The sequence below is a fragment of the Cutibacterium avidum 44067 genome (genome assembly GCF_000367205.1).
Classification (GTDB): Bacteria; Actinomycetota; Actinomycetes; order Propionibacteriales; family Propionibacteriaceae; genus Cutibacterium; species Cutibacterium avidum.
Genome location: NC_021064.1, coordinates 1,326,446 through 1,383,554 on the forward strand (window position 1 = coordinate 1,326,446; position 57,109 = coordinate 1,383,554).

At 63.8% G+C, this 57,109-nt stretch carries 54 protein-coding genes, 2 tRNA genes and 1 pseudogene (2 of these 57 cut by a window edge); 18 read left to right on the plus strand and 39 right to left on the minus strand.

Features of this window, described 5'->3' with window-relative positions; all coding sequences use genetic code 11:
• Positions 1-86 carry the final stretch of a DeoR/GlpR family DNA-binding transcription regulator gene (locus PALO_RS06040; RefSeq protein WP_036902406.1) on the plus strand. The gene continues 673 nt to the left of window position 1, outside the view, so the window shows 86 of its 759 coding nt (coding positions 674-759); its start codon lies off the left edge, out of view; its stop codon occupies positions 84-86.
• An 85-nt stretch (positions 87-171) separates the two neighbouring features.
• On the opposite strand, the gene PALO_RS06045 is transcribed toward PALO_RS06040, so the two are convergent.
• The 4 genes from PALO_RS06045 to rimO form a co-directional block, all read right to left on the minus strand.
• Positions 172-447, minus strand: coding sequence for a helix-turn-helix domain-containing protein (locus PALO_RS06045; RefSeq protein WP_004811583.1), 276 nt, complete (start codon positions 445-447; stop codon positions 172-174).
• Between the two features lie 100 nt (positions 448-547).
• A complete protein-coding gene (locus tag PALO_RS06050) occupies positions 548-1,033 on the minus strand; it encodes a CinA family protein (RefSeq protein ID WP_004811585.1) in 486 nt (161 codons plus the stop codon).
• Positions 1,030-1,650 (minus strand): CDP-diacylglycerol--glycerol-3-phosphate 3-phosphatidyltransferase, encoded by a 621-nt coding sequence (gene pgsA / locus PALO_RS06055; protein ID WP_004811587.1) that lies wholly within the window; start codon positions 1,648-1,650, stop codon positions 1,030-1,032. The genes PALO_RS06050 and pgsA overlap by 4 nt, the downstream gene beginning before the upstream one ends.
• Positions 1,651-1,770: 120 nt before the next feature.
• A complete protein-coding gene (gene rimO / locus PALO_RS06060) occupies positions 1,771-3,195 on the minus strand; it encodes a 30S ribosomal protein S12 methylthiotransferase RimO (protein WP_041710269.1) in 1,425 nt (474 codons plus the stop codon).
• Positions 3,196-3,230: 35 nt separating this feature from the next.
• Here rimO and PALO_RS06065 point away from each other — a divergent pair, with 35 nt between their 5' ends.
• Positions 3,231-4,037 carry a fructosamine kinase family protein gene (locus PALO_RS06065; protein WP_015582832.1) on the plus strand — a complete coding sequence of 269 codons (807 nt, stop codon included), beginning with the start codon at positions 3,231-3,233 and terminating at the stop codon, positions 4,035-4,037.
• 125 nt (positions 4,038-4,162) lie between these two features.
• Here PALO_RS06065 and pyrE read toward each other — a convergent pair whose 3' ends face one another.
• The 10 genes from pyrE to mgrA all read right to left on the minus strand — a co-directional run bounded on the left by pyrE (position 4,163) and on the right by mgrA (position 15,605).
• A complete protein-coding gene (gene pyrE, locus PALO_RS06070) occupies positions 4,163-4,813 on the minus strand; it encodes an orotate phosphoribosyltransferase (protein ID WP_015582833.1) in 651 nt (216 codons plus the stop codon).
• 28 nt (positions 4,814-4,841) lie between these two features.
• Positions 4,842-5,552, minus strand: coding sequence for an orotidine-5'-phosphate decarboxylase (gene pyrF / locus PALO_RS06075; RefSeq protein ID WP_004811594.1), 711 nt, complete (start codon positions 5,550-5,552; stop codon positions 4,842-4,844).
• Positions 5,553-5,578: 26 nt separating this feature from the next.
• Entirely contained in the window at positions 5,579-6,502 is a 924-nt protein-coding gene (locus PALO_RS06080; RefSeq protein ID WP_015582834.1) for a dihydroorotate dehydrogenase, read from the minus strand.
• Positions 6,499-7,293, minus strand: coding sequence for a dihydroorotate dehydrogenase electron transfer subunit (locus PALO_RS06085; protein ID WP_015582835.1), 795 nt, complete (start codon positions 7,291-7,293; stop codon positions 6,499-6,501). Before PALO_RS06085 ends, PALO_RS06080 begins: the two co-directional genes overlap by 4 nt.
• A complete protein-coding gene (gene carB / locus PALO_RS06090; RefSeq protein WP_015582836.1) occupies positions 7,293-10,499 on the minus strand; it encodes a carbamoyl-phosphate synthase large subunit in 3,207 nt (1,068 codons plus the stop codon). The genes PALO_RS06085 and carB overlap by 1 nt, the downstream gene beginning before the upstream one ends.
• On the minus strand, positions 10,499-11,587 hold the full coding sequence (locus tag PALO_RS06095) for a carbamoyl phosphate synthase small subunit (protein WP_015582837.1): 1,089 nt from the start codon (positions 11,585-11,587) through the stop codon (positions 10,499-10,501). Before PALO_RS06095 ends, carB begins: the two co-directional genes overlap by 1 nt.
• On the minus strand, positions 11,584-12,921 hold the full coding sequence (locus PALO_RS06100; protein ID WP_015582838.1) for a dihydroorotase: 1,338 nt from the start codon (positions 12,919-12,921) through the stop codon (positions 11,584-11,586). The genes PALO_RS06095 and PALO_RS06100 overlap by 4 nt, the downstream gene beginning before the upstream one ends.
• Positions 12,918-13,862: an aspartate carbamoyltransferase catalytic subunit gene (locus tag PALO_RS06105; RefSeq protein ID WP_004811600.1), complete on the minus strand. Its 945-nt coding sequence runs from the start codon at positions 13,860-13,862 to the stop codon at positions 12,918-12,920. Before PALO_RS06105 ends, PALO_RS06100 begins: the two co-directional genes overlap by 4 nt.
• Positions 13,859-14,434: a bifunctional pyr operon transcriptional regulator/uracil phosphoribosyltransferase PyrR gene (gene pyrR, locus PALO_RS06110; RefSeq protein WP_004811601.1), complete on the minus strand. Its 576-nt coding sequence runs from the start codon at positions 14,432-14,434 to the stop codon at positions 13,859-13,861. The genes PALO_RS06105 and pyrR overlap by 4 nt, the downstream gene beginning before the upstream one ends.
• A gap of 157 nt (positions 14,435-14,591) precedes the next feature.
• Positions 14,592-15,605 (minus strand): L-glyceraldehyde 3-phosphate reductase, encoded by a 1,014-nt coding sequence (gene mgrA / locus PALO_RS06115; RefSeq protein ID WP_004811602.1) that lies wholly within the window; start codon positions 15,603-15,605, stop codon positions 14,592-14,594.
• A 44-nt stretch (positions 15,606-15,649) separates the two neighbouring features.
• Here mgrA and PALO_RS06120 point away from each other — a divergent pair, with 44 nt between their 5' ends.
• Both PALO_RS06120 and PALO_RS06125 read left to right on the plus strand, forming a co-directional pair.
• Positions 15,650-15,958: a hypothetical protein gene (locus PALO_RS06120; protein WP_004811603.1), complete on the plus strand. Its 309-nt coding sequence runs from the start codon at positions 15,650-15,652 to the stop codon at positions 15,956-15,958.
• A complete protein-coding gene (locus PALO_RS06125) occupies positions 15,955-18,201 on the plus strand; it encodes a glycoside hydrolase family 3 C-terminal domain-containing protein (protein WP_015582840.1) in 2,247 nt (748 codons plus the stop codon). The genes PALO_RS06120 and PALO_RS06125 overlap by 4 nt, the downstream gene beginning before the upstream one ends.
• A gap of 100 nt (positions 18,202-18,301) precedes the next feature.
• Here PALO_RS06125 and PALO_RS06130 read toward each other — a convergent pair whose 3' ends face one another.
• Positions 18,302-18,706 (minus strand): DUF3052 domain-containing protein, encoded by a 405-nt coding sequence (locus PALO_RS06130; protein WP_015582841.1) that lies wholly within the window; start codon positions 18,704-18,706, stop codon positions 18,302-18,304.
• Between the two features lie 116 nt (positions 18,707-18,822).
• On the minus strand, positions 18,823-21,576 hold the full coding sequence (aceE, locus tag PALO_RS06135) for a pyruvate dehydrogenase (acetyl-transferring), homodimeric type (protein ID WP_015582842.1): 2,754 nt from the start codon (positions 21,574-21,576) through the stop codon (positions 18,823-18,825).
• A 364-nt stretch (positions 21,577-21,940) separates the two neighbouring features.
• Here aceE and PALO_RS06140 point away from each other — a divergent pair, with 364 nt between their 5' ends.
• Entirely contained in the window at positions 21,941-23,044 is a 1,104-nt protein-coding gene (locus PALO_RS06140; protein ID WP_071349083.1) for a PucR family transcriptional regulator, read from the plus strand.
• A 19-nt stretch (positions 23,045-23,063) separates the two neighbouring features.
• On the opposite strand, the gene PALO_RS06145 is transcribed toward PALO_RS06140, so the two are convergent.
• Positions 23,064-24,509 carry a sugar porter family MFS transporter gene (locus PALO_RS06145; RefSeq protein ID WP_041710051.1) on the minus strand — a complete coding sequence of 482 codons (1,446 nt, stop codon included), beginning with the start codon at positions 24,507-24,509 and terminating at the stop codon, positions 23,064-23,066.
• Positions 24,510-24,666: 157 nt separating this feature from the next.
• Here PALO_RS06145 and PALO_RS06150 point away from each other — a divergent pair, with 157 nt between their 5' ends.
• The 6 genes from PALO_RS06150 to PALO_RS06175 all read left to right on the plus strand — a co-directional run bounded on the left by PALO_RS06150 (position 24,667) and on the right by PALO_RS06175 (position 29,672).
• Entirely contained in the window at positions 24,667-25,029 is a 363-nt protein-coding gene (locus PALO_RS06150) for a NifB/NifX family molybdenum-iron cluster-binding protein (RefSeq protein ID WP_015582845.1), read from the plus strand.
• Positions 25,029-25,943 (plus strand): 2-dehydropantoate 2-reductase, encoded by a 915-nt coding sequence (locus PALO_RS06155; RefSeq protein WP_015582846.1) that lies wholly within the window; start codon positions 25,029-25,031, stop codon positions 25,941-25,943. Before PALO_RS06150 ends, PALO_RS06155 begins: the two co-directional genes overlap by 1 nt.
• Positions 25,944-26,130: 187 nt before the next feature.
• Entirely contained in the window at positions 26,131-27,003 is an 873-nt protein-coding gene (locus tag PALO_RS06160; protein ID WP_036980153.1) for an ACP S-malonyltransferase, read from the plus strand.
• On the plus strand, positions 27,000-27,998 hold the full coding sequence (locus PALO_RS06165; RefSeq protein WP_004811612.1) for a beta-ketoacyl-ACP synthase III: 999 nt from the start codon (positions 27,000-27,002) through the stop codon (positions 27,996-27,998). Before PALO_RS06160 ends, PALO_RS06165 begins: the two co-directional genes overlap by 4 nt.
• An 81-nt stretch (positions 27,999-28,079) precedes the next feature.
• On the plus strand, positions 28,080-28,325 hold the full coding sequence (locus PALO_RS06170; protein WP_004811613.1) for an acyl carrier protein: 246 nt from the start codon (positions 28,080-28,082) through the stop codon (positions 28,323-28,325).
• A 72-nt stretch (positions 28,326-28,397) separates the two neighbouring features.
• Positions 28,398-29,672: a beta-ketoacyl-[acyl-carrier-protein] synthase family protein gene (locus tag PALO_RS06175; protein WP_004811614.1), complete on the plus strand. Its 1,275-nt coding sequence runs from the start codon at positions 28,398-28,400 to the stop codon at positions 29,670-29,672.
• A gap of 59 nt (positions 29,673-29,731) precedes the next feature.
• On the opposite strand, the gene PALO_RS06180 is transcribed toward PALO_RS06175, so the two are convergent.
• The 6 genes from PALO_RS06180 to PALO_RS06205 form a co-directional block, all read right to left on the minus strand.
• Positions 29,732-30,235: a DUF3145 family protein gene (locus PALO_RS06180; RefSeq protein WP_015582847.1), complete on the minus strand. Its 504-nt coding sequence runs from the start codon at positions 30,233-30,235 to the stop codon at positions 29,732-29,734.
• Between the two features lie 73 nt (positions 30,236-30,308).
• Positions 30,309-31,028 carry a YggS family pyridoxal phosphate-dependent enzyme gene (locus PALO_RS06185; RefSeq protein WP_004811616.1) on the minus strand — a complete coding sequence of 240 codons (720 nt, stop codon included), beginning with the start codon at positions 31,026-31,028 and terminating at the stop codon, positions 30,309-30,311.
• Between the two features lie 54 nt (positions 31,029-31,082).
• Entirely contained in the window at positions 31,083-32,045 is a 963-nt protein-coding gene (locus tag PALO_RS06190; protein WP_004811617.1) for a VWA domain-containing protein, read from the minus strand.
• Positions 32,036-33,010, minus strand: a complete 975-nt coding sequence (locus PALO_RS06195; protein ID WP_004811618.1) for a VWA domain-containing protein — start codon at positions 33,008-33,010, stop codon at positions 32,036-32,038. The genes PALO_RS06190 and PALO_RS06195 overlap by 10 nt, the downstream gene beginning before the upstream one ends.
• On the minus strand, positions 33,007-34,011 hold the full coding sequence (locus tag PALO_RS06200) for a DUF58 domain-containing protein (protein WP_174266671.1): 1,005 nt from the start codon (positions 34,009-34,011) through the stop codon (positions 33,007-33,009). Before PALO_RS06200 ends, PALO_RS06195 begins: the two co-directional genes overlap by 4 nt.
• A 48-nt stretch (positions 34,012-34,059) precedes the next feature.
• Positions 34,060-35,124, minus strand: coding sequence for an AAA family ATPase (locus PALO_RS06205; protein ID WP_238137860.1), 1,065 nt, complete (start codon positions 35,122-35,124; stop codon positions 34,060-34,062).
• A gap of 211 nt (positions 35,125-35,335) precedes the next feature.
• Here PALO_RS06205 and PALO_RS06210 point away from each other — a divergent pair, with 211 nt between their 5' ends.
• Both PALO_RS06210 and PALO_RS06215 read left to right on the plus strand, forming a co-directional pair.
• A complete protein-coding gene (locus tag PALO_RS06210; RefSeq protein WP_015582850.1) occupies positions 35,336-36,256 on the plus strand; it encodes a hypothetical protein in 921 nt (306 codons plus the stop codon).
• The gene (locus PALO_RS06215) at positions 36,256-37,053 is read left to right on the plus strand and encodes an HAD hydrolase family protein (RefSeq protein WP_004811622.1); all 798 of its coding nucleotides are present in this window, start codon (positions 36,256-36,258) and stop codon (positions 37,051-37,053) included. Before PALO_RS06210 ends, PALO_RS06215 begins: the two co-directional genes overlap by 1 nt.
• A 135-nt stretch (positions 37,054-37,188) precedes the next feature.
• Here PALO_RS06215 and PALO_RS06220 read toward each other — a convergent pair whose 3' ends face one another.
• On the minus strand, positions 37,189-38,223 hold the full coding sequence (locus PALO_RS06220) for an esterase/lipase family protein (RefSeq protein ID WP_041710053.1): 1,035 nt from the start codon (positions 38,221-38,223) through the stop codon (positions 37,189-37,191).
• A gap of 349 nt (positions 38,224-38,572) precedes the next feature.
• A tRNA-Ile gene (locus tag PALO_RS06225) sits at positions 38,573-38,646 on the minus strand.
• A 171-nt stretch (positions 38,647-38,817) separates the two neighbouring features.
• Between PALO_RS06225 and PALO_RS12845 the strand changes: the two genes are divergently transcribed.
• On the plus strand, positions 38,818-39,108 hold the full coding sequence (locus PALO_RS12845) for an arsenical pump membrane protein (RefSeq protein ID WP_015582852.1): 291 nt from the start codon (positions 38,818-38,820) through the stop codon (positions 39,106-39,108).
• Positions 39,042-39,506 (plus strand): annotated as a pseudogene (locus PALO_RS13080) (SLC13 family permease); the annotation flags it as partial. The gene PALO_RS12845 and the pseudogene PALO_RS13080, both read left to right, overlap by 67 nt.
• Positions 39,507-40,088: 582 nt before the next feature.
• Here the strand turns inward: PALO_RS13080 and PALO_RS06235 are convergent.
• From PALO_RS06235 to pdxS, 5 genes are read right to left on the minus strand one after another with little or no spacing between them, the layout of a single operon-like run.
• Entirely contained in the window at positions 40,089-41,459 is a 1,371-nt protein-coding gene (locus PALO_RS06235) for an APC family permease (RefSeq protein ID WP_015582854.1), read from the minus strand.
• Entirely contained in the window at positions 41,456-42,160 is a 705-nt protein-coding gene (bioD, locus tag PALO_RS06240; protein WP_015582855.1) for a dethiobiotin synthase, read from the minus strand. Before bioD ends, PALO_RS06235 begins: the two co-directional genes overlap by 4 nt.
• Positions 42,157-43,494, minus strand: a complete 1,338-nt coding sequence (bioA, locus tag PALO_RS06245) for an adenosylmethionine--8-amino-7-oxononanoate transaminase (protein ID WP_015582856.1) — start codon at positions 43,492-43,494, stop codon at positions 42,157-42,159. Before bioA ends, bioD begins: the two co-directional genes overlap by 4 nt.
• A gap of 35 nt (positions 43,495-43,529) precedes the next feature.
• Positions 43,530-44,222: a pyridoxal 5'-phosphate synthase glutaminase subunit PdxT gene (gene pdxT, locus PALO_RS06250; RefSeq protein WP_015582857.1), complete on the minus strand. Its 693-nt coding sequence runs from the start codon at positions 44,220-44,222 to the stop codon at positions 43,530-43,532.
• The gene (gene pdxS / locus PALO_RS06255) at positions 44,173-45,069 is read right to left on the minus strand and encodes a pyridoxal 5'-phosphate synthase lyase subunit PdxS (RefSeq protein ID WP_015582858.1); all 897 of its coding nucleotides are present in this window, start codon (positions 45,067-45,069) and stop codon (positions 44,173-44,175) included. The genes pdxT and pdxS overlap by 50 nt, the downstream gene beginning before the upstream one ends.
• Before the next feature lie 83 nt (positions 45,070-45,152).
• On the opposite strand from pdxS, the gene pdxR reads away from it, so the two are divergent.
• On the plus strand, positions 45,153-46,559 hold the full coding sequence (gene pdxR / locus PALO_RS06260) for a MocR-like pyridoxine biosynthesis transcription factor PdxR (RefSeq protein ID WP_177166358.1): 1,407 nt from the start codon (positions 45,153-45,155) through the stop codon (positions 46,557-46,559).
• 52 nt (positions 46,560-46,611) lie between these two features.
• On the opposite strand, the gene cysK is transcribed toward pdxR, so the two are convergent.
• The 4 genes from cysK to otsB all read right to left on the minus strand — a co-directional run bounded on the left by cysK (position 46,612) and on the right by otsB (position 50,249).
• On the minus strand, positions 46,612-47,547 hold the full coding sequence (gene cysK, locus PALO_RS06265; RefSeq protein WP_004811631.1) for a cysteine synthase A: 936 nt from the start codon (positions 47,545-47,547) through the stop codon (positions 46,612-46,614).
• Positions 47,548-47,621: 74 nt separating this feature from the next.
• A complete protein-coding gene (locus PALO_RS06270; RefSeq protein ID WP_004811632.1) occupies positions 47,622-47,849 on the minus strand; it encodes a sulfurtransferase TusA family protein in 228 nt (75 codons plus the stop codon).
• Positions 47,846-48,916, minus strand: a complete 1,071-nt coding sequence (locus PALO_RS06275; protein WP_015582860.1) for a YeeE/YedE family protein — start codon at positions 48,914-48,916, stop codon at positions 47,846-47,848. The genes PALO_RS06270 and PALO_RS06275 overlap by 4 nt, the downstream gene beginning before the upstream one ends.
• A gap of 439 nt (positions 48,917-49,355) precedes the next feature.
• The gene (otsB, locus tag PALO_RS06280) at positions 49,356-50,249 is read right to left on the minus strand and encodes a trehalose-phosphatase (RefSeq protein WP_015582861.1); all 894 of its coding nucleotides are present in this window, start codon (positions 50,247-50,249) and stop codon (positions 49,356-49,358) included.
• A gap of 124 nt (positions 50,250-50,373) precedes the next feature.
• Here otsB and PALO_RS06285 point away from each other — a divergent pair, with 124 nt between their 5' ends.
• Positions 50,374-51,777, plus strand: a complete 1,404-nt coding sequence (locus PALO_RS06285; RefSeq protein ID WP_015582862.1) for an alpha,alpha-trehalose-phosphate synthase (UDP-forming) — start codon at positions 50,374-50,376, stop codon at positions 51,775-51,777.
• Between the two features lie 131 nt (positions 51,778-51,908).
• Here PALO_RS06285 and PALO_RS06290 read toward each other — a convergent pair.
• From PALO_RS06290 to dnaG, 4 genes are all read right to left on the minus strand, one after another.
• Positions 51,909-51,981: transfer RNA gene (locus tag PALO_RS06290), tRNA-Asn, on the minus strand.
• Positions 51,982-52,077: 96 nt separating this feature from the next.
• Positions 52,078-52,593: a hypothetical protein gene (locus PALO_RS06295; protein WP_187290311.1), complete on the minus strand. Its 516-nt coding sequence runs from the start codon at positions 52,591-52,593 to the stop codon at positions 52,078-52,080.
• A 4-nt stretch (positions 52,594-52,597) separates the two neighbouring features.
• Positions 52,598-53,410, minus strand: a complete 813-nt coding sequence (locus tag PALO_RS06300; protein ID WP_004811638.1) for a sigma-70 family RNA polymerase sigma factor — start codon at positions 53,408-53,410, stop codon at positions 52,598-52,600.
• An 86-nt stretch (positions 53,411-53,496) separates the two neighbouring features.
• The gene (dnaG, locus tag PALO_RS06305; RefSeq protein WP_187290312.1) at positions 53,497-55,359 is read right to left on the minus strand and encodes a DNA primase; all 1,863 of its coding nucleotides are present in this window, start codon (positions 55,357-55,359) and stop codon (positions 53,497-53,499) included.
• A gap of 24 nt (positions 55,360-55,383) precedes the next feature.
• Here dnaG and PALO_RS06310 point away from each other — a divergent pair, with 24 nt between their 5' ends.
• Positions 55,384-56,178, plus strand: coding sequence for an ABC transporter permease (locus tag PALO_RS06310; RefSeq protein ID WP_015582865.1), 795 nt, complete (start codon positions 55,384-55,386; stop codon positions 56,176-56,178).
• A gap of 29 nt (positions 56,179-56,207) precedes the next feature.
• Here PALO_RS06310 and PALO_RS06315 read toward each other — a convergent pair whose 3' ends face one another.
• Positions 56,208-57,109, minus strand: the 3' portion of a protein-coding gene (locus PALO_RS06315; RefSeq protein ID WP_015582866.1) for an HD domain-containing protein. Its footprint extends 217 nt past the window's final position; only the last 902 of its 1,119 coding nucleotides appear in the window; its start codon lies beyond the right edge, outside the window; it ends in the stop codon at positions 56,208-56,210.

Consider the following 57,109-nt stretch of genomic DNA (forward strand, 5'->3'; position numbering starts at 1 on the left):
CCGACGACTCAGCTGATCCCGACGAGCTGGCCCGGTTGCGCGCTCTCGGAATCGCAATTCGTATCGTCCACGCACCGACTGACTGATCAGGCCGCGCGCCGCCCAGATGGCGGAACCAATCCGGGCCATTCGTGGTCGAGAGACCCACAACACAGAAGTTCAGGGTGTTGTTCATGCCGCAACAGTGATGCGGTGCTCGGGGGTGCCTTCGCTCTTGAGCATCTTGTCGCTGACGATGCGCATCAATTCGGACTGTGGGAGGTCCAAAGCGGTGCAAATGGCGAGGATGAGCTCGCTGGAAGCTTCCTTCTGGCCCCGCTCGACCTCCGAGAGGTATCCGAGGGACACGCGTGCGGCAGAAGACACCTCACGCAGAGTGCGGCCCTGTGCGAACCTCTGTTCACGCAGCGACTCGCCGAGCATCTCACGCAGCATAGCTGATTTCATGGGCGTCTCCTCCTAGGTGATTCATCCATGACAACGCTCCCAGCGGATGAAACATTCCCCACACGGCGAAATTCTTCACATTTTTCTTACGGGGTCGTCGTCAGTTCTGCGAACCGCTCAAAACCTCGCATCCGAGGTCCAGAAGTGCCTGGACCGTCGCCCGTCGAATCTCCTCGCGTGGCCCCTCCAGCTGAAGACGCTTCACGATCGGAGCTCCCTCGTACACCGCACCGATGAAGACTGTTCCGGCCCCCTCACCGTCCTGGGGATCTGGCCCGGCAACCCCGGTGCAGGACAGACCAATGTCAGCCCGGCATGCCTTCCGACATCCCATCGCCATCTGAGCCGCAGTGATGGAATTGATGACCCCGTTCTCGGCGATCCAGCCGGCATCGACCCCAGCGAGCTTGGTCTTGAGGTCGCTGGCATAGGTCACCAGACCGCCACGAAAGACCGCCGAAGCCCCCGGAACGGTCGTGATGGTCGCCGAGACCAGGCCTGCTGTCAGGGATTCGCAGGTTGCCGCCGTCAGACCGCGTTCCGACAACCCGGCAATGAATCGACGTGCGCCTTCGTCGCCGGTCACTTGAGGTTCTGCTTCCGAGACTTCACCGGCTTGACCCCAGCGTTCTTGGCACGGTTACGGATCTGGATGGCGTCCCTGATGTACACCAGGCCAGTGACGACGGTGAGCAGGAAGGCGATGATCATGACGGCCCAGGCGAAGACGTCGACGAAGGTCGGGGTTCGCCACAGGCCGAGGCAGAACAGCGTGATTGCCAGGGACTGCATAGCGGTCTTGAGTTTGCCGCCCTTGTTGGCCGCCATCACCTCATACTTGAGCATCTTCATCCGCATGACGGTGATGCCCCACTCGCGCAGCAGGATGATGATCGTCATCCACCATGGCAACTCGCCGAGAATCGACAGGCCAATGAAGGCCATGCCGGTGAGCGCCTTGTCAGCGATGGAGTCACCGATCTTGCCGAAGTTGGTGACGAGGTTGTACTTGCGGGCAATCTTGCCGTCGACGAAATCGGTGAGGATCGCCACCATGAAGACGATCGTCGTCGCCGTCCGCCAGCCGCCCTCATGGGCATGGGCCAACAGCATCCATCCGAAGACGGGAACCGCAACGGCTCTCAGCAGGGTCAGCGCATTCGGAACGTTGATGTTGCTGGAGCGGTCCTTCTTCGTGGCCATGGGCACAGTATCTCGCGTGACGACGCCTGATGCGACTCACCGCCCCGAAATGGTTCCCGATTGGTCCGTCGACGTCAGCGCCGTGGGACCACGGTGGTGCCGATGCCGTGGCAATGACGCTCAGGTCAGTACCGGGCGCGCAACGAGGTCGACGCCGTCAGAGCCGACGAAATCGACGTCCACGATGTCGCCGACGCTCACCTCGGCAGAATCGACGAGGGTCACGACCCCGTCGACCTCCGGGCCCTGATGCTCCGCCCTGCCGACGATGGCTTCGCCGGTCTCCTCAATCATGACCCGACTACGGGTGCCGACACGATCCTCGGCGCGCTGGGAGACGAGTTCGTCGATGAGATCGGCGAGATCTTCGCGTCGAGCAGCAATCACGTCCTCGTCGACATGGCCGTCGAGGGTGGCTCCCTCGGTGCCTTCCTCGTCGGAATAGGCGAAGATGCCAGCAACATCGAGCCGCGCCCGCTGCAGGAAATCGGCGAGGATCTCGACATCGGCCTCGGTCTCGCCGGGGAAGCCGGTGATGAAGTTCGACCTGAAGCCGGCTTCCGGACAACGCGAACGGATGGACTCGATGATGTCGATGAAGGACTCGGCGTCACCGAAGCGGCGCATCCGGCGCAACAACGGCCCTGATGCGTGTTGGAAGGACAGATCGAAGTAGGGCACGACCTTGGCGGTCGCCAGCATGGTGTCGACGAGCCCCGGTCGAAGCTCTGCGGGTTGCAGGTAGGACACCCGAATCCATTCCAGCCCGTCGACATTGTCCAGGCCGGTGAGGAGTTTCTCCAGAGCGCGCAGATCCCCCAGGTCCTTGCCGTAGGAGGAGGAGTTCTCACTGACGAGGAAGACCTCCTTGACGCCATGGTCAACCAGCCAGCGTGCTTCCTCGACGATCTCGGCGGCAGGTCGGGAGAGGTAGGAGCCCCGGAATCGCGGGATGGCACAGAAGGCACAGCGACGATCACAGCCCGAGGCCATCTTCAGCGCTGTGCTGGGTCCCGAGCCGAGACGGCGCCGGGTGGCTCGAGGGCCCGAGGCCGGGGCCATCGTGGCCGACAGATCAGGGGCGGTGCCATGGCCGGGAATCGACACACCAGAGCTGGCTGGCCTGCGATCGACCGGGCTGATCGGAAGTAGGGTGCGACGGTCATGCGGAACATGGGCCTCGATGGATCCCCCGTCGAGGATGGTGCGAAGCCGATCGGCGATGTCGTCGTAGTCGTCGAATCCCAGCACGGCGTCAGCCTCGGGGAGGGACTCGGCCAGTTCACGTCCGTAGCGCTCGGCCATGCACCCAACCGCTACAACCGACTGAGTGGGTCCGTGGCCCTTGAGGTCTGCGGCCGCCAGCAAGGTGTCGACGGAGTCCTTCTTGGCCTGCTCGATGAATCCGCAGGTGTTGACGACGACCGTCTCGGCCTCGCTGGGGTCGTCGACGAGACGGAATCCGCCAGCCTCCATGCGGGCCGCAAGCTCCTCGGAATCGACGTCGTTGCGGGCGCAGCCCATCGACACGAGATGGACTGTCATGAGGTGATCACCGGCAGACACGAGACTCCATTCTGATGGACGAGGTGGTTTCGGCTGCATCCTACGCGTCTACCGTGGGATACATGCCCTTTCGTAAGACCGACCACCACAAGAACGCCATCGACTACGAGGTTGCCGGGTTGACATGGCTCGCGGCTGCCCAGCCCGCTGGAGCTGCGATCGTCGAGGTGTTGGACCATGGCAATGGTTGGCTCGCGGAACCCGAGCTCTCCCCGATCCGTCCCACCCGTGAGGCGGCTGAGGAATTCGGTCGACGCCTGGCTCACACCCACGCAGCAGGGGCATCCCACCTGGGAGCGGCACCCGACGGGTTCACCCCTGACGGCGGATATATCGGTCGCGCTCCCCTGCGCCTGCCCTCCGAACACATTGACTCGTGGGGAGAGTTCTACGCCCGCCACCGCATCGAGCCCTACATGGACAGCCTTGACGCCGACGCCCGCGCGATCATGTCCAAACTCGTCGACCGGCTGGCCAGTGGGGTGCTCGACCACGACCAGCCCGCCCTGGTGACCGATCCTGCCGCTCGTACGCACGGTGACATGTGGTCCGGGAACCTCATGTGGACCTCCGACGGAGTCGTCCTCATCGATCCTGCTGCCCAAGGTGGTCATGCCGAGGAGGACCTTGCCTCCTTGTCGGTCTTTGGTGCCCCCTTCACCAACGAGATTCGTGCCGCCTACGACGAGGAGTCCCCACTGGCCGACGGTTGGCAGGAACGAGTTGGGCTGCACCAGCTCCACATGCTCATCGTCCACTGCTTCCTCTTCGGCGGCGGATATGTAGGTGAGACCGTCGAGGTAGCACGCCGCTACCTCTGATCGTCTTCCCCGGAACGGGCTCGTGGCCCCGTCATGTGACGAGGCCACGAATATGTCTCACCAGCCGGTTCTCGGCATCGATGTGAGTCGATGAGGCCAGCCTGGACAGGCTCATATGAAAGGAATCAGTGGGCGTCGGACCAGGCCTGCGGATCTGAGGACCAGGTCTGCAGGGTGGCCAGCTGCTCCGGGGTGATGCGTCCGGACTCCGCTGCCACTTCGATGAGGGTCGGGTAGTTCGACAGGGTGTACAGCGGCAGACCGGCCTCCTCAAACGCACGATGCCCCTTCTCCAGCTGGTAGGAGAACAAGGCGAGGACGCCGACCACCGTCGATCCCTCTCGCTCGACGGCCTGAGCGGCCTTGAGCACCGAGCCGCCGGTGGAGATGAGGTCCTCGACCATGACGACCTTGGAGCCGTCCGGGATGCGTCCTTCGATCTGGTTGCCGCGTCCGTGGTCCTTGGGGGCGGAACGGACATAGGCCATCGGGGCACCGAGACGATCGGCAGCCAGCGCGGCGTGGGCGATGCCAGCGGTGGCGGTCCCGGCGACGACGTCGACCTGATCGAAATTCGCGCGCACCAGCTCGGCCAGGCCCGAGGCGATGAGGTCACGGATCTGTGGGTCCGAGAGGGTCACGCGGTTGTCGCAGTAGATCGGTGAGTGCAGGCCGGAGGCCCAGGTGAACGGGGCATCCGGGGACAGCGAGACAGCTTCGATGTCGAGCAGACGCTCGGCGAACTGCTGGGCGATCTCCTTGTTGGTGACGGTCATGACGGTCTTCCTCCAGGTGGTGTTGTCGTCAGGCTGCCGTGCGTCCGGCATTCCATTCGTCGCGGATGGCGTGATAGGCCGCGACCGGGTCGTCGGCCTTGGTGATGGGACGGCCCACCACGATGGCCGAGGAGCCCATCGAGGCCGCGTTGCCAGGGGTGGCGACCCGGGACTGGTCCCCCACCGCGGCGCCTGCCGGACGGATACCGGGGGTGACACGCAGGAAGCCCGAACCCGTCACCGAGGCGATGTCGGCGGCCTCATGGGCCGAACAGACGACACCAGCCAGACCGGCCGACTGGGCAAGTTTGGCGTAGTTGCGCACCGATTCGGCCAGCGGCACCTCGATGAGCTGCTCGGTCTTGAGCGCTTCTGGGGAGGTCGAGGTGAGCTGGGTGATGGCGATGACACGAGTGGTCCCGGCCGCATCCCCGAGGCCCTCCAGAGCTGCCTCCATCATGGCCTTTCCGCCCGCGGCGTGGACGGTCAGCAGATCTGCTCCCAGTCGGGACAGGCTTATGGCCGCACCCTTGACGGTGTTGGGGATGTCGTGGAGTTTGAGGTCGCAGAAAACATCGTGCCCGGCGTCCTTGAGGCTGGTGATGACACTCGGACCTGCCGCGTAGAACAGCTCCATCCCCACCTTGACGAAGAGGCTCTCGTCGAACTTCGCGACGAAGTCGAGGGCAGCCTCGGCGCCGGGAAGGTCGAGGGCGATGATCGGACGGCTGGTGTCCATGTGTACTCCTTGATGGTGGTCGATGATCAGCGAGACCGGCGGACCTCGGTGCGGAGGCCCTCGAGACTGGGGATGTGCAGGTCGTCCATGAGCGGCTCAAGGCCGTCGATGATCTTGGGGCAGGCCAACGGATCGGTGAAGTTGGCGGTACCGACGGCGACCGCCGAGGCCCCAGCCATCATGAGTTCCAGGACATCGGCGCTGGTCGTCACCCCACCCATCCCGATGACGGGGATGTCAACGACCCGGGTGACGACGTCGATCATGCGCACTGCGATGGGAAGGACGGCTGGCCCGGAGAGCCCGCCCGTGCCGTTGGCGATGACGGGTTTTCGCCATCCCAGGTTGATCCTCATCCCGGTGAGGGTGTTGATGAGGGTCAGGCCGTCGGCCCCGGCGTCAGCGACCGCTCTGGCGATCTCGGTGATGTCGGTGACGTTGGGAGACAGTTTGACGTAAACCGGCACGTTGGCGGTCGCGACGACGGCTTTCGTCAGGTCGTGGGCGGCGGTCGCATTGGTGCCGAAGGTGATTCCTCCGCGCTTGACGTTGGGGCAGGAGATGTTGATCTCCAGGGCTGCCACGTTCGGAGCGGTCGAGATGACCTCGGAAACCGTGACGTAGTCCTCGGTGGTGTACCCGGCGACATTGGCAATGATCGGCAGGTCCGGGAAGCGCTCGGCCAACCACGGCAGCTTCTCGGCCATGACGACGTCGAGACCGGGATTCTGCAGACCGATGGCATTGAGCATCCCGCCGGGGGTCTCGGCGACCCGAGGGACCGGATTGCCGGGACGCGGCTCAACGGTGGTCGCCTTGATCATGATCGATCCCAGCACTGACAGGTCGTAGTACTGGGCATACTCGGAACCGAAGCCAAAACACCCACTGGCGGGCATGATCGGATTCTTGAGCTCCAAGCCCGGCAGCGAGACGGCCAACCTGTTCACAGCACGACCTCCTCGGCCTCGAACACCGGGCCGTCGTAACACACCCGGAACTGATGATCGGGGTCCCCCGCGTCCCGGATGACACAGGCGTAGCAGGCACCCACCGCGCAGGCCATCCTCTCCTCCAGGGAGAGCTGAGTGCGCACCGTCGGTGCCAGGGCCGACTTCACCCACTTCAGCATCGGGATGGGCCCACAGGCCTGCACGATGTCAGGGACGAACCGTCGCGCTGCGTCGGTCTCGGTGATCTGGGCGACGGTCCCCCTCGTCCCCACCGATCCGTCGTCGGTGGAGATGAGCACCTCGCCCAGCTGGGAGAATTCATCAGCCCAGAAGATGTCGTTGCGGCCCCGGAATCCCAGTCGGAACTGCACCTGGATGCCACGCTCCACGAGGCGACGACCGAGCAGGTACAGCGGCGGGATGCCCACGCCTCCACCAACGAGCAGGGCCCGTTGTCCAGACTGCACGGAGTCGAGGGTAAATCCGTGTCCCAGCGGGCCGAGGACGTCCATCCTTGCCCCGAGAGGCGCCCGCGACAGCTCGTCAGTTCCTCGTCCGACCACCCTGAAGATGAGGGTGTATCCCTCCTCGTCCGCGTCAGCTATGGACAGTGGCCGACGCAGCACGTGCAACCCACCGGGCAGCAGGTCGAGGAAGGTTCCCGGGACGGCCCTCGGCATCGGCCCGTCAGGGATGAGCCGCACCGAGTACACCCCGCGGGCAATCTCCTGACGATCCGTCAGTTCCATCATCTGAGGGGCCGGACGCTGCCCCGTGGCCCCGCTCATCAGATCGACTCCGTCGAGAAGACTCGCGACTCCATCACCCGGCAGATCGCCGCGGCGGTGTCGAGGGAGGTGAACAGCGGGATGCCCCGGGCGATGGCCTCACGACGGATCTGCTTTCCGTCGATGATGGTGCCCTGGCCGTTGCCCATGACGTTGATGACGGCGTCACACCCGTTGCGACTGATGAGGTCGAGGACGGACTCGGTGGAACCAGCCTCCCCCGACCCGATCTTCTCGGCCACGTCGATCCTCAGGCCACCCTCGTCGAAGAACCGCGCGGTACCCTTGGTGCCGACGAGCTGGAATCCGATCCGGTCGAAGCGACGGGCCAGGGTGAGGGCCTCGGGTTTGGCGTCGTCGGCCACCGTGATGAGGATCTTGCCATATTCGGGGACGTGCAGACTTGCGGCCTCGAAGACCTTGTACAACGCCTTCTCGACGGTGTCGTCAGAACCCATGACCTCACCGGTCGACTTCATCTCCGGTCCCAGGTGCGAGTCGACCAGGTCGAGCTTGGAGAAGCTGAACACCGGAGACTTGACGTGGATGCGCGTGGAGACCGGCAGCAGTCCAGGTTGCAGATCGAGGTCCGAGAGCTTCTCCCCGAGGATGATCCGGGTGGCCACCTCGGCCATCGACACCCCGGTGACCTTAGACAGGAAGGGAACGGTGCGCGAAGCACGAGGGTTGGCCTCGATGACGTAGACCGTGTCCTCACCGCTTGAGGGATCCCTGGCGATGACGAACTGGATGTTGAGGATGCCCTTGGTGTTCAGCCCCAGGGCCAGCTCCGTCGTCACCTCGACGATGCGATCTGTGACCTTCTGGCCCATCCGCTGCGGCGGGTAGACGGCCATCGAGTCTCCGGAGTGTACTCCCGCACGCTCGATGTGCTCCATGATGCCGGGGATGAGGACGTCGGTGCCGTCACAGATGGCATCGACCTCGCACTCAAGACCATTGAGGTAACGGTCCACCAGCACCGGCTTGTCGGGGCTGGCGTGGACGGCGTCGCGCATGTACCGCCTGAGCTCCTCGGCGCTCGTCACGATGGCCATGGCACGACCACCAATGACGTAGGAAGGACGTACCAGCACCGGGTACCCGAGCTCCTCGGCGACCACCAGAGCCTCCTCGGTGGACCGGGCGGTACCACCAGGAGCCTGTGGGATCCCCAGCTCCGCAAGCAGGGACTCGAATCCCTCACGGTCCTCGGCGCGGTCGAGGTCGGCAAGCTGGGTGCCCAGGATCGGCACCCCGGCAGCCTCCAGCTGGCCCGCAAGGTTGATGGCCGTCTGGCCACCGAACTGGACGATGACCCCCTCCGGCTGCTCGAGGTCGATGACGTTCATGACGTCCTCGATGGTGAGCGGTTCGAAGTACAGCTTGTCGGAGATGGAGAAGTCGGTGGACACCGTCTCCGGGTTGGAGTTCATGATGATCGCCTCATACCCGGCGGCCTGGATGGCCTTGACCGAGTGCACGGTGGCGTAGTCGAACTCGATGCCCTGACCGATGCGGATCGGCCCGGAGCCCAGCACCAGGATGCTGGGGCGATTCGACTTCACCGACTCGTTCTCCATCTCGTAGGTCGAGTAGAAGTACGGGGTCGAGGAGTCGAACTCGCCGGCGCAGGTGTCGACCATCTTGTAGACCGGCTTGATACCGGTCTCGACTCGACGGTTGCGTACCTCATCGGCGGTCCTGCCCCAGAAGTGGGCAATGGCCGGATCGGAGAAGCCGTTGCGCTTGGCGATCCAGAGAGTTTCCGGATCATCGGGGCAGGCCCGCAGCCTCTCCTCGATCTCGAGGATGTGGGCGATCTTGTCGAGGAAGAAGACGTCGATCTTGGTCTGCTCGTGGAGTTCGTGCACAGTGCGACCGCGGCGAATCGCCTCGGCCAAGCAGAAGAGACGGTCGTCTCGGGCGTGCAGCAGGCGTTCCTCGAGGATGTCGTCAGGTAGGTCCGCGACATCACGCAGAGCGATGTGGTCGACGCCGATCTCCAGGGAGCGCACTGCCTTGAGCAGGGATTCCTCGATGGTGCGCCCCAGGGCCATGACCTCGCCGGTGGCCTTCATCTGAGTGCCGAGGCGGCGATCGGCCCGGGCGAACTTGTCGAAGGGCCAGCGCGGAATCTTGGCAACGACGTAGTCGAGCATGGGCTCGAACATCGACCAGGTCGTCCCGGTCACGGGATTGCGGATCTCGTCGAGGGTCATACCGACGGCGATCTTCGCGGCGATCTTGGCGATCGGGTAGCCGGTGGCCTTGGAGGCCAGGGCCGAGGACCTCGAGACTCGCGGGTTGACCTCGATGACGTAGTACTGGAAGGACTCCGGGTCCAGGGCGAGCTGGACGTTGCAGCCTCCCTCGATGCCCAGCGCCCGGACTATCTCGATCGACGCGTCGCGCAACATCTCGTGCTCGACGTCGGTGAGGGTCTGGGTGGGGGCGAAGACGATGGAGTCTCCGGTGTGGACACCGACCGGGTCGAAATTCTCCATGGTGCAGACGACCATGGTGTTGTCGGCGCCGTCGCGCATCATCTCGTACTCGATCTCCTTGTACCCGGCGATCGACTGCTCGACCAAGCACTCCGTGACCGGGGAGAGTTCCAGACCCTTCCCGACGATGCGAACCAGTTCGGCCTCGTCATGGCAGATACCGCCGCCGGTACCGCCGAGAGTGTAGGCGGGACGGACGATGAGCGGGTAACCGATGGTGTTACCCACCTCAACCGCCTCGTCGACGGTGTGGACGATCTCGGAAGCCGGCACCGGCTGGCCCAGCTCGTCCATGAGCTGCTTGAACAGGTCACGGTCCTCCGCCTTCTCAATGGCGGAGAGCTTGGTGCCCAGCAGTTCGATGCCCAACTCGTCGAGGATCCCGGACTTGGCCAGTTCGGTGGCCATGTTGAGGCCGGTCTGACCGCCCAGGGTGGGGACGATGGCGTCGGGACGTTCCCGGCGCAGGATCGAGGAGACGAATTCCAGGGTGATCGGTTCGATGTAGACCTTGTCGGCGATGTCGCGGTCGGTCATGATCGTGGCTGGGTTGGAGTTGACGAGGATGACCTCGTACCCCTCCTCCTTGAGGGCCAGACAGGCCTGAGTGCCGGCGTAGTCGAACTCGGCGGCCTGACCGATGATGATCGGACCGGATCCGATGACGAGGATGCGATGCAGGTCGGTGCGGCGGGGCATCAGTTCTGGCCTCCAGAGTGATTGGCGTCCATGAGCGCCACGAAGTCGTCGAAGACGTGGGCTGCGTCGTGCGGCCCGGCGGCCGCGTCGGGGTGGTACTGCACCGAGAAGGACCCGAGACGGGTGTGACGCACACCCATGACCGTCTCGTCATTGATCTCGATGTGGGTGATCTCCAACTCCGTCCCGGCCACTGAGTCGGGATCGACGGCGTATCCGTGGTTCTGGCTGGTGAAATCGATCCGTCCGGTGGACAGTTCGCGCACCGGGTGGTTGAAACCACGGTGTCCGAAGGGCAACTTGTAGGTGTCGGCTCCGTTGGCCAGGGCGAAGATCTGGTGACCCATGCAGATGCCGAAGACCGGATAGTCCTCCTGGAGCTCACGCACCACATCCTGGACCTGCGGGATCGACTTCGGATCGCCGGGGCCGTTAGACAGCATGATGCCGTCCGGGGCCAGGGCACGCACCCGGTCGGCCGAGATGTTCCAGGGCACCACGGTGACGGCGCATCCCCGCTTGCCGAGCTCGCGCAGGATGGAGTGCTTGAGGCCGAAGTCGAGGAGCACCACGCTGCGTCCGCCCAGGGGCGACGGATAGGCGGTGCGGGTGGAAACCTGGGCGATCTGGTCGGTGGGAAGCTGGGTGTCGCGCAGCTTCTCCAGCTCGGCGTCGAGATCGGCGCCCGGGCCCAGCAGAACCCCCTTCATGACCCCCTCGTTACGCAGTCGTCGCACCAGGGCACGAGTGTCGATGCCAGCCAGGCCTGGAATGCCATGGGTGGTGAGGAACTCGTCGAGGCTGCGACGGTTGCGCCAGTTGCTGGCCAGTCGCGGCACCTCTCGGCAGATGACCCCGGCAGTCGTCGGGAAGAGGGACTCCATGTCGTCGCGGTTGATGCCGCAGTTTCCGATGAGGGGGTAGGTGAAGGTGACGATCTGTCCGTTGTAGGACTGGTCGGTGAGGGTCTCCTGGTATCCGGTCATCCCGGTGGTGAAGACGACCTCGGCACTCACCTGAAGGTCAGCCCCGAAGGCCTCCCCCTGGTAGCTCGTCCCATCGGCCAACAACAGGGTGCGTCTGCTCATCGCGGGTCTCCCATCTCGTGGTCATCAGTCTTGCCGATCTGCTGTCCTCGACGGTGCACCGTCCGGCCACCGACCATCGTCAGCACGCAGTCACCGAGGACGGGGCGACCGGCAAATGGGGTGTTGCGTCCCATGCCGGCACCCTCCTCGGGGATGATCGTCGTCTGGGTTTGCAGGTCGAAGGCGGCCAGGTCGGCCGGTCCGCCCGCTCGCAGTCGTCCGGCATCGGCCAGCCCGAACGTGTCCGCAGGCCCGACGGTGAGCCAGTCGACCAGCTGATCCAGGCGGAATCGACGGTTCAGCACGAAGTTCGTGTACAGCAGGGCGAAGGTGTGCTCATTCGTGATGACCCCGAAGGCGGCATTGCGGAAGGAACAGTCCTTCTCAGCACCGGCGTGCGGGGCATTGTCCGTGGCGATGCAGGTCAAGGTGCCGTCACACAGCCCCTCGACCATGGCGTCGACGTCATCCCGAGTGCGCAGCGGGGGATTCATCTTGTAGAACCCATCGTCGCCAGGGATGTCCTCGTCGGCCAGCAGCAGGTGATGTGGTGCCGCCTCGCCGGTGACCCGTGCACCGTCCTCCCGACCACGACGCAGGGTGCGAATCGACTGCCTGGTCGAGGCGTGGCACAGGTGGTAGCGGGCCCCGGTGGCCTCTGCGATCATGACGTCTCGGGCCACCTGGACCGTCTCGGTGAGACGAGTCATGGGCGGCAGGTCGAGTTCGCGGGCCCGGCGTCCGTCATTGATGACCCCGCCACGCACCAGGGACTCGTCCTCGGCATGGGCAGCGATGGGACGGTCCGCCGCGGCGGCAGCGCGCATGGCGTCGTACATCGTTGCGGCCAGCTGGACGCCCTTGCCATCATTGGAGAAGGCTATGGCCCCGGCCTGGGTCAGGGCATCGACGTCGACCAGATCGGTACTCGTCAGCCCGACGGTGATGGGAGCGATGGGCCGCACTCGCACCATCGCTAACTCCTTGATCCTGCGCTTGAGGTCGGCCATGAGCTCAGTGGTGTGCGGGTCGGGCACGGTGTTCGGCATCGCGCAGATCGTCGTCCACCCGCCGCGGGCTGCGGCGGCAGTGCCCGAGGCAATGGTCTCCTTGTGCTCCTGTCCCGGCTCGCGCAGATGGACGTGCAGGTCCACCATGCCGGGAGTCACGAGAGCCCCGCCCAGGTCGATGATCTCGGCGTCGGCTCCGTCGAGGGCATTGCGACGACCTCGTGAAATGGCCTCAATTCGGTCATCGCGAACGAGGAGCTGGGAGGGAACCGGGGTGGCTCCCTCCAGCATGGTCAACCCGGTGAGGAGGACCTTTCGGCTCACTTCGTCTCCCTGGCCTGCAGCACCTGTTCCAGAATGGCCATTCGCACCATGACTCCGTTCCCCATCTGCTCAAAGATACGAGATGAGGGGGCCTCCACGAGGTGACCGGAGATCTCACATCCGCGGTTCACCGGGGCCGGGTGCATGATGATCGCGTTCGGCTTCATCCGCTTCGCCCGTTCGTCGGTGAGTCCGAAGGCCTGCAGATAGTCGGTGGCGGAGAAGTCTGGGCCGGCATCGAACCTCTCATGCTGGACCCGCAGCATCATGGCGACGTCTACGTCGGAGATGGTCTCGTCGAGGGTGGCCATCGTGCCGAGCCTGGTGACGTCGTGGTCCATCCACTCGCGCGGGCCGGTGAAGACGACATTGGCACCAAGACGGGCAAGGATCTGGGCATCGGAACGAGCCACTCGCGAGTGGGCGATGTCGCCACTGATGGCGACCGTCAGGCCATCGACGTGACCGAACTCCTCGGCGATGGTCATGAGGTCGAGCATGCACTGGCTGGGGTGCTGACCGGAACCGTCGCCGCCATTGACGACCGACAGACCGAGCATCCCGGTCGACAACAGGTAGTCGTAGTAATGGTTGGTGGAGTGGCGGATGACGGCCACCTCGGCACCGATGGCGTCGACCGTGCGCACCGAGTCGTAGAGACTCTCCCCCTTGGTGACGCTGGAGTGTCCCGGATCGAAGTCGAGGACCTTCATGCCCAGGCGGTGCTCGGCCATCTGGAAGCTCGTCATGGTTCGGGTGGAGTTCTCGAAGAACATGTTGATGGCGACGTGCCCAGGCTCGACGTGCGGGGCCTCGCCGGCCTTGAACTGACGTCCGCGATCGATGATCTTCATGACATCGTCATTGGACATGTCCTCCACGGACAGGAAGTGGCGTCCGGAGTAGTCGACGTCGAACTCCTCAACGACCTCAGCACTCATCGGGATGCCACCTTTCGAATGGTGACGGCGTCCTCGCCATCGACTTCGGTGACGCGGACGTCAACAGCCTCACCCAGAGAGGTGGGGATGTTCTTCCCGACGAAATCGGCACGGACCGGTAGCTCGCGGTGACCGCGATCGACCATGACAGCCAGCAGGATGCGGTCGGGCCGGCCAGTGTCGAGCAGGGCGTCAAGGGCAGCCCGCACGGTGCGACCGGTGAAGAGGACGTCGTCGACGAGGACGACCGTCTTGCCGGCCAGGTCCCTCGGGACGTTGTTGCCGGAGAGCACCGGGTTCTGCGGGCGCTCGCGGTGCTCATTGGGATCGAGGTCGTCCCGGTACAAGGTGATGTCCAGCTCACTGATGGGAACATCCACATCGCTCAGGGAGGACAGCTTGGCGGCCATACGCTGTGCCAGGTATGCGCCGCGGGTGCGAATACCGACGATGACCAACTGGTCGAGCCCCTCATTGCGCTCGACGATTTCGTAACAGATTCTCGTCAGCGCCCGCTCCAAAGCCTTGGAGTCGAGGACGGTGACTTGGCCGGATGACTGGGTGAGTTGCATAACAGGCTCCTACCGCTGGACACCGCGGGTGCGAGGGTGGAGCACACCGGGCGACGCGCACATGCGCAGCCGCCTGTTGGCACGACCTTCGCGACCTCACGGGATCGCCGTTAAAGGGCGTCGCCAAGAGCGTAGCACGACCCGGACTGAAGTTATCTCAGCAGGCGTGATCAGCGAGCACCGACTCGATGTTCACCCTCTCGTCGTCGGTGAACGGTGTCGCTCCCAACGCGTCAAGGTCGGAGTCCAGCTGCGGCACCGAGGAGGCACCGACGATGACGCTGGTGATGCGGGAATCCCGCAGGATCCACGACAGAGCCATCTGGGCGAGGGTCTGGTCGCGGTCCTTGGCGATCTCATTGAGGGCTGAGACGGCGGCGCGGGTGGCGTCATCGATCTGCTCGGGACGCAGGGAAACCGCACCCATGCCAGCCCGGGACTGGGCCGGAATGCCCTTGAGATACTTGTCGGTGAGGATTCCCTGTGCCAACGGGGAAAAGCAGATGATGCCCATCCCCTCCTGCTCACAGGTGTCGACCAGGCCATCCTCGATCCAGCGGTCAAACATGTTGTAGCGCGGCTGGTGGATGAGAAGCGGGGTGCCGAGGTCGCGGGCGATGGCGGCTGCCTTCTCGGTCTGCTCCGGATCGTAGGAGGAGATGCCGACGTAGAGGGCGCGTCCGGAGCGGACGATGCGGTCGAGGGATCTCATGGTCTCCTCGAGCGGGGTGTCCGGGTCAAAGCGGTGGGAATAGAAGATGTCGACGTAGTCCAGGCCCAAGCGCTTGAGGGACTGGTCGCAGGAGGCGATGAGGTACTTGCGGGAGCCGCCTCCCTGTCCGTAGGGGCCAGGCCACATGTCGTAGCCCGCCTTGGAACTGATGATGAGCTCGTCACGGTAGGGCTTGAAGTCGGTGGCCAAGATGCGGCCGAAGTTGATCTCCGCCTGACCATAGGGCGGACCGTAGTTGTTGGCGAGGTCGAAGTGGGTGATGCCACGGTCGAAGGCACGACGCAGCACGGCACGCTGGGTGGACCCTGGGTGAAGGTCTCCGAAGTTGTGCCACAGGCCCAGGGAGATGGCAGGCAGCAACAATCCGCTGGTCCCGCAACGTCGGTACTCCATGGTGTCGTAGCGATCTTGGGCTGCCCCATAAGTGCTCACTGCCATGGCCTCAGCGTACCGAAAATCAGCCGTGGTGGGAGGACGCGTCAATGACCTCGCACATCGATCCCGAGCTCGACGAGATGGCCAAGGTGGGAGCGAGTCCCGGCCAGGTCACTAGTTCCTTCGCCATTGGCGTCGGCGTAGCCACATGGATAGATCTGATAGCCGACTCCGTCATTCCGTCACTGCCGGGGAGGCCGCACCTCCTGTTGCTGAAGGCGCCAAACCTACTGGTCCAGTTCGATCTTGCGATGCTGACTCATGATTCCGCCATGACAAGCCAGAACATCCTCTCCCCTAATCTGTCGCAGGCCAGGACGATAATGGTCTCGACGTTGACGAAGGAGCCAACATGACCCCAGCTGAGATCACCGACCTCATCTCCCAGCTCACCCTCGAGGAGAAGGCCTCCTTGTGCTCAGGAGGTGATTCCTGGCACCTCCAGACCGTCGAAAGGCTGGGGATTCCCGGACCGATGGTGACGGATGGTCCACACGGCCTGCGCAAGGTTGCCGACGGATCCATGGCAGGGATTTATGACTCCGTCCCCGCGACCTGTTTCCCCACCGCTGCTGGGTTGGCATCGACGTGGGATCCAGAGCTCGTCCATGACATCGGCGTGGCTCTGGGTGAGGAGACACGGGCCGAATCTGTGTCAGTCCTCCTTGGCCCTGGCATCAATATGAAACGCTCCCCGCTGTGCGGACGCAACTTCGAGTACTTCTCCGAGGACCCGGTTCTCGCCGGGACCTTGGCCACCGAGTTGGTGCGCGGCATCCAGTCCCAGGGAGTCGGCACCTCCCTCAAGCATTTCGCCGCGAACAATCAGGAGACCGACCGGCTGAGAGTCAACGCTGAGATTGACGAGCGCACTCTGCGCGAGATTTATCTTCCGGCCTTCGAGATGGTCGTGAAGCAGGCCGACCCCTGGACGGTGATGTGCTCCTACAACGCCATCAACGGGGTCTACTCCAGCCAGAATCGTTGGCTACTCACGGAGCTGCTGCACGAGGAATGGGGTTACAAGGGACTCGTCATCTCCGACTGGGGTGCCGTCGTCAATCGGGTCGAGGGGCTACGCGCCGGGCTCGATCTCGAGATGCCCGGTGACGCTCCGCGCAACGACGCCCGGATCGTCGAGGCTGTGCGTAGTGGCGATCTTGACGAAGAGATCCTCGACACCGCTGTGGCACGGATTCTCTCCCTCATTGCGCGGGCGTCGGCTGCCATGGCCGATCCCGGCAGTTACGACATCGAGGCCCACCACCAGCTTGCTCGTCGGGCGGCTGCTGCCTCGGTGGTGCTGCTCAAGAATGACGGGGACGTCCTACCACTGATCGACCCTGACGACGTCGTCGTCATCGGAGAGTTCGCACGCACCCCGCGTTATCAGGGAGCGGGGTCATCCAAGGTCAATCCGACTCGTGTTGACACCGCTCTGGACAGTCTGCGCCAGACCTGGGACGACGTCCCCTTCGCTCCCGGATTCACTCTCACCGACCTCACCGACCACCCCGATCCGCAACTGGCTGACGAGGCCGTATCTCTGTCCCGGGGCAAGACAGCTGTTCTCTTCCTCGGGCTTCCGGCCGTAGCCGAGTCCGAGGGATATGACCGCACGAACACCGATCTACCGACCGACCAGATCGACCTTCTGGCCCGGGTGAGGAAGGTCGCTTCCCATACGATCGTCGTCCTTTCCAATGGCTCATCGGTGGGCACTGCCGAGTGGGATGACCAGGCCGACGCCATCGTCGAGTGCTGGCTGGGTGGACAGGCCAGCGGATCCGGCGTCATCGATGTCCTGACAGGTAAGGTCAATCCATCCGGACACCTCGCCGAGACCATTACGAGAAAGCTGTCTGACATCCCTGCCCAGCTCAACTTCCCCGGAGAGTTTCAGCACGTCACCTACGGCGAGGGCAGGTACATCGGTTATCGCGGCCTCGATGCCACCGAACGCGAGGTCGCCTATCCTTTCGGCCACGGGCTAAGTTACACGACCTTTGCCTACTGCGACCTCGATCTACTCGTCCGGCCGGTCTCCGACGAAACTGCTCAGGACGAGACGGTGCTCACCGTCAGCTTCACCGTCTCCAATACCGGCGACCGCGCTGGTGCCACCGTCCCACAGGTGTACCTGGGATTTCCCGACGCTACCGTCGACCGTTGCGTACGCGAGCTCAAGGCCTTCCTCCGCGTGGAGCTGGACCCTGGCGAGAGCCGATCGATCACCATTGACCTCACCCGTCGAGACCTGTCCTACTGGGACATTCTGCTGCACTCATGGACCGTCGAACCAGGTACCGTCAGGGTTGAGGTGGGTATCTCCAGTCGTGACCTTCCACTGACCGGAGAGGTCATCCTCGACGCCCCGACAGTCCGCCACCCGCTGCGTCGCGATTCCACCGTGGCTGAGTGGATGGACGCGGATGAGGAGTTCGCCGCCAAGGTCCGGCGGGCCACCGAGCAGACCGGCATCAACCTTGACAGCGACCCGACAACGGCTGCCTTCATCCTTGCCATGCCGGCCTACAAGATGCTCCAGATGGCGCCAATCATGACGCCGGAGGAACTCGACAAGATGCTCGGCGACTGAGACGCGAGTCGGTGGCCCAGACGGGTCACCGATGCATGTCAGGGGAAGCGTGCCGCCGCACGCCCGGATGAGATCAGACCGAGTCAGAAAGTGGACCAGGTCAACGACGTCCACCACGGGGACGCAAGACCTTGTGGGCCTGCCAGTCCTCGCCGGCGTCATAACTGGTCGTCAGCACCATGCCAGCGGTGTCGACACCGTCGGAAAGATCTGCCGGATCGATGGTGCCAGGACGTCCCACCTTTGGGGTGACGAGCACGATGAAACCACCGTCGGAGAGGTCGCGCATGGCGTCCACCAGTCCATCGGCCACATCCCCGTCTTCGGCACGCAACCACAACCAGACGATGTCGACGGCATCGATCGAATCCTCGATCATGTCGCCGTCGATGATGTCCATGACCTCCTGGCGGAGATCCTCGTCAACGTCATCGTCCCAACCGAGCTCCTGAACCACCTGCCCGGCCTCGAGACCGATCTTGTCCAAATCGGTGCCGCTTCCCACGAATCCTCAGCTTCCTCACGTATGTGCGTCTGGCGCGAAAGACGCCTTGGAACAAGCGTGCCAGATGCGAGACGCGGAGGCCACCTCAGGGGTGACCTCCGCGTCGTCAGATTCGATCAGGCGTCGCCGCCGGCATTGCCGGACGACCCAGCGTTGACGTTGAGAAGGTCGTACTTCTCAGCCGCCTTGGCCGGCCAATCCTGCGGAATCTCACCCCGCTCGGCGAGCATCTGCAGGGCTCGGACGGCCATGGACGGTCCATCGATGTGGAAGAAGCGACGGGCAGCGGCGCGGGTGTCGGAGAACCCGAACCCATCGGCACCCAGGGACGCGTAGTCTCCCGACACCCACTGAGCGATCTGGTCGGGGACCTGACGCATGTAGTCGGTGGCCGCGACGACCGGGCCAGGGGCATCGGCCAGGCGCTGCACGATGTACGGAGTGCGCTTGCCCTGCTCAGGATGCAGGAAGGCCTGTTCCTCGGCATCCATGGCGTCACGACGCAGCTTGTTCCACGAGGTGACCGACCAGACGTCGGCAACGACACCGAAGTCGTCCTTGAGGAGCTTCTGAGCCTCAAGGGCCCACGGCACCGCGACGCCGGAGGCCAACAGCTGGACGCGACGGGCGTCCTCACCAACCCCCTCGAAGGAACCCTTCGACAGCAGGTACATGCCCTTGACGATGCCCTCGGCGTCGACTCCTTCAGGCTCGGCCGGCTGGACGATCGGCTCGTTGTAGACCGTCAGGTAGTACATGACGTTCTCGGGGTTCTCACCGTACATCTGTTCCAGACCGGCCTGGACGATGTGGGAGATCTCGTAGGAGTAGGCCGGGTCGTAGGAGACGACCGCCGGGTTGGTGGCAGCCAGGATCGGCGAATGGCCGTCCATGTGCTGGGTGCCCTCACCTGTCAGGGTGGTGCGCCCGGCGGTTGCGCCGATGATGAATCCCTTGCACATCTGGTCGCCGGCGGCCCAGAAGGAGTCACCGGTGCGCTGGAATCCGAACATCGAGTAGAACAGGTAGATCGGCACCATCGGCACGCCCTGGGTGGAGTAGGCCGAACCGGCAGCGATGAAGGCAGCCGTCGAGCCTGCCTCGTTGATGCCGGTGTGCAAGATCTGGCCGTTCTTGGCCTCGCGGTAGCTGAGCATGAGCTCGTGGTCCACCGGGGTGTAGTTCTGGCCGTGCGGGTTGTAGATCTTGATCGTCGGGAAGAACGAGTCCATGCCGAAGGTACGGGCCTCGTCAGGGATGATCGGGACGACGTGCGGGGCGAAGTTCTTGTCGCGCATGAGGTCCTTGAGCAAACGCACGAAAGCCATGGTGGTGGCGACTTCCTGCTTGCCCGATCCACGCTTGACACCGTCGAAGGCCTTCTGCTCCGGGATTGGCAGAGAGGTGAACTTCACGCGACGCTCCGGCACGAAACCGCCCAGAGCACGACGACGCTCCATGAGGTACTGGATGCGCTCATCGTCGGTGCCCGGGTGGAAGTACGGGGCGCGGTACGGGTCGGCCTCCAGGACCTTGTCGGAGATCGGGATCTCGAGACGGTCACGGAACTGCTTGAGGTCGTCGAGGGCCAGCTTCTTCATCTGGTGGGTCGCGTTGCGGCCCGCGAAGTGGGTTCCGAGGTCGTAGCCCTTGATGGTGCAGGCGAGCACCACGGTCGGAGCTCCCCTGAACTCGGTGGCGGCCTTGTAGGCGTTGTAGATCTTGCGATAGTCGTGGCCGCCGCGACGCAGCGCCCAAATCTGTTCGTCGGTCCAGTTCTCGACCATCTTGGCGGTGCGCGGATCACGACCGAAGAAGTGCTCACGGACATAGGCACCGTCGTTGGCCTTGAAGGTCTGGTAGTCGCCGTCACGAGTGTTGTTCATGATGTCGACGAGAGCGCCGTCGCGGTCAGCCTGCAGCAGCGGATCCCAGCCCGATCCCCAGATGACCTTGATGACGTTCCAGCCGGCACCACGGAAAACGGCTTCCAACTCCTGGACGATCTTGCCGTTGCCACGCACCGGGCCGTCCAGACGCTGAAGATTGCAGTTGATGACGAAGGTAAGGTTGTCGAGTTCCTCATTGGCGGCAACCTGCAGGAAGCCACGCGACTCCGGCTCGTCCATCTCGCCGTCGCCGAGGAAGGCCCAGACGTGCTGGTCGGAGCAGTCCTTGACACCACGGTTGGTGAGGTACTTGTTCATGGACGCCTGGTAGATGGAGTCCATCGGTCCCAGCCCCATAGACACCGTCGGGAACTGCCAGAAGTCGGGAAGCATGCGCGGGTGGGGGTAGGAGGGCAGGCCGTGACCAGTCTTCGACTTCTCCTGACGGAACCCGTCAAGATCCTCCTCACTGAGGCGTCCCTCCAGGAAGGCGCGGGCGTACATACCCGGAGCTGCATGACCCTGGAAGAAGACTTGGTCGCCACCACCGGGAGCGTCCTGTCCACGCCAGAAGTGGTTCTGGCCGACCTCGTAGAGGGTGACTGCGGAGGCATAGGTGGAAATGTGGCCACCGACGCCGATGCCGGGACGCTGAGCGCGATGCACCGTGATGGCGGAGTTCCACCGCAGCAGACGACGGATGTTCCGCTCGATCTCGGCGTCGCCGGGGTACTCCTCCTCGTCCTCGGCAGCGATGGTGTTGATGTAATCGGTGGAGGTGAGAGCCGACAGATCGAGATGACCGTGGCTACGAGCCCGCTCCAGCATCTTCAGCAACACGATCCGGGCACGGTTGGGACCGTCAGCCTCGACCATCTTGTCGAGGGATTCGATCCACTCCTGGGTCTCCTCGGGATCGATGTCAGGCAATGTTGTCGGTAGTCCGTTGAGGACTGGTCCACGTTCTTCGCGTGGGATCACGCTGGGTCCTTTCTCATCGACGTTGACGCGCTACCGGCGTCGTCACCGGTGACGGTTCGAGGTGGCAGCCCGAGGGCCCGCCGCCAACCTATTGTGTCGTGTTATGAAAGAAAAGTCACTTACAGATGTCGTAAATCGACTCAGCGCGAAATTCCTGCCTTGAGGCAGACGCGAGGAAGGACATCGCGGCCCAACCACATCCCCATTAGACTGTCCGACGTTTCGCCGGGGGGAGGCTCAGGTGGCCAGGAATGACATCACGCCGACGTCCGCGCGCCGAACGTCGAGTACCGGTCGCACCGTCGTCTCCTCTGACCGCACCCGCCGAGCCATCGCGAAGCGCTTGACTGCTCGCACCTCCGCCATGACAACCGCCACCCTCGAGGAGATGGGCCGTCGTCATTCCTGGTTCCGCGACCTCTCTGCCGAGGAGAGGTCGTGGATTTCGATCGTGGCCCGGTCCGGCATCGATGGCTTCGTGCAGTGGTTTGCTGACGACGACGCCGAGCCCTACTCCCCGACCGACGTCTTCGACGTGGCACCGCGATCCATGACTCGCAAGATCTCGCTGCACCAGACCGTCGAGCTGGTCCGCACCACGATCGACGTCGTCGAGGCTCAAATCGAGACCGAGATGCCACGCGGGGATCGCCAGGTCCTGCGTACTGCCATCGTCCACTACTCCCGAGAGGTCGCTTTCGCCGCTGCCGAGGTGTACGCCCGGGCCGCCGAGCGCCGCGGCACCTGGGACGAGCGACTGGAATCCCTCGTCGTCGATGCCGTGGTTCGCGCCGACGCCGACGAGCAACTCATCTCCCGCGCGTCCACCCTCGGATGGCGTCCCGGTATCAATCTGTGTGTCGTCGTGGGTCGTGCCCCGACCACTGAGCATGAACTGCACGTGCTGCGTCGCGACGGGGAACGGATGCAGATGACCGTGCTGGCCGCACTGCAGTCCGATCGCCTCGTCGTCATCCTCGCCAGTCAGAAACTCGTCGACGATCCGGCTGCGGTGGCTGCCACCGAAGCCTTGGCCGAGCATTTTGCACCCGGGCCCATCGTCGTCGGACCGGTCGTCGCTGACCTCACCCTGGCACCGGCCTCCGCTCGCGCCGCACTGTCAGGAGCCCGAGCCGCGCGAGCCTGGCCGGAGGGTCCGCGGGTCATGGCTGCCATCGACCTTCTGCCCGAGCAGGTTCTCTCCGGTGACGCCGAGGCCACTGCATGGCTCGTCGATGAGGTCTACACCCCGTTGGCCGCCGCGAGTGGGGACCTCATGGACACCACCGTCTCCTTCCTCGATCATGGCTGCTCGGTGGAAGGCACCGGTCGGGCCATGTTCATCCACCCGAACACGGTGCGCTACCGCCTCAAGAGGATCCAGGCCGTCACTGGCTACTCCCCATCGGACCCTCGAGAGGCTTATGTGCTACGACTGGCGATCACCCTGGGGCGGCTGACGAACTGATGCGAACCGGTCTCAGGGCTCACGCCATCGAAGATGGTTCAGTCTCAGGCCACCTCGCGCCGTTGTTCCAGTAGTCCTGGATTTCCTCAAGCGAACGACCAGAGGTTTCCGGGGCGTATCGCAGCAGGAATAGCAGCGCAAGGACGAGGAGTCCGCCATATACGCCGAAGGTTCCAGCAAGCCCGATGCCGTCGAGCATCACAGCTCCTAGTTGAGCAGTGATCGCATTGGCGACCAAGTCGGCGGTGAGCACCAAGGACGCACCGAGTGACCGGTAACGAGCCGGGAAGATCTCACCTGCGTAAACCCATACGATTGAACCGAATCCGAAGGTGAATCCCATCGTAAACAAGGACATGCCGATGAGGCCCATAACACCGGCTGCGGTGCCCTCGAAGCCGCTCACCAGATAGGTCACGATGAGAATAATCGTCGCAACGATCATCGTAGATATTCCCGTAATGAGTACAAAACGACGTCCCACCTTGTCGATAACCAGCATAGAGACGACAACACTTACCAACGACAGGAACTGAACCAGGGACGGCACAAGGTAGGTCGTCGCGGTATCCGTGAACCCCATTCGAGAATAGATGCCAGGCGCATAATAAATAGTGGCATTGATCCCGGTGATCTGAATTGAGAATCCTAGTACAATGGCAAAAATAGTGGTTCTGGCCATGCCGCCATGGAACATCTCACGCAATCGCCCCCACACAGATCCGGCGGGTTGGGACGACAACGAGTTTCGGGTCTCGTTGAGACTTGGTTCAACCAATTCTGCTACTTCAATGCGCTCCATTGCACGGCGAGCCTCCTCCTCTCGCCCCTTGAGCATGTACCACGACGGAGTTTCTTCAGTGCGAAACAGCATCAACAGGACGATGAATGCCGGGATGGCTGCCACACCGAGAATCCAACGCCATGTGTCCGTGGGCAGCAACAAGTACCCGACAAGGTAACCCAAAATAATTCCGATAACGCACGTCACCTGATACGCAGTCGCCAACCCGCCGCGCCGCGATGCCGGAGCGGATTCAGCAATAAACACCGGGACGACTGTAATGGAAAGCCCAATAGTTATTCCCAGGAGAACCCGCATCGCGAGGAACAACCCGGCAGACGGAGAGATGGCAGTCAAAATAGCAAAAACAGTGTAGCCAGCGGCAATAATGATCATCGATTTCTTGCGTCCAATGGCATTAGCCATGGGGCCGCCGAGAATAGCGCCAGCTATTTGACCCACGACCGACGCCGTGTTGATGGCACCATAGATACCAAAGTCCCGCTTCACGAACTGCAACGCAGCAGCGGTGTTAGAAATATCATAACCGTAGGTAATTCCCAGAGCTGCTGCTGTCACCGCCATGAAGACAGCCCTACGCATCTGGCTACCGTCCACGGCACCATCTGTCTCGTATCCTCCTGCCTTGACATTCCCCTGCGCAGGATCACTCGACGCCATATATTCCCTTTCTCCGAGCACTGAACTTCACGCACGCAATAACCGACCCGGCCAGCCCCCTAACACTACAGTTAACGGTCGCCATCCCGCTTCCCCGCGCCGCGCATCGAGTTTCTCTTGCCATCACACTTACCGTCCGGGAAGCTAGGCTCACGTTATGAACGTCATGATTCCAGTTCGCCCGGACGGCTCGGTGGAGCCCCGATTCGGCAAGGCACCCATGGTGGCCGTCGCACAGGTCGACGACAACGGTCACGTCACGCAGTGGCAGACCTTCGAGGTGGAATGGGACCGCCTCCACGACGAGGGCACCGAGGGCAGTCATCACGCTCGCATCGTCCGTTTCCTGCGCGAACACGAGGTCGTGGCATGCGTGGCCACTCACGCCGGAATGGGGATGCAGCGCACGTTGGCAGCGATGAAGGTTCCGCTGCTGCCAGCAACCCTCCCCGACGCCCGGGAATCAGTCGAACACGCGATGGTCGCCGCCTGCGCCGCCGTCAAGGATGAGGCGGAGTGATGAGAGCAGCTGTGATCGGCGCTGGAGCCATCGGCGCTTTCTACGGTGGCGTGTTGGCCGACGCCGGGGCCGACGTCTCCTTCGTCGCCCGTGGCAAGACCTTGGAAGCCATTCGCGAGCACGGACTGCGCATCGTCGGCAACACCGAGGTGACCCTCGATGTTCCCGCCACTGACAACTCTGCCGAGATCGGACAGGTCGATGTCGTGCTCATGTGTACCAAGACCTTCCAGGTAGCCGATGCCGCTCGTACCCACCTGTCTGCTCTCATGGGACCCGACACCCTCGTCGTCACGACCCAGAATGGCGTCATTGCACCTCGGGTGCTGGCTGAGATCATCGGCGCCGAGCACGTGGCCCCCGGTGTCTGCAGGGAATGGGTCAAGATCGTCGAGCCAGGCCTCATCATGGATCTGGGCGGGCCTCGCATGTTGGAGGTCTCGACGATGGACGACTCCCCCAATCCGATCATCGATGAGTTGCGAGCTGCCTGCGAAACGGCCAGCATCGTCTCCCCCGTCATCGACGACATCACCACCACGCTGTGGGTCAAGATGTGTTCCGTCGTTCCCCAGGGAGCCTGTGGAGCCGTCCTCGACGTCGCTCTGGGCGATCTACTCAGCACCTATCGCGACACCTTCGCCCGGTGTATTGACGAGACGGTGCATGTCGCTCGTGGGCACGGGGCCAAGATCGCCGACGACTTCGTCGAGAAGAACCTCAGGTTCCTCGCCGGACAGGATCCTGCCTCGACGACCTCATTCCAACGCGACATCCTTGCCGGTCGCCCCAGCGAGTATGCCGCCCAGGTCGGAGCCGTTCCCGGACTGGGTGACGAGGTGGGCGTCGACACCCCCGTCAATGATGTCATTGCCACTGTGCTGGGACGTCGGGAGGCCGCCAATCGGGCCTGATTCGAGACACACACCGGGTTTTGGAGGAACCCCCCTGTCCCTTTGTGAAAACCCCACAAAGGCAACCGTGGGTACTTCGTCGGTTCCATGTCTCGCCTCAGGGCCTGTCAGGGGGCAAAGTGGGAACGTGCTTGCAATCGTCGCTCCGGGCCAGGGAGCCCAGAAACCAGGATTCCTGTCGGACTGGATGTCCGACCCCACCTTCTCTGACCACCTCGCGTGGTTGTCAGCGGTGGCCGACATCGATCTGGTGACCCACGGCACGACCTCCGACGAGGCGACCATCAAGGACACCGCTGTCGCCCAGCCGCTGCTCGTCGCCGCCGCGCTGGCGACCGCCTGGTCGGTCGATCCCGAGATCTTCTCCAAGGCGGACCTACTGGCCGGACACTCGGTCGGCGAAATCGCTGCCGGCGCTGCCGCTGGTGCTTTCTCGGCCGAAGCCGCGATGGTTCTCGTCCGTGAGCGCGGCCGAGCCATGGCAGAGGCTGCTTCTCGCACCGCGACCTCGATGACCGCCGTCATCGGTGGCAAACCTGACGAGGTCCTGGCGGCCATCGAGGCTGCGGGCCTCACCCCGGCCAACCACAATGGCAAGGGCCAGATCGTCGCGGCCGGAACCGTCGAGCAGCTCGAGGCCTTCGCCGCTGAGCCGCCGGCTCGTACCCGACTCTTCCCGCTCTCGGTCGCCGGCGCCTTCCACACCGTTCACATGGAGCCTGCCGTCGACCACCTGCGCGAGGTCGCCGCGGCCATGCCGACGACCACCCCGTCGGTTGCCCTGCTGTCGAACCGCGACGGTGTCGTCGTCACGGACGGACGCGAGTTCGCTGATCGTCTTGTCAACCAGGTTGCCCACCCGGTGCGTTGGGACCTGTGCATGGACACCATGGCCGAGCGCGGCATCACCGGTCTGCTTGAACTCACCCCGGCTGGCACCCTGACGGGTATCGCCAAGCGCAACCTCGGGAATGTTGAGCTGTTCAACCTCAACACCCCAGACCAGATTCCGGCTGCCCGCGATTTCATCGCGGCCCATGCTGGCAAGGAGAATGCATGACAGCCATCAAGCCCCGCCCGGCGGACAGGTACTCGAAGTTCTTGTCCACCGGGTCAGTCCGCGGTTCGCGGGTCGTCACCAACGAGGAAATGTGCACCATGATCGACTCCACCCCGGAGTGGATCGAACAACGCACCGGTATCACCGAGCGTCGTTGGGGTACCGAGTCCGAGACCGTGTTGTCGATGGGCGCCGAGGCCGCTCGCACCGCCCTTGAGCGTTCCGGCCTCGAGACCTCGCAGATCGACGCCATCATCGTCGCGACCGTATCGCATCATCGTCCCTCCCCGAGCCTGGCGACCTACATCGCTCGCGAGCTCGGCCTGGGCAACGCCGCAGCCTTCGACCTCAACGGCGCCTGCGCGGGATTCTGCTACTCGACCGCTCTGGCCGACTCGATGATCCGCACCGGATCGTCGAACAACGTGCTCGTCGTCGGCGTCGAGAAGCTCTCCGAGATGACCAACCTCGATGATCGCTCCACTGCCTTCCTCTTCTCCGACGGCGCAGGGGCTGCAATCATCGGCGCGAGCGACGAGCCGGGAATCGGTCCGGTCATCTGGGGATCGCGCTCTGACCAGCTCAAGACCATCGAGATCGAAGACTGGGCAAGCGCCAGCGCCGATCCCAAGAAGGTCCACCCCCTCATCCACATGGAGGGCCGCGCGGTCTTCAAGTGGGCCATGACCGACGTCGCCAAGCGCTCCGCCGAAGCGGTGGCCGCGGCCGGGATCACCCCCGAAACCCTCGACGTCTTCATCCCGCACCAGGCCAATGATCGCATCACCGACGTCATCTGCCGTCACCTCAAGCTGCCCGAGTCGGTGACCATCTGCCACGACATCGCTGACATGGGGAATACCTCCGCCGCGTCCGTGCCGATCGCCATCGACCGTATGCTTCAGCGTGGGGAGGCCCACAGCGGCGACCTCGCCCTCATCATCGGTTTCGGAGCCGGACTGGTGTACGCCGGTCAGGTCATCCGGCTCCCCTGAGACCCATACTCATGACACGAACACCACCCACACACTTCGGGTCGATGGCCCGGGGAAATCACGAGAAAAGGAACAATCATCATGGCCGACAAAGACCAGATCCTCGCCGACATGGCTGACATCGTCAACGACATCACCGGTGTCGACCAGTCCGAGGTCACCCTTGAGAAGTCCTTCGTCGACGACCTCGACGTCGACTCCCTCTCCATGGTCGAGATCATCTACGCCTGCGACGAGAAGTTCGGCGTCGAGATCCCCGACGAGGAGTCCAAGAACATCAAGACCGTTGGCGACGCTGTCAACTACATCATCGAGCACAAGGGCTGATTCCAGGGTGTCCGGGGCGGATGAGTCCCGGACACCGGCCCGCACCAACCCATCACCGACACTGGAGAACTCATGAGCGACGTCGTCATCACTGGTTTCGGGGCCACCACACCGTTGGGACCCGATGCCCCCACCACATGGCAGGGGCTGCTGGAAGGTCGAAACGGGGTGCACACCCTGGACTTCGACTGGATGGACGACGTGCCGGTCAAGTTCGCCGCGTCAGCGGTGGACGAGCCGACGAACCACATCCCGCGCCCGCAGGCTCGCCGACTGGACCGTTCCAGCCAGCTTGCCCTGGTGGCAGCCAAGGAGGCCTGGGCCGACGCCGACCTGAAGCTTCCCGAGCCCGGCGACGATACCGGTGACTCCAACGGCATCGACCCCGAGCGTCTGGTGGTCTGCTGCGCCACCGGTATCGGAGGCCTGCATTCGCTGCTCGGCCAGTGGGACATCCAGAAGGACAAGGGGTTCAAGCGGGTCAGTCCGTTCACCGTCCCGATGCTCATGGCCAACGCGCCGGCCGCCAACATCGGTCTGCTGGTGCATGCCAAGGCAGGCGTCCACACCCCGGTGTCGGCCTGTGCCTCCTCATCGGAGGCCATCTCTCTCGGTCTGGACCAGATCCGTCTGGGACGTGCCGACATCGCCGTCGTCGGTGGCGCCGAGGCCATCATCCACCCGCTGCCGGTGGCCGCCTTCGCCCAGATGAAGGCGCTGTCGACCCGCAATGACGACCCCGAGCACGCATCCCGTCCCTGGGACGTCGACCGTGACGGATTCGTCATTGGTGAGGGTGCCGCAATCATGGTCATCGAGACTGAGGAGCACGCCAAGGCCCGCGGTGCCAAGGTCTACGGCACCCTGGCCGGATCGGGCATCTCCGCCGACTCCCACGACATCGTCCAGCCCGATCCGACCGGTTCAGGTCAGGCCTCCGCGATGCGCAAGGCCCTCCACTCGGCTGGGCTTTCCCCCTCTGACGTCAACCACGTCAACGCCCACGCCACCTCGACCCCGCTCGGCGACACTGCTGAGGCTCACTCCATCGCCTCGGTGCTCGGAGACGCCACCGATCAGGTGCTCGTCACGGGTACCAAGTCGATGACCGGGCACCTGCTCGGTGGAGCCGGCGCTCTGGAGTCCTTCGCCTCGGTAATGGCCCTGCTGGACCACAAGGTTCCCGGCACCATCAACATCAACCAGCTCGAGGAAGGGCTCAAGGTCAACATCGTCACCAGGACGACTGATCTGCCCGTCGGAGACCTCGTCGCCCTCAACAACTCCTTCGGGTTCGGCGGACACAACGTCACCCTGGCGTTCACCAACGCCAACGCCACCCGCTGATTCAATCGCACCAGGCTCCGGTCACCGTTCGTGACCGGGGCCTCGTCATGTCTCAGGAGTCAGCCGACCTCACGAGCAAGCCACGAGACGTCCAGGGACGGGTCACAGGCCCGGTATGCCTCCAGCTCGACGTCCCACGGTTCACCAAGCAGGTCACAGATCTCGTCCTCGAGACGAAGTCCTGTCCTTCGTGCCGCGGTCACGGCGGCTCGCAACCTCATCTCGTCGACGAGAACCGAACCGGCCTCGTCCGTGTGGGCGGAGAAAATACCCAGGCTCGGTGTCAGGCTCCAACGATGCGGAACGGCACCGGTCTCCACCGTCATCTCGACGCGTACCCGCTGCCATGCCGCCAGGGTGGAGATGAACTTGCCGGCATCGACGACGTCCCCGCGCCACGGCGTCTCTGTACGCCACGTCCCGGGTTCCACCGGCTGGCTGGTCCAGCGCAGCGGCGCGGGCACGACGAAAGCGGCATCGGCGGCCCATTCGATGTGGCTGCGCAATGCTGTCGGTGCCGAGTGGATGAAGAGGGTTCCACTGGCCAGCTGTGTTGTTTCCACGGTCGTCCTCCCGGTACCACGTGCCTTCCCCTGCAGCGGTACGGACGGACACCTCAACCATAGACGACCGGATTCAGGGACGCCAGATCTCCGCGGGATCGGTCCTGGCACCGAAGATGTCGGTGCCGATACGCACCTGGGTGGATCCGTGGGCGACCGCGATTTCCAGATCTCCTGACATTCCCATGGACAGTTCTGACCAGTCGGAGACCTCGTTGACCTCCTGGCGCAGCTTCTCCTGCACCCCAACCACGACGTCGAAGCAATCAGCCACCGCCTTCGGCTCGGAACTGTTGAGGGCCACCGTCATGAGGCCTCGCACGTCCAAGGAGTCAAAAGCCGCCAATTCCTTGGCGAAGTTCACCGCCTCATCAGGGGCAATACCGGACTTCTGGGGCTCGACCGAGGAATTCACCTGCACCAATACCCGAAGCTGGCGTCCTTCCTTCTGCAACCTCTTGTCGAGTTCGCGAGCCACCTTGAGGGAGTCTAAGGCCTGGAACTCGGTGGCGAATCGGGCGACATATTTTGCCTTGTTGGTCTGCAGACCGCCGATGACGGCCCACTCCAGCCCGGGGTGATCGGCGTCCATGAGTTCTGACTTCGCCAGGGCGTCCTGCACCTTGTTCTCCCCGAAGAGTCGGTACCCCGCCTCGTAGGCTTCTTCCACCATGCTGGGAGGCTTGGTCTTGGACACCGGCAGCAGGGATACCTCGCCGGGGTCGCGATCACAGGCCCGGCAGGCGTCGTCAATGCGGGTACGTACAGCCGTCAGATTGTCGGCCACACTCATGGTGACTCCTTCTACGAAGACATCGAAGAATCTACTCCCGATCAGGACGACAAATCAGGGCCACCGGGCACACAAGCTGATGACGGAAGCCGCCGTCAACACCATGAGGGCCAGAGCGACGCCAACATATTTGTCGGTAACCTCGCCGAAGACCTTCTCGTAGCCGACCGACTGAGCGATCGACTTGTAGACGTCGGAGAGCTGACCCAAGGATTCCGCCGAGAACTTCTCTCCTCCGGACGCTTTCGCCACTGCGGCGAGTTCATAGTGGTTGACCGGAACGGCCTGGCGCTGGCCCCCCTGAACGACATATCCGTTGGCGGTTCCGTAAGCGATGGTGTACACCGGCACATGCTCGCGTGCGGCTTCCTTGGCGGCGTCAAGGGAGGGACGCCCAATGTTGGTGGCGCCGTCCGACAACAGCACGACTGCCGCAGGAGGCTTACGTCCAGGATGCTTCGGGTCATCCGGCACCAGTTTCAAGGCGTTGAGGGAGGAATAGATCCCATCGCCGATGGCGGTGGACGGCATCACCTGGAGGTTGGAGATCGCGGTCGACACCGCAGTCCGGTCGGTGGTGGGAGGCACCACGATCTGCGCGGAGGCCGCGAACTTCACCAGCGAGACATTGAATCGTGGCGGCAGGTCGCCGACGAACTCCTTGGCCGCGGTCTTGGCCGCAGAAAGCCGGGACGGATCGACGTCGGTGGACACCATGGACCGTGAGACGTCCATGGCGACGACGACCGTCGCTCGATCTCGTGGCACCTCGTGGTAGGCCTTGGGCTGGGCGAAGGCCAACACCATGGTCGCCATCGACACCACCGACAGCCCCATCGCCACATGCTGCTTCCATGGGCGGGAGCTGGACAACAGCCTCTTGAGTTCATTGCCGCCCTGCTGCGGCTGGCGACGCCACATGACGACAATCAGATAGACGACGAGGAACGCAAGCGGCACCAGCAGCCACCAGAGGCGTCCCGGACGTCCGAAAGCGATGAGTGTCATCACGGCCATCCCACCGCCACCGACAGCGTCGCCAACCCTGAGACGACGGCGAAGCAGAAGGCATAGAAGGCCCAGGTTGCCGTCACCTCCTTCTTGACCGGTTCGTAACCCACCGAGGAGTGCACCTGCTCGTAGACCTCCTGGAGCTTGTCAGCCGAGTCCGCGGACCAGGACCGACCGTCAGTACGGTCAGCGATGGCCGACAGGAGCTTGGTGTCGGGAGCGACCCTTTCCCGATTCCCGTCGAGATCGACGTAGCCGGTCTCGGTGCCGAAGGCAATGGTGTACACCGGCACCTTGGCTGCGGCAGCACGAGTGGCGGCAACCATCGGCGACCCGCCCTGGGTGTTGCCGCCGTCGCTGAGCATGACGATCGCTGCCGGAATGGGATCCTTGGAGTCCTTGGCTCCCGGAGCCATCTTGACAGCCTCGATGGACTTGTCGATGGCCCCGCCAAGAGCGGTACCGTCCTGCAGCTCAATGCCGTCGACGGCACGCAGTACGGTGGGTCGGTCGGTCGAGGGGGGCATCCGAATCTCGGAATGCTCGGAGATGCTCACCACCGAGACGTTGAACCCCTCCGGAAGGCTGTTGATGAAGTCCTTGGCCTTGGCCTTGGCAGCTGCGAGACGATTGGGCGAGACGTCCTCGGCCTTCATGGACAAGGAGGCGTCGATGGCGACCACGATCGTGGCGCGATCGCGCGGCACCTTCTCGATGCCCATCGGACGGGCCCACGCGAAGATGGTCGTCGCCAGGCACAGCAGCGCGGCAGCAACGGCGATGTGTCTCTTCCACTGCGGCTGCCTGCTCATCACCGAACCGAGGATCGCGGTATTGGTGAACCTCATCGCGGTTGAGCGACTGCGGTGCAGGGCCCAGATGTAGAAGATCAACAGCGCCGGGATGATCAACAGCAGCCACAGGACCCACGGGGTCTTGACCTCAGGCAGACCCAGGAACAATGGCGTCACTTCGTCACCCCCTGCGGAGGCTGATGCAGGATGGCCGCAGTGCGGCGGTACCCGAGCACGAAGCGGGCAATGTCGGTGACCCAGTCGGAGTCGGTGCGTAATTGCAGATGACCGGCTCCAGCTCGGCGAATGGCAGCCGCGACCCGCTCGCGCTGAGCCCGGGAAGCCGCATTCATGCGCTCCCGGGTGGCCTTGTCGGCGGTATCGACGTAGTGGGCGAAGGAGGTTTCTGGATCTCGCACCATGACATCACCCACGTCAGGGAAATCAACCTCGGCAGCGTCAACGACCTCGATGCACAGCACCTGGTTGCGCACCGAGAGCCTTCGCAGGGACCGTTCCCAGTCGGGGCGGTTGTTGGGGTCGAGCGTGTTGTCGCCCGGGGAGAGGAAGTCCGAGACGACCACCTTCATGCCTCGGCGTCGGCCCGATGCAGCCAGGTTCTCGATCCCCTTGGCCAGGATCATGTCACCAGCTGCATTGTCGGCGACGATCGGTTCGGTCAGCATCGAGCGCAACAAGCCGTAGAGGGCAGTTCTGCCAGAGCGCGCTGGCAGACGACGCACTGAATCCGGACGCATGATGAGGCCACCGAATCGGTCCCCCATCCGCTGGGACAGGAATCCGATGGTGGCAACCGCTGCGATCCCCAGATCACGCTTGGTCATGGACACGGTGCCCCAGTTCATCGACCCGGTGACGTCCAGCAGGGCCCACACCTCGAGCTCGCGATCAGCGATGGTCTCTCGTACATGTGGAACGGTGGTACGAGCGGTGACGGCCCAGTCCATCATGCGCACGTCGTCCTGGCCGGGCTCGTAGGGGCGGGCATCATTGACGTCAGCCCCGGTGCCCGGGAGCAGACCGAGGTGGTCACCATGCAGGAAACCCTCCAGACGACGCACGATCGTCAGCTCCAGTCGGCGCAACGCAGCCTCGGGGGCGAGCTGATTGAGCGGCAGGGTCGCCCCCGTGGGCGGACTCACCAGGGTCTGCGCCACCGACGGTGGCTGCGGATCGCGAAATGTCGGTCGCGTCATGGGGACGCCTCAGTGCTGGACAGGCGGAGTCGTCGGAGCGGGGTACTGGCCCAAGTCGTCGGGGTAGCTGTGCTGCTGGTGGGCGGCCTGGCGCTGCTCCTCGTTCCATACCGGGGTGGGCGGCGGAACCATGGCGACAACCCGCTCGATGGCGTCCGAGGCCGAGACGTTGTCAGCGATGGCGTCGAAGCTGAGCACCAGACGGTGGGCCATGACGTCGACGGCGACGGCCTGGACGTCGGTGGGAAGGACGTAGTCACGACCATGAACGAGGGCCAGGGCACGCGCAGCGGCAATCAGACCGAGGGTGGCGCGTGGTGAGCAGCCGATCTGGATGACGTTGGCGAGGTCCGGCATCCCGAAATCGCCCGGATTACGGGTGGCCAGCACCAGCCGGACCACGTATTCGGCGACGAGGTTGTGAACAAAGACGTCGGAGGCCATGTCCTGCAGGGCTATGACGGTCTCGGGAGTCAGCACCTGCTGGGGCTCGGGAGCCTTGACGCTCATCCGGAGCAGGATCTCGAACTCCTCGTTGCCTCGCGGGTAGGGAACGTCGATCTTGAGTAGGAAACGGTCGCGCTGGGCTTCCGGGAGCGGGTAGACGCCCTCAGACTCCACCGGGTTCTGGGTGGCAATGACGCTGAAGGGGTGCGGGGCCGGGAAGGTCTGTCCTGCGATGGACACTTGCTTCTCGGCCATGAGCTCGAGCATCGCCGACTGGACCTTGGCCGGAGCTCGGTTGATCTCGTCGGCCAGCACGAAGTTGACGAAGACCGGGCCGAGCTCGATGTCGAAGGTCTCCTTGGAGGCCGAGTAGATGCGGGTGCCGACGATGTCGGAGGGGACGAGGTCCGGGGTGAACTGCACTCGGGCGAAGTTACCGCCGAGGACCGTCGCGAAGGAGCGCACCGCCAAGGTCTTGGCGACACCGGGAACACCTTCCAGAAGGATGTGGCCCTTGGCCAGCACACCGACCATGAGCTGTTCGACCATGCGTTCCTGGCCGACGATGACCCGCTGGACCTGCCCGATGGCCTGCCCGATGAGGCGAGCGGCCTCGTCATTGGACATCGGGGCGTCCTGGTTGCCCTTGCCGATGTCCTGACCATCCGAGTAGTGCTGGGTGCTCACTGACGTCTCCTGCCTGGTTTGCGCATGACCCGTGACGGGCCCGCACTCACGATACCGTCAGAGTGCCGCAGCCCAAGAACGGTGAGAAATCACCAAGTGCGAACGCCTGTCGTTCGGAGGTCACGGCTGGAATGTGGTGAGATGGTGGGCGATGTCGAGTAACCCGTGGCCCATCGAGGCCCTGCCACTGGAACCGTGCGACCCACCGAGGATCGACGAGTTCTGGCTCGATGTCCGTGTTCTCGCGATGGCCTCGGGCACTGTGTTCCGGGCCCATGATGACGACGGCCGGGCCGTCCTCATCATTCTGTTGTCCCATGGCGCCGCGAGTGATCCGGCTTCCTGGGACCGGTTGGCGGGGGAGGTCAACCACCTGCACTCCGAGACCGTCATTGCTCGCGGTGGCGCGGGACAGAACTCTGGACGCTTGGGCGAGTTGTACCGCCCTGTGACTGGTCCGGACGGGGCTGGCGGTGAGTCCCTGGCCCCGTGGGTGGCCTTGGTCCATGACGGGTCGGCAGCAGCGGTGGCCGAGGCCCGACGCATCCTGGAAGCCGTCGACATGTCGGCCCTCTCGGGATCGTCAGTTGCAGGCCCGAATTTCCGGTTGCACTGGATCGACGACACCCTTCCCGGCCGGGTGCGCGCCTGGCCGCTGCCGTGGCCGGGTCGTCGTGACAGGGTCGGCTGGTCGACGACTGTGGTGGCATGGCTGCTCACAATCTTCATCGCCCTGACTGGTCTGCTCATCGCGGTGCTGTTGTTCCAGAACGTGCCGCCCACTCCCCCGCCTCCACCGGTTCCGACCTCTGCCTCGTCGAGTAGTTCTGCCAACAGTTCTTCGAGTCCCGGCCCGAGCCAAGGATCGAGCCAGAGCGCGTCTCCGTCGTACAGCAGCGTGTCGCACAGTGCCACGCCGAGCGAGTCGCAGTCCCCGTCAACGGGTAGGAGCGCATCGCCGAGCATGTCGAACAACCCATCAAGGAGTCCGTCGCGCACCCCGTCGATGCAGTCGCCGGGAGCCGGCACCGGTACGTCGTCGGGATCTCCGACCGGGCGAGGAAGGTTGTGATGGTCTCACTCATCGCCACTGATTTGGACGGCACCTTTCTGGGCGCTGACAAGATGCCCAGCGCCGAGAACACCGAGGCGATGCTCGCTGCGGCCGAGACAGGGGTCCACGTCGTCTTCGCCACTGGACGGCCCTACCGCTGGTTGACGGTTCTCGACCCGTTCCGCTCAATCCATCCGACCCTGCTGGCCTCAAATGGGGCGGTGAGCGTCGATGCCACGACCGGCGAGGTCCTCCATGACATCTTCATGAGCCCCACCAGCGTCGCCGAGATCATTGCCGATGTCCGCGAGGCTCTGCCTGAAGCTCTGTTCTGCACCGAGGAGGCCACCCAGTGGTTCGCCGACGAGGGATTCGATCGCTGGCAGATTGGCGGCCCTCCGGACGGCGAGGGGCCGATCGAGAACTTCCTGGGAGGCGATCGCCGCATCGTCAAGCTGTTGGTGCGTACCTTCAACTTCCCCAGCGACAGGCTCTTCGACGTCGTCAATCCCATCGTGGGCGACCGCGGCACGGCGACTTTTTCCGCCACCATGACGAACGGTCTCGTGGAGATCGCGGCTCCCGGGGTTTCGAAGGGAATGGCGTTGGCCCAGGTTTGTCAAGATCTCGGCATTGACCCGTCTGACGCCGCAGCTTTTGGTGATATGCCCAACGATCTCACCATGCTGGAGTTAGTGGGGCATCCGTATGTCGTCTCGGACGCCCACCCAACATTGCGTGATCGTGGATTCCCCATCATCGGAAACCATGACGAGTCTGCGGTGGGACGACAGATACGGATTTTGCTGGGTTGATTCGCGTCATGGCCAATCCAATGCGGCCCTCATGCCTACGAGCCATAACCGCCATGACATCGTTAGCGCTGGTTGCCAGGATGGTAACCAGCGCTAACAGGACTCATCGCACCAATGAAGCAGCAGCGATAACGATCACTGGATGAACCCCGGCACGTATACGCAGCGGATGGCCTTGGCCTTGTCAGGAAGCAACGTGTTGAAGACGACCTGGAAGGCAACGGGGTCATAGGTGAACCCGAAATGATCAGTGTGGTCCTTGGCACACACTGATTGCATGGTGATGTTCGTTACTCCAGACTCACGGATGAATGCGTTGGTGTATGGAGTCACCACATCGTCATACTTGGTACTGATGACGGTGTACCGGACACCCGGTGCGGTCATCCCACCGTCATTGAGTTCACCCAGGAAGCGAGAGCCCGCAAGCTGCTGCGGAAGCGACTCATAGTTGTGCCTATCCGCATAGTTCTGCAAAGCCCGAGCGCTCAGGCTTCCGGGCCGGTCGAGGCCAACGGAAGTAGCCAAACCGTAGACACTGGTGCCTTTATTGGAGGGGACGAGACCAATCAGATGGTTGACGACCCGGTCTCCTCCAAACCACTTGATATAGGCACGAGGGAGGGGGCCTCCACCCTGGGAATGCCCCACCAGGTCAACCTTTTCGGCTCCGGTCGCTGCCCGTACTTTCTCAACATAGTGGGCCAGGAACGCGGCACTGGAACGAATGTCGCCAGTGGTGGCAGCCCATTCGCGATCAGGGTTCGTTTGAATGTTGTAGTTGAAGGTGAATACGCACAGACCGGCCAATTTGAGCTCAGGCGCGTAATATGACCACGTGGCGAATGCGTCCTCACCGGTGCCCGGGATGAGGACGACGGGTCGAGTACCTGACGCAGGCTTACACGTGAAATCGTTAGCTCCCTTTGGATTCGTACCCACATGCGTGTGTGAATAATGGGAAGCCACCGGCCAGGTGCGAAACTGTGGCCCCGTGCCATTCGACGGGACGCCATCCGGGCTATGCGGAGCAGCGACGCCACCGGGATGATCGGGAGTGATTCCCGAATCCGTAGCCCATGAGGTGTCGGCTGCCATCGTCATCGGTAGCGCAGTAGCTGCCGCAGTGAGGACGGCGAGAACCGACCTACGTAGCTTGGTAGATCTCATGAATGACACTCCTTGTCGATCAATAACCTGACTCCCATGCCCAGGCGACGATCACACTACCGAGGGGATGGTGCATTTCAGTACACCATTGCCAAAACGACCAATTATGTAGCCCCTGAAGTGTCCCAATGTACAGTTTTCCGCTTCACGGCAGACTCATACCCGTCATTTAACTGACACCTGAACATCCGATTGACTGATTTCTTTCATCATGCGAATGAATGACCAGCCACGACACCTTCATTCCGCGCTCGACGGACGATTTCACACCTCGAAGCCACGAAACCCATAACCGCAGTGGCGGTTGCTAGCCAGGGACTACCCAGGCAAATTGCAGGATCGTATGAAGTGGGGCGTGCGGGGCTCGAACCCGCGACCCAGGGATTATGAGTCCCCTGCTCTGACCGGCTGAGCTAACGCCCCGAGACGAATGACCACCTTACCGGGTAATGCTGATGGCAGCATCCTCCTCGACCCCGCCATGGCAATGTGATCGTGCTTCATGTCAGCCATCACCAACACTTTTCATCGCCCACCGTCGCCACTCTCCGATAGCATTCAGCGGCGACGTCGTGGTTGGCTGAGACACTCAGCGTGGCAGTCCTCGTCACCGTGATGATCTTCGCCCTCGTCCGTCCGCACGGTCTGCCGGAGGCAACGACCGCAGTGCCGGGAGTTCTGCTGCTGTGCCTCGTCGGAACCATCAGTTGGTCCGATGCCGGCCACCAGGTCACCACCATGGGACCTACCGTCATCTTCCTGGCAGCGGTCCTCGCCCTGTCCGAGCCGAAGGGGTCTTCCGCTACTCCGGCAAGCTCATGGCCACCCACGCGAGGTCCTCCTCGAATCGCCTTCTGTTGTGGGTCTTCATCGTGGCGTCGGTGACGACGGCGGTTCTCAGCCTCGACGCCACCATCGTCCTGCTGACACCGATCGTCCTGACGACGACGAGACGACTCGAGGCCCGACCTGAACCACACCTGTACGCCACCGCACATCTGGCCAATACGGCGTCCCTGTTGCTGCCGGTGTCCAACCTCACGAACCTGCTAGCGGTGGCAGCCGTGCCCGAACTCACCTTCGGACGCTTCACCGCCGTCATGGCCCTGCCATGGCTGTTATCCATCAGCATCGAATGGTTGGCGATGCACATCGAGTTCCGTGAGGAACCTTCCGGAAAGATCACCGCAGGGGTCGAAAAGCAGCAACGCGCCCCGATCACAGCCCTCATCATCCTCGGACTCACCCTGGCCGGATTCGCGGTGTGCTCGCTGCTGGGGACCGAACCTTTCTGGGCCGCTCTGGGAGGCGTCCTCGCCTTGATGGTGCTGAGTTCCGTCCATCACAGCGGGAACTTCGCAGTCGAGGCCGGACGCGCCCTGCGCGCCACCAAGCCCCTTTTCCTGGCCTTCGTTCTGTGTCTGGGAATCATCCGTTCTGTGTCTGGGAATCATCGTCGAGGCCGTCGTCGGCAACGGGCTGGGGAACCTTATCGACCATCTCGTCCCCTCCGGCCAGACCTTGCTCAGCCTGCTGGCCGTCGCCGCCATCGCTGCTCTGTTGTCGAACCTCATCAACAACCTGCCCGCAGTGATGGTTCTTCTGCCCTTCGTCTCCCCCCCCCCCCCCCCCCCCCCCCCGCCGGGTGGGTCGCAGTGCTGGCCATGCTCATCGGGGTCAACATCGGCCCCAACCTCAGCTACGCCGGATCTCTGGCCACCCTCTTGTGGCGTCGCATCATCGGCGACCATGACCGACCTGCCCACATCGGCAGATTCACCCGGCTGGGCCTGCTCACCGTTCCCGCGAGCATTCTCGTCTCGGTGTGCGCGGTGTGGGCGATGAGCCGCCTCTTCGGGGTGGAATTACGCCTGATGTGAAGTCAATTTCCCAGCCTGACGTGATCTGTGTACCCGAGTGATGATCGCACCGATGACACCAGCCGCGAGCCAGCTGAGGCCCACGATCCGCGTCATCTCCTCGGTCTTCGCCAGGGCGATGAGCAAGGTTAGGGCACCCAGGATCGGGACGACGAGGTGACGCACCCACTTGCGTGAGCCCTCCTTGAACACACACTGGACTATGACGTCGGCGTGCAGGAAGACGTAGCTCGACAGCGCACCGAAGGTCACCAGGGTCGTCATCGTCTCGACGTGGGAGGCGAAGGTGACAGCCAGGATGGCGGTGACGGTGGCGACGACAACGGTGGCCACCCACGGCACACCCTTGGAACTGGTGAGCGAGAGCACCGAGGGCATCACCTTGTCACGGGCCATGGCGAAGACCAGCCGGGCTGTCGAGGAATGGGCGACGACCAGGCAGGCGAAGATGGCGACGAAGGCATTGACGACGGTGAAGATCGAGGTGAACCAGCCTGGGCACACCTGATCGACGGTGTGGTAGAAGGCCCGGTCGGTCGCCCCGCCGGGAGCGAAGTGCATGGTGTCAGAGACCAGACCGGCGGCCAACACCTGTACCCCGAAGAGGACGGCGAGCAGGCCGACGAGGAGGAGGGTGACGATGCCGACGGCTCGGCCTCCCCCACGAGCCTCCTCGTTCAAGGTGGCTACGGCGTCGAAACCGAGGTAGCTCAGCGCGGCTATGGACACCGCCGAGGCCACCGACGCCCACGACGTCCCCGGACGCCACAGGGCATGCCAACTCCACGCCACCTCGCCACTGGCCAACCCTTGCCCGACGCACACCAGGAAGACGGCGATCGTCGCCACCTGGATGGCCAGCAGGACGAGGCCGACTCGGGTGGTGACCGTCACCCCTTGCAGGTTGAGGGCCATGGAGGCCAGCACGAAGACCACGGCGAAAATCCCCGTCGGGACGCTGGGCCAGATGTGGGCCAGGGCGACGGCGGAGAGCACCGTCAACAAGGCAGGCATGAGGATGTAGTCGAGCAGGATGAGCCATCCGGCGATGAACCCGGGGACGCGTCCCAGGGAGAACCGGGTGTACCCGTACACCGATCCGGCAACTGGGAAGCGCAGGGCCATCTCGCGATAGCTGATGGCCGAGAGCCCCATGACGGCCGCAGCCACCAGGTACACCAACACCGGTACCCCGCCGGAGCGGTTGACTACCGGGCCGAAGACGGCGACCGGGGCCATCGGGACGAAGAAGAGCAGTCCGTAGACCAACAGCGAACCGAGGGGAAGCTGACGGTTCAGACTGGGCTGGTAGCCCAGGTCCTCCAACTGGGAGTCGGGGGCGAGGGTTACGCTCACTGAGTTTCTCCCAGTGTCAGGGCCGTCCGCTGAACGGCGGCGGGGTCCCTTCCGATGCCGGCCGGAATTACTCCAGCCAATGGGGCTCCGGCAGCATCCTCGATCTCCTCGAGGTTGCACCTCTCGGCCAGGTCGGGCTCGGCCGGCCAGGACCCGATAATGATGGCGTCGACCTGGTGGCCGCGATCGCGGATCGCATTGCAGGTCAGTCCGGTGTGGTTGAGGCTGCCCAGCACCGAGCGGGTAGCGACGACCACGTGGGGCTCGTGTCCACGGTGTGTCAGGGAATCCATGAGATCGAGGACACCGGCTCCGGCGTTGTCCAGACCGACGAGAACGCCCCCGGCACCCTCGACAAGAGTGACGTCGTAGCCGTCGGAGTCGACAAGGACTCGCGCCGCGATCTCCTCGATGGAAGGAATCGTCATCCCAGCGCGGGCAGCCGACGTCGTCGGGGCCAGTGGCTCAGGACAGCGCACGTACTCGAGCAGATTCTCGGAATCAATACCTGCCAGACGGCCTGCGTCATGGACGTCGCCGGGTTCCTCGGGGGCCAAACCGGTTTGGTAGGGCTTGATGATGAGGACCTCCTTGCCGGCCTGCTTCAGGGCCGAGGCGATGACGGCCGTCGCTACAGTCTTGCCGGCATCGGTGTCAGTTCCGGTGACGATGACGATTCCGTCCAGATCGGTGATCTTCATGACTCCTCCAATGACGTGTGTGTCAGCTGATCGGTGACGACTGCCCGCATTCCGGCAGCCATCACCACCAGGTCGTCCTCGGTGCAGATGTAGGGCGGCATGGCGTAGACGAGATCACGGAACGGGCGCAACCACACCCGGTTCTCTACGGCGGTACGGGTGGCTCGTCTCATGACGATCGGGCTGTCAACCTGAACAGCTGCGATGGCTCCGAAGACGCGCACGTCGATGACACCGTCGAGGTCCCGCAGCGGGGTCAGCTCGCGGGACATGACCTCGTTGATCCGGGCGACGTCTTCCTGCCATCCGCCCTGGGCGACGATGCCCAGGCTGGCCGCGGTGACAGCGCTGGCCAGTGGGTTGCCCATGAAGGTTGGCCCGTGCATGAGGGACCCGCCCGGGCCTCGACTGACCTCGGTGGCGAGCTCGTCGGAGCACAGCACGGCCGACTGGGTCATGTACCCGCCAGTCATGGACTTCCCGACGACCATGATGTCGGGGACGATGTCGGCCCACTCACAGGCGAAGAGCTTTCCGGTACGACCGAATCCGGTGGCGACCTCGTCAGCGATGAGAACGAGGTCCAGGTCGTCAGCGCGCTGGCGAAGGTGCTTCAGACATGCCGGAGACCACGGCCACATGCCGCCCGCCCCCTGCAGAATCGGCTCGACGATGATGCCGGCCAGCTCGTCGCGGTGCGCGTCGATGATCTCATTGGCCTGGTCACACCAGGTCTCGACGGCATCGTCATCGGCATCGAAGGAGGGCGGGCGAGGCAGGAAGAGCTGCTGGGGAATCGAGTCGGAGAACATGGCGTGCATGCCGCCGACCGGGTCGCACACGCTCATGGCACCGAGGGTGTCACCGTGGTAGGCACCGCGCAGGGCGGCGATACGAGTACGGGTGAGGGTGCCGCCACGCGCAGCAGTGCGCGCAATTTGCACCTGACGAGCCAATTTGAGGCTCACCTCGACACCCACCGAGCCGGAGTCGGCCAGGAAGACCCGATCCAACGGTTCCGGGGCGAGGTCGACGAGGGCCTTGACGGCGTCGACGGCTGCCTGGTGGGTGAGCCCACCGAACATCACATGGCTGAACTGGGAACTCTGACGGCTCACGGCCTCGTCGAGGACAGGGTTGCGGTAACCATGGATCTGGCACCACCACGAGGCCATGCCATCAATGACCTCGTAGCGGTGTTCCCCGTCATGGAGCTGCAACCGGGCCCCGTCGGCGGCCGTGACGGCAAGCATCGGATCGGCCCCGACCGTCGGAGCGTAGGGGTGCCAGACATGACGTCTGTCGTATTCGAGAAGATGCTGTTCAGGACTCACAGCGAGGAATGCTAGCCGTCACTCTTGAACAGTGTTCAGGAGGGGGCGGAATTGGCCGCTCCGACGGCCTGGAGACCCCTCTCGGACAGCTCATCGAGCCACCGTCGGTGCACCCGATCATCCGCCGTCTCCTCGGGATGGAAAGACAGGGCGAGGATGTTCCCCTGTCTGACACCGACGATGGCCCCACCCGCCTCGCCGGCATCGTCGGGCAGCGTCGAGATGACCTCGACCCCCGGCCCGGTACGGGTGACGATCGGAGCGCGAATGAAGGTGGCGGGGATCCCCTCACCCACCCCATCGATGTCCAGATGTCCCTCGAAGGAGTCGAGCTGGGATCCGAACGCATTACGACGCACGGTGACGTCGAGCCGTCCGAGGGTCTGCTGGCCCGTGGCGGCGTCCTCCACCTCTGTCGCCAGCACGACGAGGCCGGCACAGGTTGCCAGCACCGGCAGGCCTCCGGTGATGGCTTCTCGCAGCGGGTCGGCGAGACCGAAAGATCTCATCAGCTTGTCGATGACCGTCGACTCCCCACCGGGCAGGACGATCCCGTCGAGGGATTCGAGATCAGCCTCCCGACGGACTCGACGGGTCGTCGCGCCGAGGGATTCGAGAACCTCGATGTGCTCAGCGAATCCGCCTTGCAGGGCGACGACCCCAATGAGTGGAGCCACCTCACCAACCCCGCTCGGCCAGACGGTGCGGCGCCGGGACGTCGGCGACATTGATGCCCACCATGGCCTCGCCCAGTCCGCGGGAGACCTCGGCGATGGTGTCGGGATCGTCGTAGGCGGTGGTGGCCTTGACGATGGCAGCGGCGCGGGCAGCAGGATTGCCGGACTTGAAGATGCCAGACCCGACGAAGACGCCCTGGGCACCCATCTGCATGACGAGGGCGGCGTCAGCCGGAGTCGCCACACCACCGGCAACGAAGAGCACCACCGGGAGCTCACCCGTACGAGCCACCTCGACGACGAGATCGTACGGGGCCTGCAGTTCCTTGGCGGCGACATAGAGCTCATCAGGAGACATGCTGCTCAGACGTGCCATCTCGGCTCGAATGGTGCGCAGGTGGCGGACGGCCTCCGAGACGTCACCAGTGCCGGCCTCACCTTTGGAGCGGATCATGGCGGCGCCCTCGGTGATGCGACGCAGGGCCTCACCCAGGTTGGTGGCGCCGCAGACGAAGGGGACGTCAAAGGCCCACTTGTCGATGTGATTGGCGTAGTCAGCCGGGCTGAGCACCTCGGACTCGTCAATGAAGTCCACCTTGAGGGATTCCAACACCTGAGCCTCGACGAAGTGGCCGATACGAGCCTTGGCCATGACAGGGATGGAGACGGCGTCGATAATTCCCCCGATGAGGTCGGGATCACTCATCCGGGCCACTCCCCCCTGGGCGCGGATGTCGGCAGGGACACGTTCCAGGGCCATGACGGCGCAGGCTCCGGCATCCTCGGCGATCCTCGCCTGCTCGGGGGTGACGACGTCCATGATGACGCCGCCCTTGAGCATGTCGGCCAGTCCACGCTTGACCCGCGTGGTCCCAGTGGTAGTTGCATTCTCAGTCATGTACCTCATCGAATCGACGATTGTGGTTCATGACAAGATCCATATATGACCACTTCCGTTGGACCACTTCTCGGATGGACGAGATGAGACCGGATCTCGTCGTCGACGTGCCGCTGGACCTTCCTCAGGACTCCCAGCCGCTCCCGGTGCGGATCTGCGAGGGGGTGCGCGGTCTCATCATGGACGGGGTGCTGGCCCCGGGGGACCATCTGCCAAGTACCAGGGCCTTGTCCGCCCAACTCGGGGTGTCCCGCGGCACGGTCGTCGCCTCCTACGAACAGCTGGAGGCTGAGGGGTACCTCGTCGCGGCGAGCGGGTCGGGCACCCAGGTCAACCCTGACCTGCGAGGTCTCCATCGGCGCTCCGCAACGCCGACCCCTCCCCCGTCCCCTCACCATCGCCACGGAATCGATCTGGCGCCGGGAGCACCCGACACGGCCGGATTGGCGAACTCAGCGTGGCGGTCGGCCTGGCATCGCGCCTGCGTCCAACCGCGCCGGATCACCGATCCGTTGGGGTCTCCTCGGCTGCGGCATGAAGTCGCCGAGCACCTACGTCAGATGCGAAGCCTGCTCGCCGATCCGCGCCAGGTCGTCGTCACCGGTGGTGCCCGCGCCGGACTGGCCGAGCTCATTCAGGTGCTCTGTGACAGGTCCAGACACCTGATGGTCGGGGTCGAGAGCCCCGGGTACCCCAGCCTGAGGAAAGTGCCGACGGCACTTGGCCATCGCATCGTCGGGCTGCCAACTGATGACCACGGACTTGACCCCGAGGGCCTTCCCACCGGAAGCGACGCGACGAATCTGGATGCGGTGCTCATCACCCCGAGCCATCAGTACCCCTGGGGAGGATCGTTGTCGGCGAGTCGTCGGGCTGCCGTCATCGAGTGGGCCGAGAGGGCGGGTTGCTGGATTATCGAGGATGACTTCGACTCCGAGCTGCGTCACGTCGGTGCTCCCCTTCCGGCATTGGCATCCTTGGACGAGGAACACACCATCTTGCTGGGTACCTTCTCGTCGGTACTGACCCCCGCCTTGGGGTGTGGTTATCTGGTGATCCCGCCCGACTTGATGCACCCCTTCGCCGAACAGCGTCAGGCCACCGGGCAACCTGTTCCCGCCATCGTCCAGGAGGCCGTCGCCGACTACCTGTCGACCGGGGCGTTACGGCGTCGCACCCAGCGGATGCGCCAGGTGTACCGACGTCGCCGCCACACCGTCATCGACATTCTCGGGTCGGTACCCGGTACGACCTTGCAGCCGATCGACGGTGGGTTGCATGCCGTGTTGCTCTTCAACGGGTCCGAGGAGGACGTCGTCAGACAGTGTCGTCATGAAGGGGTCGGCGTCACTCCCCTGTCGACCTACTGGGGATCGGCTGACGCCGACGCGGCTGGGATCGTGCTGGGTTTCGGAAGCCACGACGACGACACCTTGGCAACGGCCTTGACGACGATCGCTCGGGTGGTCGCCGACCACACCGGTTCGTGACGCAAATCGGCCGACACCCCGGTGGGGTACCGGCCGATCCGCGAATGAGCCGTCAGTCGACGAGGCCCTCGAAGAGAGCGGTCGACAGGTAGCGCTCACCGGTGTCGGCGATGACGACGACGATCGTCTTGCCGGCGAACTCCGGACGGGCCGCGACCTGGCCAGCGGCCTGCAGTGCGCCACCACCGGAGATGCCGGTGATGATGCCCTCCTCGGCGGCGGCACGGCGGGCGAAAGCAATGGCGTCGTCACCAGGGACGAGCAGAATCTCGTCGACGACGGACTTGTCGAGGTTCTCCGGCACGAAGCCCGGGCCCCAGCCCTGGATCTTGTGCGGGGCCTTCTCTCCCTTGGTGATGACCGGGGACTCGGCGGGCTCGGCACCGAAGGTCTTCACCTCAGGGTTCTTCTCCTTGAGGTACTTGCCGGCACCGGAGATGGTGCCGCCGGTGCCGATGCCGGCGACGATGGCGTCAACCTTGCTCTCGGTGTCGTTCCAGATCTCCTCGCCGGTGGCATCATGATGAACCTCCGGGTTGGCCGGGTTGTCGAACTGGCTGGCCAGAATGGCGCCAGGGGTCTCCTTGACGATTTCGGCGGCCTTGGCGTTGGCACCCGGAACTCCATCAGCACCGGGGGTGAGCACGAGCTCGGCACCCAGCAGACGAATGATGGCGCGACGCTCCTTGGACATGGTCTCGGGCATGGTGATGATGACCTTGTAGCCGCGAGCCGCACCGACGAGGGCCAGGCCGACGCCGGTGTTGCCAGAGGTGGCCTCGACGATGGTGCCGCCGGGCTTGAGCTGTCCGGATGCCTCGGCCGCGTCAATGATCGACTTGGCGATGCGGTCCTTGACGCTGGAGGCCGGGTTGTAGAACTCCAGCTTGGCCAGCACGGTGGCCTGGGAATCCGGGAAGAGTTTGTTGATCTTGACCAGCGGAGTGTGGCCGATGAGCTCGGTGACGTCGTTGGCGATCGTCGTCATGGTGTCAGTCCTTTCGGTTGAGATTCGAGTCAATGGGTGTTCGGAAAATCTCTGTGTGCGTAGGTTGATGTGGGTCATGCCTTTTCGACGGTTATCGTCCAGCCGGCATCACCCACCTTCCGGAAGTCGGTGACCGGATAACCGGCCGTGGCGGCCCATTCCGGGATGGATTCGGTGGCCTGAGTGCAGTCGAAGTTGATGGTCAGACGATCTCCGACTGGCAGCCCGGCGATGGCCTTCTGGGCTTCGACCAGCGGGAACGGGCACACCTGCCCACCGGTCTCGAGAACATGTGTGGTCATGACACTCCTTCGGTGACGGTGGCGGTTGGCAGCGTCCCCAGTCCAGGGTTGCGCCGGGCGAAGCCGAGCACGAAGACCTTCGTGCCGAGGCCCACGCCGAGGAACATGAAGAGGAAGGCGATCCAGCCCTGGAAGCTGAACTGAGCAGTTTCGACCATCGCGTTGCCGATGGTGCAGCCTCCAGCCCAGCTGGCCCCGATTCCCATTCCGGGCCCTCCTCCGATCGACTTGACGACCTGGGTTGAGTCGGGGACGCGGACTCGGAACTCACCGGATGCCTTGGCAGCGATGAAGGACCCGACGAGGATGCCGAGCACGAGCAGCACTCCCCAGTCGACGTAGGAAGCATCACCTGTCACGGCCCACTCCAGCAGGTTGCCGGTTGGGGTGGTGATGCCCAGCCCGGCATGACGACCGGTCGCCTCGCTGAGCGGGTAGGTAATGATCGCGATCACCGAGATGAGGGCCGCAGTGAGGAACGGATGCCACTTGGCCTCGAAGAGCCAGTGCGCGACACCTGCCATCTCCGGCGGAAGGGTGGCGACCTTTCGGGCCGGCTTGCGCAGTTGACGCCACACCAGGCCACCGACGACGAGGACCAACACGACGGTGGGAATCCAAGGAGAGACTCCCAGAGCAGGAATCGTCGTCACAGGCGCCTTGACGGATCGCACTGATTCGTTGAGTCCCGACAAGGCGCCATACTTCATGGCCGCCGCGCCGATCGCGTAGAAGACCAGCGCGATCCACGAACCGACCAGACCCTCACCACTGCGGAACCAGGTTCCGGTGGCGCATCCGCCAGCAAGCACGATCGAGACGCCGAAGAGCAGTCCTCCGACGATCACGCCGAGCCACGGCAGCGGCTGCCAGGACAGGTGGACGACGCCGAGCTGGGTCAACGTCGTGACGCCGATGGCCTGAATGGCGATCACGAGCAGGAAAGCCGTGATCCACGTGGCGCTCCTGGCAAGCCACACTTGACGAAAGGCGTTGGTCACGCAGAAGCGACCACGTTGCAGAACGAAGCCGAAAGCAATTCCGACGAGTAAGCCGGTAAAGATCATGACAAATTCCGTTCAGAATGATCCGACAACGCCGTTGTGAGTTTTTCGAAACACACAGGTAGAAGCGGATTCAGGGATGGACGTGATGTGCATTTCATGTGCGCTGAAATCGGCATGGGGTCGACATGACCTCTCATGTCCGGCGCATGTGCGATCAACCCCGGATCAGCAACAACACCGGCACATTGAACACATCATCATGGTTGAGCTCATGACCGATCGACCGGCACGATGACCCCAGACACGGTGTGTGTTCACCTTCTCGTCCTTCCATTCATGACCCATGACCGATGATTCCGCCATGACGTTCATCGACCTTCCCGGGACTGCCCCGACGCCGCGCCGCAACGTTCATCAATGGTGTCTGAAATCATGCAAGCACAGTTGCCTTGGCGTTTCAAGAAAAAGGTTAGTTTGTCTTATATTTTGATCTCGGGTATCACTTTGTGAAACAAACCCGGTCTGCCAGGGCTGCCAGGAAGGCAGAGACCCCCTCAGTCTGATCACAGATGATGTCGGCGTGATCGGTCATCGACGGCTGCTCGTCGGAATAGCTCACCACGCGGGCACCGGGGTGACCCTCCCGAATCCACTCCGCGATGACCTCGAGGGCCGGGACGTCACCCAGATCGTCACCGCACATGATGACGACCCGCGGCTTCACCTCGTCGATGAGCTCGCGCAGAGCCTGGGCCTTGGTGGTGACGGCGGATTTCAGTTCGATGATGTTGCGGCCGTCCTCGCAGTGGAGATCGAGCTCCTCGGCGATCTCACGGACTCGCGGCGCAGCACTGGCCAGGGCATGAGCCGGATCGGCTGCGCGACGGGTGTGGAGGGCGACAGCGCGACCCTTGTCCTCGATCCGGCAGCCGACGTCACGAGGATCCTGCTGCCCCAGTTCCTCGGCAAGTCCCTCGAGACGTCCCTTGGCGATTCGCACCGACTCGGGCACCTCGGGGTCACGCAGCGCCCCGGTGGCGGCGTCGTAGCGCTCAACCCCGTACTGCCCCAGGACCACCAGGTGCTCCAGGCCAGGGACTTCGTCGACGGCCGTCATGTGTCGTACTGCGGCTACCTCACGTCCGGTGATGATGGCCATGATGGCGAGCTTCTCGTCCATCCGAGACATTGCCGCCCTGGACTCCTCGGCCATGGCGGAGTCAGCGGGATCGTCAACGATGGGGGCCAAGGTGCCGTCGAAGTCCAAGGCGAGAAGCACCGAACCCGGGTCAGTGGCGACGGCGTCGAGGACCCCCCTTCCGGCGTCGGTGAGAGGGGTCCACGACTTCTTGGCAGGGGCGGGGCGATCAGTCATGGGCCCATGGTCACACATACCGGTCCCACGGTGGGACCTCAGCCCGCGAATAGGGAGGATCAGCTCGAACACGAACTACGGGTTGGTAGCGTGAAGGAGGGCCTGCTGCGTGGCAGGACCTCCATGAGAGGTGTGATGAGACATGTCGGAGACCGTCCAGGACAAGGTTGACTTCCTTGTCATCGCAAATCGCCTGCCCGTGGACCGGAAGATCGACGATGAAGGAAACATCAGCTGGCAGTCCTCCCCGGGTGGTCTGGTGACGGCACTCGAGCCGGTCATGCAGCGCAAGGGTGGTGCATGGATCGGGTGGCATGGTGCCCCTGACGAGGTTGTCGAGCCCTTCCACCATGATGGCTACGACATCCACCCTGTGCCGCTCAGCGCCCAGGAGGTCGAGGAGTACTACGAGGGATTCTCCAACGCCACCTTGTGGCCGCTGTACCACGACTGCGTGGTCGAGCCGGTCTTCCACCGCGAGTGGTGGGACGCCTTCCAGAAAGTCAACAAGCGGTTCGCCGAGCAGGCCGCCGAGCAAGCCGCCGAGGGCGCCACGGTGTGGGTGCAGGATTACCAGCTCAACCTCGTTCCCACATACCTTCGTGAGATGCGCCCCGATCTTCGTATCGGGTTCTTCCTCCACATCCCGTTCCCGCCGATCGAGCTCTACAGTCGTCTGCCGTGGCGTGAGGAACTCGTCGAAGGACTGTTGGGAGCCGACCTCGTCGGATTCCAGACTCCTGGTGCCGCCGCCAACTTCCTGCGCCTTGCCAAGCGTCGTCCGGGGGTCACGGCCTCCCGCGGTCGGGCGCACACCCGTGACGGACGTGACGTCGTCGTCCGTGACTTCCCGATCTCGATCGACTCGCGCGGATTCCACGAACTTGCCACCTCGGAGAAGGTCCAGGCCGAGACCGCCAAGTTGCGCGAGGACCTGGGCAACCCGGAGACGATCATCTTCGGTGTCGATCGTCTTGACTACACCAAGGGTCTGCGCCAGCGCATCCGCGCCGTCGGAGAGCTGTTCAAGGAGGGCGAACTCGATCCTCACGAGGTCGTCTTCCTGCAGCTGGCCACCCCGTCACGCGAACGCGTCGAGGAGTACAAGATCCTGCGCGACGACATCAACCAGCTCGTCGGCCAGATCAACTCCAAGGTGGGCACTATCGCCAATCGTGCGCTGGTCTACCGCAACGAGTCGGTGCCCCGTGAGGTCCTCGCCGCCATGTACCAGGTGGCTGATCTCATGCTCGTCACCCCGGTGCGTGATGGCATGAACCTCGTTGCCAAGGAGTACATCGCATGCCGGTCCAACGACGACTCGGCCCTGGTGCTCTCCGAGTTCGCCGGTGCTGCCCGTGAGCTCAAACAGGCCTACATGGTCAATCCGTACGACATTGACGGCATGAAGGCCACGATCATGAAGGCCCTCACCGACTCGCCGAAGGTGAAGGCCCGCAAGATGCGCTCGATGCGTCGTCAGGTTTTCGACAAGACGATCGACGTCTGGGCCGATGACTTCCTCACGGAGCTGGAAGGTCGCTGAGCGACAGACGGACACATTGACGTTGACGGCGACCGGTCGGTGATCACCGACCGGTCGCCGTCAACGTCAATGCTCGATGCTGTCTGGGCATGAAAATCCCAGATCCGAAATCGGATCTGGGATGATCTGCGCTCCCCCGACTGGACTCGAACCAGTAACCCTCTGATTAACAGTCAGATGCTCTGCCAATTGAGCTACAGGGGATCAGCGCCCCGGGCGCGAAATGAAACACTAGCAGCGCCCTTCGGCAGATGACAAATCGTTGACATTTGTCGAGTTCTGGGCAGCGGCGCGACTTCGTCAGTTCCACTCCTTCTTGAGAGCGTCAGTGGCCTCCAACACCTTCTGACGGGTCTCGGGGTCATCGAGGTCGGCGGACTCCCGAGCCATCGCGGTCCAGGTGATGGCTCCCTCCGGGGCGGCCAGGTGGCCGGCCGGAACACGCCCGGCGATGAGGACGTCTCCGCCACGCACCGGGACAGTGCGGGTCGCGGCGATGGACTCGGTGACCCGCGCCCGGAACATCTCAGGGATCTTGCCGGGTTTCTCCAACACCGCCGAGGCACCGGATCCGTCCAGGAAGTCCCAGGTCAGCGTCGCGGTGTCGCCATTCCAGCCACCATGGACGATCTCGTGCCAGGCCACCGCGGAGTCCGTCTCGTCGGTCAGGATGACGAGCCCCTCCGTCACCGCGATGACGGTCGCCCTCTCTCCTCTCCCGCAGGCGAGCACCTTGACGTCGTCGAACCCGAGTACGGCTCGCACCCGGGTCATCTCCTCGGAACTGGGCCCATTCGTCCACCACATGGCATCCATCCTGTCACGCCGCCCCAGCCTGCTGCAGATGGCGTCGCAGCCGGTCCAGTGCCCTCTGCTCGATCCGCCGGACGCTGGAGGCGGACATCCCCATCTCCTCGCCCACCGCCTCGAAGCTCATGGGTTCTCCCTCGAATCCATGACGCAATACCACGACTTGCCGTTCCTGCCCCGCCAGCACGGCAAGCAGGTGGAGTTCCGGACGGACTGGTCGTCTTTGTGGGGCCGCCACGTGTTCGAGGACGTTGCTGTCGACCTCCCAGCACTCGGCGCGCCGCTGCTCGACCCACATGACGTCCTTGCCCATGCACTCGGCAATCGCCTCGCTGGTCGGCACCTGCCGGCACCGCGTCGTCAGCTCCTCCTCGACTCGGGCGACCTCGGCTGACTCCCGCATCGCGGCCCGGGACCTGGCGCCACGCAGGCGGACGACCTCCTCGCCGACACGACGACGGATCCAGGTCCAGGCGACCGTTGAGAATCGAGCCCCTCGACGCTCGTCGTACCTCTCGACCGCCTCTCCCAGCCCCACGCAGCCGGCCTGGATGAGATCCTCGACGCTGCATCGATTGGTCGCAGCAGCCTGACGGGCCTGGGTGAGCACCATCGCGAGCATCTGTCGCCAGAGCTTCTGCCTGGCTGCTGCTCCGTCGTCGGAAATCGCGTTCAATTCGGAAACGGTGACCGGTGTCGTGGCCAGGAACCGTCCGGACAAGATGGCATCAGCAATCACCCCGGCATCGAGTCTGCGAAAGAGCTCGCGCTCATCGGCAGGGTCCAGGGCGACGACATCGTCGATGAAATCCGTGTATCTCATGGTCTGACGATGACTCGCCCAGAACCACGGTGGAACCCTTCCGCGGTGATCTGTGGACGGCGAATTAGCTGTCCACAGATGTCACATCAGGCTGAGGTCGCTCCACCAGCGAGGATGAGACTCTTGCGCAGCGCCTCGAGGGTCACCAGGTCGGAGAACATCGCGTCGTAGAGCTTGCGATCCTGGTTCGGGTTAGTGCGTTGCAGACGAGACTTGAGGTTGACGATGTCGTCAGTGATGGACAGCAATCGCACCCGCGCGGCGTACGCAGCGGCGTAGCTCTGGTCCGGCTCCTCGCGCAAGATGGGCTCGACGAGGAGGGCCACCTCCAGCTGTTTCACCTGCGGGTCGCTCGTCGCCTTACCGACTTCCTCGGCCCAGTTCTCCTGACCACGAGGCACTGACAGGATGGCTTCGAAAACCGCCTGGTAGGCGGGGTGACGCAGGTCCTCGACCTCGACCTGGTCCCAGTCCTCGTCGAAGAGATCGGGGTATTGCAGGACAAGTTTGAGGAATCCGCGCTCCACGGACAGCGAGATGTCGGCCGGGTCGGGCCACGGAATACCAGCGGGTTGCTGGGGCTGGGGCGGAGGCACCACCGTCACGGCATGATGCTGCTTTCCGGCACGGAACACCTCACGACGCACCAGATCGATGTCGGCACCCACCACCTGGGAGAGCTCGCGCAGATAACCATCGACCAAGGACTGGTCACGAATACTCGTCACGAGCGGGGCTGCAGCCCTGACCGCGGCGACGCGTCCATCCGCTCGGTCGAGGTCGAACTGACTGACCGTGTTCTCCATGACGTAGCGGTACAGCGGAATCCGTCGAGCCACCAATTCCCGAACCGCCTCCGGACCGCGCTGCATGAGAAGGTCACACGGGTCAAGGCCGGTGGGCTCGATGGCCACATAGGTCTGGGCGGAGAACTGCTTGTCACCGCGGAACACCTTGAGGGCGGCCTTCTGGCCGGCGGCGTCACCGTCAAAGGTGAAGATGACCTCGCCATTGAGGGAACCGCTGTTGCCCATGAGCCGCTGGATGAGTCGGGCATGGTCCTCACCGAACGCGGTTCCACAGGCCGCGACAGCTGTGTCGATGCCGGACAGGTGTGCCGCCATGACGTCCGTGTATCCCTCGACGATGACAGCCTGACTCTTCTTGCCGATGTTGGCCCGAGCCATGTCCAGGCCATAGAGGACGTGCGACTTCTTGTAGACCGGGGTCTCGGGGGTGTTGACGTACTTGGCCGGCAGGCGATCGTCGTCATAAACCCGTCGGGCCCCGAAACCCAGCACGGATTTTCCGGAATCCTTGATCGGCCACAACACACGTCCCTGGAAGAAGTCCCAGCCCTGGGATCGCACCAGGCCGGACTCGATGAGGGCCTTGGGTGTGAACCCCTTGGCCAACAGGTGGTCGCGCAGCACGTGGCCGCCGCGCGGCGCATATCCCATCCCGAACTGCACCGCAGCATCCTGGGAGAATCCGCGCCCGGCGACGAAATCTCGGGCTATCTGACCTTCCTTAGTCGACATCTGGGCCTGGAAGAACTCCGCGGCTGCCTCGTTGGCGGCCAGGATCTGCATGCGTAGACCTGGTTCCAGCCCGGGGCGACCGTCGTCGACGATGCGCAGCTGTACGCCAACCTTGTCGGCGAGACACTGGACGGCCTCGACGAAGGTGAGGTTGTCGATCTTCTGGACGAAGGAGATGGTGTCGCCACCTTCCCCACAGCCGAAGCAGTAGAACAGCCCACGGGAAGGGGTCACCTGGAAACTGGGCGTCTTCTCGTCGTGGAAGGGGCACAGTCCTTTCAGGGAACCGCCGCCGGCATTGCGCAGGGCCACATATTCGCCGACGACCTCGTCGATCCGAGCGCGTTCCCGGACCAGCGCGATGTCCTCCTCGTTGATCCGGCCAGCCATGCCCACGATCCTACCCATCTGCGCAGGACATGCTATCCATGCATGCAGGTGGGCCAGATTGGTGCCAAACTTTCCGCCGTGACAGTGAACCCCACCTGGCAGCTCGCCCTGGCGATGGTCATGCTCGTCGTGCTGGCCGTCGTCGCCTCACTCCTTGGACGTCTGGGCATCGCCAAGTCGTCCGTGATCGCGTCGATCCGCGCCGTCGTGCAGCTCGGAATCGTCTCCGTCATCCTCGTCTATGCCCTCGCCCATCTGTGGGCTGCTTGCCTGTTCACCCTGTTGATGTTCGCCATCGCGGTTCGCACGACGGCGAATCGTTCCGGAATCGGCAAGGCCTGGATCTGGGCCGCGGTGGCCATGCTTGCCGGGGTGATTCCGGTCCTCCTCATCATCTTCGCGACGGGTTGCGCGCCGTTCAGCCCCGCTTCCCTCATCCCGGTGGCCGGCATCATCATCGGCAACATCATGAGCGGTCACACCCTGGCATGCCGCCGTTTCTTCGCCGACCTGCGCGAGGGCATCGGCATCTTCGAGGCCGGTCTGGCCGTTGGTTTCCCACGTCGTGACGCCATCGCCCTGGTGACCGAACCGAGCGTCACGGAATCCGTGTTGCCCACCGTGGACCGCACGGCGACCGTCGGTCTGGTGACCTTGCCGGGCGCCTTCGTCGGTGTGCTGCTCGGTGGCGGTTCGGCTCTCCAGGCCGGTGCTGCCCAGGCCCTCGTCCTCATCGGCATCTTGGCGGGCCAGACCGTCACCGTGGTGGTGGCGCACGAATTGGTCAAGAGGGCGAAGCTGTTGCCCGAGGATCTGGCGGGCAAGCTGCACCCGTGACGACACTCTGATCAACACCCTGACAGTTGTCAGAAGCCCCTGCCCATACCCTTGGGCAGCCGGCTGCGATCCCATCCCAGCAACTGGGTTGCCCGGGAGAAGGCGAACTGATCGGTCATTCCCCCCACATATGCCACGACCTGATGGATTCGGTCGGCATCGGTCTCGAGGAATTCGGCCGGCACATCATCAATATGTCCCTGGTAGTACGTGACCAATCCGTGCAGAACCTCGATGACGGCCTCCGACTGCCCCAGTGATTCGGGCCTGGTGTAGATCCGCTCATAGTTGAAGGCCCTGAGGGCCGCCAGGGCGTCCGCGACGTCGGCTGCCATCCCCACCCGTCCAGTTGCGCAGGTGGTGTCGATGACGGACCGGATGAAGACCGACAACTGGGTGCGCCGATCCGTCCCAGCCACCTCGACGACGACCTGCGGCAGATCCGCGACGGTGACGATCCCCGCCTTGATAGCGTCCTCCAGGTCATGGGCGCAATAGGCAATCCGGTCGGCGAACGAGACGATCTCCCCCTCGACGGTGCTGGGGGCAGGACGCGACCAGGAATGGTTACGGATACCGTCCAGGGTCTCCGCGCACAGATTGAGGCTCGCCAGGCTGACGTCCGCGCCCCACGGCCCGTGATCGAAACCCTCCGGGATGAAGGCGTCGAAGGCCTGCTCCGACGCGTGACCTCCCGGTCCGTGGCCGCAGTCGTGCCCCAGTGCCATGGCGTCGGCCAGGGTGACATTGGCTCCGATGCCGGCCGCGATGGATCGAGCCACCTGGGCCACCTCGAGGGCGTGGGTCAGGCGGGTGCGCTGGTGATCAGTGGGATGGACGACGACCTGGGTCTTGCCTGCCAGTCGCCGGAAAGACGTCGAGTGGACGATCCGGTCCCGATCCCGCTCGAAGCAGGTCCGCTCGGGATCCG

Coding starts and splice junctions, on each gene's coding strand:
- PALO_RS06045 (WP_004811583.1), bottom strand. CDS start 447: ATGAAATCAGCTATGCTGCGTGAGATGCTCGGCGAGTCGCTGCGTGAA.
- pgsA (WP_004811587.1), bottom strand. CDS start 1,650: ATGGCCACGAAGAAGGACCGCTCCAGCAACATCAACGTTCCGAATGCG.
- rimO (WP_041710269.1), bottom strand. CDS start 3,195: ATGACAGTCCATCTCGTGTCGATGGGCTGCGCCCGCAACGACGTCGAT.
- PALO_RS06065 (WP_015582832.1), top strand. CDS start 3,231: ATGGACGAGGTGGTTTCGGCTGCATCCTACGCGTCTACCGTGGGATAC.
- pyrE (WP_015582833.1), bottom strand. CDS start 4,813: ATGACCGTCACCAACAAGGAGATCGCCCAGCAGTTCGCCGAGCGTCTG.
- pyrF (WP_004811594.1), bottom strand. CDS start 5,552: ATGGACACCAGCCGTCCGATCATCGCCCTCGACCTTCCCGGCGCCGAG.
- PALO_RS06085 (WP_015582835.1), bottom strand. CDS start 7,293: ATGAGCGGGGCCACGGGGCAGCGTCCGGCCCCTCAGATGATGGAACTG.
- carB (WP_015582836.1), bottom strand. CDS start 10,499: ATGCCCCGCCGCACCGACCTGCATCGCATCCTCGTCATCGGATCCGGT.
- PALO_RS06095 (WP_015582837.1), bottom strand. CDS start 11,587: ATGAGCAGACGCACCCTGTTGTTGGCCGATGGGACGAGCTACCAGGGG.
- PALO_RS06105 (WP_004811600.1), bottom strand. CDS start 13,862: ATGAGTGCTGAGGTCGTTGAGGAGTTCGACGTCGACTACTCCGGACGC.
- pyrR (WP_004811601.1), bottom strand. CDS start 14,434: ATGCAACTCACCCAGTCATCCGGCCAAGTCACCGTCCTCGACTCCAAG.
- mgrA (WP_004811602.1), bottom strand. CDS start 15,605: ATGGCAGTGAGCACTTATGGGGCAGCCCAAGATCGCTACGACACCATG.
- PALO_RS06120 (WP_004811603.1), top strand. CDS start 15,650: ATGACCTCGCACATCGATCCCGAGCTCGACGAGATGGCCAAGGTGGGA.
- PALO_RS06125 (WP_015582840.1), top strand. CDS start 15,955: ATGACCCCAGCTGAGATCACCGACCTCATCTCCCAGCTCACCCTCGAG.
- PALO_RS06140 (WP_071349083.1), top strand. CDS start 21,941: ATGACAACCGCCACCCTCGAGGAGATGGGCCGTCGTCATTCCTGGTTC.
- PALO_RS06145 (WP_041710051.1), bottom strand. CDS start 24,509: ATGGCGTCGAGTGATCCTGCGCAGGGGAATGTCAAGGCAGGAGGATAC.
- PALO_RS06150 (WP_015582845.1), top strand. CDS start 24,667: ATGAACGTCATGATTCCAGTTCGCCCGGACGGCTCGGTGGAGCCCCGA.
- PALO_RS06155 (WP_015582846.1), top strand. CDS start 25,029: ATGAGAGCAGCTGTGATCGGCGCTGGAGCCATCGGCGCTTTCTACGGT.
- PALO_RS06160 (WP_036980153.1), top strand. CDS start 26,131: ATGTCCGACCCCACCTTCTCTGACCACCTCGCGTGGTTGTCAGCGGTG.
- PALO_RS06165 (WP_004811612.1), top strand. CDS start 27,000: ATGACAGCCATCAAGCCCCGCCCGGCGGACAGGTACTCGAAGTTCTTG.
- PALO_RS06170 (WP_004811613.1), top strand. CDS start 28,080: ATGGCCGACAAAGACCAGATCCTCGCCGACATGGCTGACATCGTCAAC.
- PALO_RS06175 (WP_004811614.1), top strand. CDS start 28,398: ATGAGCGACGTCGTCATCACTGGTTTCGGGGCCACCACACCGTTGGGA.
- PALO_RS06185 (WP_004811616.1), bottom strand. CDS start 31,028: ATGAGTGTGGCCGACAATCTGACGGCTGTACGTACCCGCATTGACGAC.
- PALO_RS06190 (WP_004811617.1), bottom strand. CDS start 32,045: ATGGCCGTGATGACACTCATCGCTTTCGGACGTCCGGGACGCCTCTGG.
- PALO_RS06205 (WP_238137860.1), bottom strand. CDS start 35,124: ATGTCCAATGACGAGGCCGCTCGCCTCATCGGGCAGGCCATCGGGCAG.
- PALO_RS06210 (WP_015582850.1), top strand. CDS start 35,336: ATGTCGAGTAACCCGTGGCCCATCGAGGCCCTGCCACTGGAACCGTGC.
- PALO_RS06215 (WP_004811622.1), top strand. CDS start 36,256: ATGGTCTCACTCATCGCCACTGATTTGGACGGCACCTTTCTGGGCGCT.
- PALO_RS06220 (WP_041710053.1), bottom strand. CDS start 38,223: ATGAGATCTACCAAGCTACGTAGGTCGGTTCTCGCCGTCCTCACTGCG.
- bioD (WP_015582855.1), bottom strand. CDS start 42,160: ATGAAGATCACCGATCTGGACGGAATCGTCATCGTCACCGGAACTGAC.
- pdxT (WP_015582857.1), bottom strand. CDS start 44,222: ATGTCGCCGACGTCCCGGCGCCGCACCGTCTGGCCGAGCGGGGTTGGT.
- pdxS (WP_015582858.1), bottom strand. CDS start 45,069: ATGACTGAGAATGCAACTACCACTGGGACCACGCGGGTCAAGCGTGGA.
- pdxR (WP_177166358.1), top strand. CDS start 45,153: ATGAGACCGGATCTCGTCGTCGACGTGCCGCTGGACCTTCCTCAGGAC.
- cysK (WP_004811631.1), bottom strand. CDS start 47,547: ATGACGACGATCGCCAACGACGTCACCGAGCTCATCGGCCACACTCCG.
- PALO_RS06270 (WP_004811632.1), bottom strand. CDS start 47,849: ATGACCACACATGTTCTCGAGACCGGTGGGCAGGTGTGCCCGTTCCCG.
- PALO_RS06275 (WP_015582860.1), bottom strand. CDS start 48,916: ATGATCTTTACCGGCTTACTCGTCGGAATTGCTTTCGGCTTCGTTCTG.
- otsB (WP_015582861.1), bottom strand. CDS start 50,249: ATGTGTGACCATGGGCCCATGACTGATCGCCCCGCCCCTGCCAAGAAG.
- PALO_RS06285 (WP_015582862.1), top strand. CDS start 50,374: ATGTCGGAGACCGTCCAGGACAAGGTTGACTTCCTTGTCATCGCAAAT.
- PALO_RS06295 (WP_187290311.1), bottom strand. CDS start 52,593: ATGGATGCCATGTGGTGGACGAATGGGCCCAGTTCCGAGGAGATGACC.
- PALO_RS06300 (WP_004811638.1), bottom strand. CDS start 53,410: ATGAGATACACGGATTTCATCGACGATGTCGTCGCCCTGGACCCTGCC.
- dnaG (WP_187290312.1), bottom strand. CDS start 55,359: ATGGGTAGGATCGTGGGCATGGCTGGCCGGATCAACGAGGAGGACATC.
- PALO_RS06310 (WP_015582865.1), top strand. CDS start 55,384: ATGCAGGTGGGCCAGATTGGTGCCAAACTTTCCGCCGTGACAGTGAAC.